Genomic DNA, 53,316 nt, shown 5'->3' on the forward strand with positions numbered 1-53,316 from the left:
CATCGGCCTGTCGCTCGTCTACGGCACGACCGGCATCTCCAACTTCGCCCACGGCGAGATGGTGACCTTCGGCGCGCTCGCCGCGTTGGTCTTCTCAGTCGGGCTCGACCTGTCGATCTGGATCGCGATCCCCCTCGCCGTGCTCGTCAGCGCCGCGTTCGGATGGGGAATGGATGCCGGACTCTGGCGCCCCTTGCGACGAAAAGGGCTCGGCACCGTGCAGCTCATGATCGTCTCGATCGGTCTCTCGCTCGCGTTGCGCTACATGTTCCAGATGGGCATCGGCGGCCGCACCCAGCAGCTTCCCGGTGCGGCAGCGGCCATCATCCCGGGCCTCGGCCCCATTCGCCTGAGCGTCACCGACCTCATCAGCATGGGACTCTCGCTCGTCGTGATCGGCGTGTTCGCCTGGTGGCTCATGCGCACGCGCATCGGTCGTGCCACGCGCGCAGTCTCCGACAACCCGTCGCTGGCCGCTGCGAGCGGTATCGACGTCGACGGCGTCGTACGGGTCGTCTGGATCGTCGCGACCGCGCTGGCCGGCCTCTCGGGCGTGCTGTGGGCGTACTTCCGCCCCGGCATCAAGTGGGACATGGGAACCAGCATCCTGTTGCTGATCTTCGCCGCCGTCACGCTCGGCGGCCTCGGCACCGCGTTCGGCGCGCTCATCGGCTCGCTGATCGTCGGCCTGCTCGTCGAGGTCTCCACCCTCTGGATCCCGTCGGATCTGAAGTACGTCGGTGCCCTCGTCGTGCTGATCGTCATTCTTCTGTTCCGTCCGCAGGGCATCCTCGGACGCCGAGAGCGAATCGGGTAGGTAACGATGAACTTCCTTCAAATCCTCTCCAACACGCTCGGCCAGATGCTGGCGCCCGCGACGATCGGCTACGCGCTCGCCGCGATCGGCCTCTCGGTGCACTTCGGGTTCGCGGGCCTGCTGAACATGGGTGTCGCCGGATTCATGGCCATCGGCGCCTACGGGTTCGCGATCTCGATCCTCACGTTCAACCTGTCGTGGTGGCTCGCCGCGCTCATTGGTCTGCTCGCCGCGGTCGCCTTCGCGCTCGTGATGGGCATCCCGACGCTGCGACTGCGCGGCGACTACCTCGCGATCGTGACGATCGCCGCGGCCGAGGTGCTGCGACTGCTGTTCCTCACCTCGACGTGGCGCACCTACACCGGCTCGGCCGACGGCCTGTTCAACTACCACACGGGCTTCCGTGGGGCGAACAACCCCATCCCGCCGGGACGCTACGGGTTTGGTCCGTGGACCTACAGCGCCAACCAATGGTGGGTCATCATTATCGGACTCATCACGGTCGCCCTGGCGGTGCTGCTGGTGTGGATGCTGATGCGCAGCCCGTGGGGACGCGTCATCCGCGGCATCCGTGAAGACGAAGACGCCGTGCGCTCGCTCGGCAAGAACGTGTTCGCCTTCAAGATGCAGGCCCTCATCGTCGGCGGTGTCATCATCGCCGCGGGCGGCATCATCACCGCGATGGGCACGAACGTGAACCCGAACGTCTATGTGACGTCGCAGACGTTCTTCGTGTGGACCGCCCTGCTGCTGGGCGGCGCCGCGACCATCTTCGGACCAGTGCTCGGTGCGATCCTGTTCTGGGTCGTCCGCGCATTCCTGTCGAACCTGCTGCCCGCGCTCGTCGAGATCGGCTGGCTGCCGTTCCTCACCAGCGAGCAGGCGCAGCAGCTGGTGTTCGTGCTGGTGGGTCTCGCGCTCATGCTGCTCGTGATCTTCCGCCCGCAGGGCATCCTCGGTAGCAAGAAGGAGCTGACCTTTGTCCGCTGACGTTGCACCCCCCGCCCCCCGCCCGAAGACCACCGGCCTGCACAAGGGCGAAGCCCGCCCCGGTGTCGAGAAGGTCGACCCGATCATCGTCGCCGACGGTGTCAAGCGCATCTTCGGCGGTCTGACCGCCGTCGACGTCGACCACCTCGAGATCCCCCGTGGCGCCATCACAGCCCTCATCGGCCCGAACGGTGCCGGCAAGACGACGCTGTTCAATCTGCTCACCGGCTTCGACAAGCCGAACGAGGGATCGTGGGCGTTCGACGGCAAGAACCTCTCCGGCATCCCCGCGTACAAGACGGCACGCATGGGACAGGTCCGCACCTTCCAGCTGACGAAGTCGCTGGGACTGCTCACCGTGCTCGAGAACATGAAGCTCGGCGCGACCAAGCAGACCGGCGAGCACATCTTCTCCAGCATCCTGCCGTTCCTGTGGCGCAAGCAGGAGGCGGAGAACGAGGCGAAGGCGCGCGACCTGCTCAAGCGGTTCAAGCTCGACGCCAAGGAGAAGGACTTCGCCGCATCGCTCTCGGGCGGGCAGCGCAAGCTCCTCGAAATGGCCCGCGCCCTCATGAGCGACCCGACGCTGGTCATGCTCGACGAACCGATGGCCGGCGTCAACCCGGCGCTGACGCAGTCACTGCTCGACCACATCCTCGACCTGAAGGATCTGGGGATGACGGTGCTGTTCGTCGAGCACGACATGCACATGGTCCGCCATATCGCCGACTGGGTCGTCGTGATGGCCGAGGGCAAGGTCGTCGCTGAGGGCCCGCCCGACACCGTCATGAGAGAGCAGGCCGTCATCGATGCGTACCTCGGCGCCCACCAGGATGTCGACCTCGGCGTCGTCACCGGTCGCCAGGAGGGCGAGTTGAGCACCGAAGCGATCGAACTGGTCAAAGAGACCGAGGCGATCGACGAGGCCATCGGCGACGAAGCGGATGCCGCGGCATCCGACGCTGCGCAGAAGTCGGAGGACGACAAGTGAGCGAGTCCACCGGAAACGTCGTCGAACTGAACAATGTCGTCGCCGGCTACCTGCCCGGCGTCAACATCCTCAACGGCGCGAACCTCACCGCCGCCAAGGGCGAGCTGATCGGCATCATCGGTCCGAACGGCGCCGGCAAGTCGACCATGCTCAAGGCGATCTTCGGCCAGGTGAAGGTGCGCGAGGGCAGCGTCACGCTCAACGGCGAGAACATCACGGGCCTGAAGGCCAACAAGCTCGTCGCCAAGGGCGTCGGGTTCGTGCCGCAGACCAACAACGTCTTCCCGAGCCTGACGATCGCCGAGAACCTGCAGATGGGCGCCTACCAGCGCCCGAAGGCGTACGAGGAGCGCGTCGACTTCATCACGTCGATCTTCCCCGACCTCGCCAAGCGCCTGCAGCAGCGGGCAGGGTCACTGTCCGGCGGTGAGCGGCAGATGGTCGCCATGGGCCGCGCGCTGATGATGGATCCGCACGTGCTGCTGCTCGACGAGCCGTCGGCCGGCCTCTCCCCGTCGCGGCAGGACGAAGCGTTCCTGCGGGTCTCGGAGATCAACAAGGCGGGCGTGACGACCATCATGGTCGAGCAGAACGCACGCCGCTGCCTGCAGATCTGCGACCGCGGCTACGTGCTCGATCAGGGCCGCGACGCCTACACGGGCACCGGTCGCGAACTGCTGAACGACCCGAACGTGATCGGCTTGTACCTGGGAACGCTCGGCACCTGACCCGCCGCGCTTCCCCGAAGGCCCCCGCGACTGCGCGGGGGCCTTCGGCGTTCGCGCCGCGGCATCCACTTCGCCGGGCGCGGCTGGTTGACTGTGACGCGTTCGCCTGGCGCGTGTGGCGGTGTGTCTGCATGGATGCCCCCACAAGCGCCAGGCGAACGCTCACGCGTCGCCTTCTCCCCAACCTCGGCAGACCACGCACCGTCCACAGATGGCGTCGAGCGCGCCTGCGGGCGGAGATCGCGGGAGCATGGTGGAGGGATGCCTGCACGTCCCAGCGAGCTTCCGGAACACCTTGGCGAGAGCTTCTCGTGCCGCGAGGCGCTCGACCTGGGCGTCACCCGCGACCGACTGCGGGCCCGCGACCTCGCCGCGCCCTTCCGCGGAACACGCCTCGCACGGCCCATCGCCGACCCGGTTGGCAGCCGCGCACATGTGATCCGGCTCGCGAAGGCGTATGCCGCAGTCATGCCGTCCGAGGCCGTCTTCTGCGGTCGCACCGCCGCGGTGCTGATGGGCGGGCCGATTCGGCATGGCACCGCACTCGAGGTGGGCGTGTTCGCACCGCATCGCGCGCCGCGCGCGGCCGGCGTCGCCGGGCACCAGATGGTCCCCAGCCTGATCAGCGCAGGGTCGTTCATGGGCTTGCCGTGCGCGAGCCCGGCGTCGACCTGGGCCATGCTCGCCGAGTCGCTCTCCACCGACGACCTCGTCCGGCTGGGTGATCATCTCGTCGTCATCCCGCGCGACGAGCGGGCCCGACTGCGTCCGGAACGCCGGTTGGCGACACCCGACCAGCTGCGAGCCGCCGCGCTCGCGCCGCGACGGCGGTCGCGCGGGCGACTGCTCGATGCGTTGGAGCTCATCCGCGTCGGGGCGATGTCGCCGCTGGAGACCGACTTCCGACTGCTCACGACACGAGCTGGTTTGCCGCACCCGACCCTGCAACTCGAAGTCCGCGCGGTGAACGGGCGACTCATCGGTGTCGCGGATGCCGCATACGAGCGCTATGGCGTGCTCGTCGAGGTCGAGGGCGATCACCATCGAACCGACCGCCGGCAGTGGGCCCGCGACATCGAGAAGCACGCCGCCTACGTCGCGCTCGGGTGGGAGGTCATCCGACTGACATCCGCGCACATCCGTGCGCGCGTACCGGCCGCCCCGGCGCTTGTGCGCGCCGTCCTCACGCGCCGCGGCTGGGCGCCCCTGACCTGAACACCCGGCATCCAGGCACTTCGCCTGGCGCGTGTTGCGTGTTTCGCGCGTCGATGCCACAACGAGCGCCAGGTGAACGCAGTCGAAGGGGCAACGAGCGACTCGTGAAGCCCGAGCGTGCGACGCAGGGACGCACGCGAAGGGGCCCCGGTCCGAAGACCGGGGCCCCTCACGAGCGGATGCGGGTCAGCCCGCGTTCAGCCAGCTGTAGTTGTTGTCGTCACCGTACTGGAAGACACCGATGGTGGCCTCCGTCGGGTCGCCCACGTCGTTGAACGTGATCGGGCCAGAGACGCCGTCGTAGTCGGCGACCTCACCGGCGATGATCAGGTCGGCGCACTCGGCGTACGTCGTGCACTTGGTGCCGCCGTCACCACCGGAGACCGACTTGAGGTTCGCGGCGACATCGGGGCCTGCGGTCGAGCCTGCCTGCAGCGCGGCGAGCGCGAGCAGGATGACCGAGTCGTAGGACTCCGGACCGTAGGTGAACTCCTTCAGCTCCGGGTCGCCCTGCTCGGCGACGAACGCCTGCAGGTCGGTGCGGAAGGCCTCGGTCTGGGCCGGGTCGACAGACGGGTAGGTGCCCTTGGCGCCCGCCAGCGTTCCCGCCTCGAACTCGTCGCCGAAGTTGGCGAGGTTGCCGTCGACGAAGTACAGCTTGCTGGCGTCGTAGCTGGCGACCAGCTCGGGAACCATCGTCTTGACCTCTTCGAACGTGATCAGCGCGATGGCGTCGGGGCTTGCGGCCAGGACGTCCTCGATCTGCGACGAGAAGTTCGTGTCACCCGTGTTGTACATCGAGGCCGCGACGACCTCACCACCGGCTGCCTCGAAGGCCGCCTTGGTGAAGCACGCGAGGCCGGTGCCGTACGAGTCGTTCAGGATGATCATGCCCAGCGTCTCAGCACCGTCACCGGCGATGAGGTTGCCGAGGACCTCGCCCTGCAGGACGTCGGACGGAGCCGTGCGCCAGTAGAGGCCCTTGTCCTCGTAGCCCGTGAAGGCGGCAGAGGTGTTCGCCGGCGAGAACTGGATGGCGTTGGCCGCGATCACCTGGTCGATGAACTGCAGCGAGGTTCCCGAAGACGCGGCGCCGATGATGGCGGTCGCTCCGTCACCCAGCAGACGCGGGATCTCGGTCTCATACGCCTTGTTGTCGGTGTCACCGGAGTCGCCCTGGAGGAGGTCGATCTGCACGCCCTTGTCGGCGGCGTTGACCTCGGCGGCGGCGAACTCGGTGCCGGCGATCTCGGGCGGGCCGAGGAAGGCCAGGTTGCCGGTCACTGGCAGGGCAGTGCCGATCTTGTAGGTGAGGTCGGTGCCGGGGCCCTCGGAGGTCGAGGTGTACTCCGGCACGTACTCGGCGGGCGCGGCCGCGTCGCAGTCGACCGGGAAGTCGAACGACGAGGCGTCCGGCTCGTCGGTCGGGTCGCCGGTCGTGGTGCCACCACTACACCCGGCGAGGACGAGGGCGCTGGCGCCGATCAGGGCGATGCCGCCCAGGACCTTCGCAGCGCGTGAACGTGTCAGAACGCTCATTGTGCTCCTTGCTGTCGGTGACGCGGCATTGCTCGGGCGCCGCGCCGATTGCGTCCAACCTACTTGCGCACAGGCGCCGCCAATGTTGCGATGTGTTAACGGTCTGTAACGCGACCGAATCGTTACCTCGCGAGGCGCGTTCGGTTCAGACGACGGGGCCGACCGGCGCCGTGCGGTTGCGGCGCGCGGCCCGCAGCGAGTCGATCGTGAGCACGACGAGCGCGACCCAGACGAGCCCGAATCCGATCCATCGCTCCAGCGGCATGGGCTCACCGAGGATCCACGCGCCGGTGACGAACTGCATGATCGGGGCGATGAACTGCAGGATGCCGATGAGCGTGAGCGGCGCGCGGCGGGTGCCGGCGGCGAAGAACAGCAGCGGCACGGCGGTGATGGCCCCGGCCAGCAGCAGGAGCGTCGCGTGCCCGGGACCCGCCTGCCCCATCGTGATGCCTGTGGTCGCCGCGACGACAGCCAACTGCACCCCGGCGATCGGCGCGAGCCAGAGCGACTCGAGCGTCAGCCCGCTGATGGCGTCGACCGACGGGCCGATCTGCTTCTTGACGAGTCCATAGATGCCGAAGCTGGCGGCCAGGGTGAGCGCGATCCACGGCACGTTGCCGTACCCGATGATGATGACGAGCACCGCGAGCGCGGCGATGCCGATCGCGACCCACTGGGTCACCCGCATCCGCTCGCGCAGCACGAGCACGCCCAACAGCACGGTGACGATCGGATTGATGAAGTAGCCGAGGCTCGTTTCGATGACGTGGCCGGTGAGGGTTCCGATGAGGAACACCTGCCAGTTGACGTAGATGAGGCCGCCCGCGGCGAGCGTCCACAGCACGAGCCGTCGGTTGCGCAGGATGGCGATGAGCATCGGCCAGGACCGGGTGACGGTCAGCAGCAGTGCGCAGAAGACGAGCGAGAGCAGCACCCGCCACGCCACGACCTCCCACGGACCGGTGGGGTCGAGCGTCAGGAAGTACAGCGGCATGAAGCCCCACAGCACGTACGCCGTGAACGCGAACGCGCCGCCGAGCGCCTGCTCGCGTGCGGGATCTGCCGGTGTCATGAGTCTCAGCCTAGGACGGTCGTGACATCGAGGTGACCGTCGCAGCGTCGGCATCCGGTCGAACGCCGCCGGAATCCTGCCAGGCGAACGCGGCTGCCGGAACGACGAAGGACCCGGATGCCGTGGCATCCGGGTCCTTCGGGAGCGTCAGTCGTCTCAGCGGACGACGACGGCCAGCACGTCGCGAGCCGACAGGACGAGGAACTCGTCACCGCCGAACTTCACCTCGGTGCCGCCGTACTTGCTGTAGATCACGCGGTCGCCGACGGCGACGTCGAGCGGAACGCGGTTGCCGTTGTCGTCGATGCGACCGGGGCCGACCGCGACGACCTCGCCCTCCTGGGGCTTCTCCTTCGCGGTGTCGGGGATGACCAGGCCACTCGCGGTGGTCTGCTCGGCCTCGACCTGCTTGATGACGATGCGGTCCTCGAGCGGCTTGATGGAAACCGACACGGTCTACCTCTTTCTTGCAGTTGCTCTGCCTGTTGGCGTGTGGAGTCTTCGAGAGACTGTCAGCACTCTCACCCCGAGAGTGCTAACGCAAGTCTAGAGCGCCGCTGGCACTCGTGCAACGCGAGTGCCAGACGATGTCACGTGCGCCGTAGGCTGGCCGGATGGACTCCCGCGAGCTCGCCGCCCTGCTCACAGCCGAGGGGCTGCGCCTGGTCGACGAGGTGGGCCCCGTCGAACAGACCGCCGACGTCGCCGCCATCGTGAGCCGGCTGCGACGCGACGGCCACTCCCCCGACCTCGTGTCCGCCGTCGTGACGCAAGCACGCCTGCGGACGCGCGCGGCATCGAAGTTCGGTCCGTTCGCGGCGCGGATGCTGTTCACCCGCGCGGGACTGGAGCAGGCGACGCGACTCGAGGTCGCCGCGCGCCACGCGGTGCGGTTCCGGGATGCCGGCATGCGGAAGGTCGCAGATCTCGGCTGCGGCATCGGCGGCGACGCGATGGGACTCGCGGGCCTCGGGCTCGATGTGCTCGCGGTCGACGCTGACGAGGTGACCGCTGCCCTCGCGGCATACAACCTGGCGCCGTTCGGCGAGAGCGTCACCGTGCAGCATGGCACCGCGCAGGACACGGATCTCGCCGGTGTCGACGCGGTGTGGCTCGACCCGGCGCGCCGCGCCGCCGGGCACGGCGAGACCCGGCGCCTCGCCGCCGACGAGTGGTCGCCGCCACTGGAGTGGGTCTTCGACCTCGCAGCGCGAGTACCCGCAGGCATCAAGCTCGGGCCCGCGTTCGACCGCGACCGCATTCCGCCCCGCACCGAGGCGCAGTGGATCAGCGTCGACGGATCGACGATCGAACTCGTGGTGTGGTCGGGCGTGCTCGCGCGGCCCGACGTCGCCCGGTCAGCCCTCGTGATCCGAGGCGGCACGGCGCACGAGGTGACGGCATCCGCCGACGCAGAGGATGTTCCGGTGCGCGCACTCGGCGCCTTCGTGCACGAGCCGGACGGAGCTGTCATCCGGGCGAGGCTCATCGGCGACGTCGCGCGGACGCTCGAGGCCGGGATGATCGCGGGCGGCACGGCCTACCTCACATCGGATGCCGCACTGACCAGCCCCTTGGTGCAGACGTTCCGCGTGCGCGAGGTGATGCCGCTGAAGCTGCCGACCATCAACGGCGCACTCGCCTCGCACGACGTCGGCACGATCGAGATCAAGAAGCGCGGCGTCGACGTCGACCCGGCGACGTTCCGCCGCAAGCTGCGACTGCGCGGTACGGACGAGGCCACCCTCATCCTCACGCGCGACGGTGCAAGGCGGGTCGCCATCCTCGCCGATCGGGTCTGACGACTCAGGCGCCTCGATGACTCAGGAGAACAGGTCGCCCTGCGACGCCGCCCACCAGAGCCATCCGGCGCTGTAGAGCAGTGAGAGCAGGCTCAGGCACATCGCCCAGATCGCGACGCCGCGCGACTCCCAGGGGCGGCGCAGTGCGACGACCGACAGGACGACGCCGAGCAGACCGATCAAGAAGCCCCAGCCGACGATGAACGACACGGCGAGCCCGAGAATCGCGAACATGAGCGCCCAGCCCGCCGATCGCGGCAGCGGTGCGGCCGGCTGAGGGGCCCACTGCACCTCGGCGTGCTGCGGCACGACGATGTCGGTCGGCGCCGTGAACTCGCGTGAGAAGCCGCCGCGGTGCGCGCCCGGCAGCGCGGTGTCGCCGGGCGCCGCGTCAGCGGGTGCCGCCTCAGCGGGCGGTGCGATCGGGTCGGCGGGTGCGATCTCCTCTGCCGGACGCGGGTCGGTCATGCCGTCACCGCCACCTGGATCTCGGTGACCGGCAGCGTCGAATCAGCCCCGAACGCCAGCGTGGATGCCTGCCGACCGCTCATGATGAGCTCGGATGCCAGGGCTGCGATCATCGCTCCATTGTCGGTGCACAGCGACAGCGGGGGGATGCGCACCTCCACGCCGACCGCCGCTGCACGCTCGAGCGCGACATCGCGCAGTCGCTTGTTCGCGATGACCCCACCACCCAGGAGCAGTCGCGGCACGTCGTGGCGGGCGCACGCGTCGAGCGCCTTCGTCACCAGCACGTCCACGACGGCCTCACGGAACGACGCGGCGACGTCTGGCACCGAGACTGGCTCGCCCGCCGCCTCGCGCTGCTCGACCCACCGCGCGACGGCGGTCTTGAGTCCGGAGAACGAGAAGTCGTACCGGTGCTCGGCCATATCGGATGCACGGGACATCCCGCGCGGGAAGCGGATGGCATCCGGATCTCCGCTCGCCGCCGCCCGGTCGATCTCGGGGCCTCCCGGGTAGGGCAGACCGAGGATGCGCGCGATCTTGTCGAACGCCTCTCCCGCGGCATCGTCCATCGTCTCGCCGAGCAGTTCGACGTCGCTCACGAGGCCGCGCACCAGCAGCAAGGACGTGTGGCCGCCGCTGACCAGCAGCGCCACCGTCGGGTACTCCACGGCATCCCCGGTGAGCAGATCGGCCGCGATGTGGCCGACGAGGTGGTTGACCGCGTACAACGGCTTGTCGAGCGAGACGGCGAGCGCCTTCGCGGCGCCGACGCCGACCATGAGCGCCCCCGCGAGGCCCGGCCCGCTCGTGACGGCCACGGCATCCAGGTCGCCGAGGGTGATGCCTGCCTCGGTGACGGCCGCCTCGATCGCCGGCTGCAGCGCCTCGAGGTGGGCCCGCGCGGCGATCTCGGGGATCACGCCGCCGTAGCGGGCATGCTCGTCCATCGAACTCGCGATCGTGTTGCTGAGCAGTGTGCGGCCGCGGACGATGCCGATGCCAGTCTCGTCGCAGCTGGTCTCGATGCCGAGCACGAGCGGCTCATGCGTGTTCATCAGCACCACCCGGCCTTGTCGACCTCGTCGGCGGCGTGCGCGGCGGCCCAGCCGACGAGGTCGAGCTGCATGATGATCGCGTCGACATCGTCGGGTTGGTAGTACCGGGGGCGCCGCGCGATCTCGACGAAGCCCTCGGAGACGTACAGGGCCTGGGCGACGGGATTGTCGGCGCGCACTTCGAGAAACGTCTCGCGGGCGCCGCGTTCGCGCGCGAACGCCAACAGCGCCCGCAGCAGCGTGCGGCCACGACCGCGGCCACGCACCTGCTCCGCGAGCGCGATCGTCTGGATGTCGGCGTCGTCTGCGCGTTCGACCGCACGAACCCCGCCGTAGCCGACAAGGAACCCCGCCTCTTCGTCGACGAGATATCGGCCGTGCGGCGAGACGAGCTCGGCCGCCATCATCGCCTCGCTCCACGCATCGGTGGGAAACGACGAACGCTCGAGCGCCATGATGGCGTCGAGATCGTCGGGGGTCGCGGTGCGCAGCGTCATGCACCCACCTTCTTGGGGCCCTTCGGCATCGTCACGTCTGGCGCGCGCAGGTACAGGGGTTCGGCGGCCGCGATCTCACGGCCGGCAGCCACAGCGCGCGCCGCGACGAGCGCGACCATCGCGGCCGAGATGGCGGTGACGTCGCGACGGACGGCGCCGGCGGTGGCCAGGACGGCGTCGATGTCGTCGCGCGGGGTGAGTGCAGCGCCGGCGACGCGGATCGGCAGGCCGTCATCGTCGATGCCGTCGTAAATCGTGTAGGCGAACTCGCGGCGTCGCGCGTCGGTGACGACGGCGAAGCGCTCGGGGTCGGCGAACGGGTCGGCGAGCAGGATGCCGAGGGCTGCCGCATCGTGGCTCGGCACCGGTACGACGGGGATGCCGCGTCCGGTCGCGAACGCGCGGGCGGCCGCGATGCCGACCCGCAGCCCCGTGAAGGGCCCTGGACCCATGCCCGCGGCGACGTGGGTGAGCTCGACGCGTGCGGCGGGAGCGGTCGCGCCGAGCGGCCCGTGTGCGGCATCGCCGAGGGCTGCGGCGAGCAGGTCACCGATCACTTCAGCGTGGCCGAGGGGGTTCTCGCTCGCGCGATCGGCGAACACGACACCGTCACCGTCGACGACGGCGACCGCCGTGCCGAGGGAGGTGTCGATGCCGAGGATCACAGCATCCAGGGTATCCGCGCCCAGCCGGGTGTCGTCCCAACATCGAGCGTCCACGACTCGCCGATGCGCACCGGGGCGCAACCGCGTGTCGTGGACACCCGAGATGGAGTGGGACGGGGTCAGTCGATCTCGACGACTTCGAGGGTCTCTGTCAGGTCGACGTCGACGTCGTCTGTGGCACCGGTGAACACCGACACCGAGAAGGCGTGGCTGTCGTCGCGGTCGGTCTCGATCGAGGTGACACTGCCGGTGCCGCCGGCTGCGGTGATCGCGGCAGCGGCGATCTCGGCGATGCGGGCGGTGTCCAGCGCGGGGTCGGCGTCGTCGTCACGGTGGTCGGCGCGCACGGTCGTTGCGCCGTCGGCGCCGACGCGCACATCGACCTCGCTGCCGTCGGCGAGGATGACATCGACCTTCCAGCCGTCGCTCTCGACTTCGACGGAGCTCGCACCCGTGCCGTCGGCTGCGGCCACGGCACGGTCGATCGCGTCGACCAGCGCCGTCGCGTCGCCGCCGGATTCGATCATCGCGCGACGCTCGGCCTCCTCGCGCTCGCGTTCTTCGGCGGCGTCGCGGTCGTCGTCTGCAGTCGCGGTCGGTTCGGTGGCATCCGTCGTCGGGGCCTGCGTCGAACTGACAGCCGCAGGGACGGTCTGGAACAGGCCCGGGCCGCCGAAAGCACCCGTTGCCGCGCCGGCAATGCCGCCCACGAGCAGCACGCCGACACCGGCGGCCGCGCCGATCAGCAGTGGACGGGCAATGGATCGACGGGGCGCTGCGGCGGTCTGCGGGGCCGGCTCGGCGCCAGGGGTCGGCTCGGGTGCCCCGCCGATGGGGGTGGTGGGGGTCTCGTCGTTGTTCATGTCTCCACTGTCTCGCTCGGGTGCTGAACCGAATCTGAACCGTCCTGAACGCGCATTCAGGCAGCGGCGAGCGGCAGCTCGATCACGAACCGGGCGCCGCCCAGCGGGGCCTCGTCGACCCGGACGCGTCCACCGTGGGCTCGCGCGACTTCTCGCACGATCGCAAGCCCGAGGCCACTGCCGCCGGCATCGCGCGAACGCGCCTCGTCGAGCCGCACGAAGCGGTCGAACACGCGATCCCGTTCGGATGCCGCGATGCCTCCCCCGTCGTCGTCGACCCACAGCAGCGCGGTCTGCCCGACCGCCCGCACACCGATCGCGATCCGCGTGCGCGCGTGGCGGCCCGCGTTGTCGACGAGGTTCTGCACGGCCCGGCGCAGCAGGCGCGCATCGCCCGCGACTTGAACGGCACCCACCGCCGTGGCGTCGACGTCGACCCCGCGGTCGCGCACGCCCGCCGCCGCAGCCAAGGCGAGATCGTCAAGATCGACGACGCCTGCACTCCGGACCGCGCCTTCGTCGAGGCGCGCCAGCAGCAGCAGCCCTTCGAGGATCTCCTGCATCCGCTCGCCCTCGTCGATGACGACGTCGGCGAGCTCGCCCGGCGGGGCGACATCGGGATGGGCGCGGGCGAGTTCGGCGAACTGGCGCATCGTCGCGAGCGGGGAGCGCAGTTCGTGCGATGCGTCGCCGACGAAGCGCTGCTGCGCGTCGTATCCGGATTCGACACGCGCCAGCATCCGGTTCATCGTCGCTGCCAGCAGGTCGATCTCGTCCCCGTTGCCGCGGGTCGGCACGCGCCGATCGAGCGCGTCGGCATCGATCTCGTCGACCTGTCGGCGGATGCGCTCGACCGGCGCGAGTGCACGCGCGGCGACGAGCCACACCACGACGCCGATGACGATGACCGCGATGGGCACCCCGATGGCGAGCAGCGTCGCCGTTTCGGCGACCGCCGCCTCGACGTCGCGCAGCGGCGCACCGAGCAGCAACTGCCCCGTCTCGAGCGTCTCGGCCACGACGAGGTACGCGTCACCGTCGATCACGGTGCGCACCGGATCCGCGCCGGGTGGCGCGGGCAGGGCGAGGGCGTCGTCGGCGTTGACGACGACGGTCGACTCGCTCGCGGGGCGCCACGCGATGAGCGTGTCGTCGTCGCGTTCGGCGATCCACGCCGCCGGCACGAGACCGCCGTCGAGCCCTTCGGCGATGCTCGCCGACTCCGATTCGAGCCGCGTCGCAACCCCCGCGTTGAGGTTCTGCGACAGCAGCGCGACCATCCACACCGCGCCCAGGGTGAGCGCGAGTGCGACGACGAGCGTCGCGATCGCGGTGACGCGGGTGCGAATGCGTAGGCCGCCGCGCCGCGCGTCAACCACCGTCGGCCGCCATCCGGTAGCCCGCTCCGCGCAGGGTCTGGATGCCGTCGCGCCCGAACGGGCGGTCGAGCTTTCGCCGGAGTCGGCCGATGTAGACCTCGACGATGTTCGGGTCGCCGTCGTACGTGTCGTCCCACACGTTGTCGAGCACTTCGAGCTTGGTGACGACTTCGCCGCGTCGGCGCAGCAAGAAGTCGAGCACCGCGAACTCGCGGGCGGTCAGTTCGACCTCGGCATCGCCGCGGTGCACCGTGCGGGCGGCCGGGTCGAGCACGAGATCGCCGGCCGCCAGCACCGCCGGTCGCTCGCGGGCACCGCGTCGCACGAGCGACCGCAGACGCGCGACCAGCACAGGATAGGAGAACGGCTTCGTCAGCCAGTCGTCGCCGCCGGTGTCGAACCCTTCGACCTCGTCCCACTCACCGTCTTTCGCGGTGAGGAACAGCACGGGCGTCCAGATCCCCTCGGCACGCATCGCCTGGCAGACGCGGTAACCGCTCATACCGGGCATCATGACGTCGAGGACGACGACGTCGTAGTCCTGTTCACGTGCGCGCCAGAGTCCGTCAGTGCCATTGTGGGCGACGTCGACCGTCATCCCCTCGGCCTCGAGGCCGCGCCGGATGCCGTCTGCGAGGCGCACCTCGTCGTCGACCAGCAGCACGCGCATGCGTCGAGTCTGCCCGTTCCAGGCTGACTCCGCGCTGAATCGTGCCGATGCCGGCTCAGGGGCGGCGGGTGACGGTGACCAGTCGCGGCGCGTTGTCTTCCATCTCGCGGGCGGCGCGACTGCCCGTGCCGCACGCGGTGTCGATACCCACGCCACTCCACTCACGATCGAGTTCGATCTCCCACCACGAGTCCGCGAGGCCGTCGACCATGCCGCGACCCCACTCGACGATCGTGACCGAATGGTCGAGATCGAGGTCGAGGTCGTCGAGCTCTGCAGCAGCGCCCAGCCGATACGCGTCGACGTGCAGCAGCACCGGCCCGCCCACGAGCGAGGGATGCGTCCGCGCGATGACGAACGTGGGGCTCTGCACGGGGCCGCGCACCCCGAGTCCCGCCGCGATCCCACGGGTGAGGGTGGTCTTGCCGGCGCCGAGCGGACCGGTCAGCACGACGAGGTCCCCGGCAGCCAGGGCTTCGCCGAGCGAGCGCCCGAGCGCTTCCATGTCGGCGGGGGATGCGATCTCGCGCTGCCCGATGAATCCGTCGAGTCCGGTCATCCGTGCACCTCGACGCGGGGCACGCGCGGGCCGATGCGCGTGACGATCTCGTAGTTGATCGTGTCGGCGGACGCCGCCCATGCCTCGACTGGCGGTGCGCCGGTTGCGGGGTCTCCGAACAGCACGGCCGTGTCGCCCACCGCCACCGGATGGTCACCGACATCGACGACGAACTGGTCCATCGCGATGCGCCCAGCGACGGGGAACACCTCATCGCCGATGCGTACGGCACCGCCCTGCGACGCATTCCGCGGCACACCGTCGGCGTAGCCCAGCGGCACGAGCGCGAGCGTCGTCTCACGGGGTGCGCGGTGCAGGTAGCCGTACGAGACCCCCTGCCCGGCCGGGGCGCGGCGCACGGCTGCAACGGAGGCACGCAATGTCATCGCCGGGCGAAGGCCGAGGTCGGCCGACGTTCGGTCGGCGAACGGCGACAGACCGTAGATCGAGATGCCGAGACGCACGGCGTCGAGACGAGCCTCTGGCAGGTCGATCGCCGCGTGGGATGCCGCGATATGCCGCAGTCGAGGACGGAGCCCTTGCGCGGCGGCGGCTTCTGATGCGACCCGGAACCGCGCGAGGGCCGCACGGTCGTCGGCTTCGCTCGTGTTGGAGAGATGGCTGAACAGCCCCACCAGTTCTATGCGCCCCTCGCGCTCGAGGCGGGCCGTCTCGGCGAAGACGTCGCCGTAGGCCGCGGGCGGGATGCCGTTGCGACCGAGCCCGGTCTCGACCTTCAGGTGCACGCCCACCGGCTGCGAGTCAGCCGCTGCCGCCGCCGCACGAAGCTGCTGGAGGCTCGAGATGCCGACCTCGACGCGGGCGGCGGCCGCGTCGAGGAACGTCGAACCGGGCGCATGCAGCCATGCCACGACGGGCGCGTCGATGCCCGCCGCGCGCAGGGCGAGCGCCTCGCCGATGTCGGCGACACCGAGTCGCGACGCACCGCCGGCGAGCGCGGCGCGCGCCGACCGCACCGCCCCGTGCCCGTAGCCGTCTGCCTTGACGACCGCGATGACCTCGGCATTCGTCAACCGCCGCAGATGTTGCACGTTGTCGGCGATAGCCGTCGTGTCGATGACAGCCTCGCGCATGTCACCGTCTTTCAAGGCACCGCGCGCCAGCGTGCTCATGCGCCCGCCGCCTCGGCGACGACATACGCGGTGGCGAGACCCGCATCGTGCGAGAGCGAGAGGTGCACGGCGGTGATGCCCCGTTCTGCGACGACCTCGGCGGTTGAACCGGAGAGCGAGAAGACCGGCTTGCCGGACGGTTCCGACGCGATCTCGATCTCACCCCAGTGCACTCCGTCAGAGCCGCCGAGCGCCTTGATGAGCGCTTCCTTCGCAGCGTAGCGAGCGGCGAGCGACCGCGGCTTGAGCGTTCGCTCGGCGGGCGAGAAGAGTCGATCGAGCAGGCGGGGCGTGCGGGTGAGGGAACGCTCGAATCGGGGGATGTCGACGAGGTCGATGCCGATTCCGACGATCATCCCGCCAGCCTAGTCAAGGATCACTCGACCGTGACCGACTTCGCGAGGTTGCGCGGCTGATCGACGTCGAGCCCCTTCGCGTTCGCGAGGCCCATGGCGAAGATGTGCAGCGGCACGACCGCCAGCAGCGGTTCGAACAGCGCGTCCGCCAGCGGGATCCGCAGCACCTCGTCCGCGAAGGGAAGCACGGCGGCATCGCCCTCTTCGGCGATCACGATCACGCGGGCACCGCGGGCACGGATCTCTTGGATGTTGGAGACGACCTTCTTCTGCAGCTCGGCCGAGTGCCGCGGTGACGGCACGATGACGAACACGGGCTGGCCGGGCTCGATCAGCGCGATCGGGCCGTGCTTGAGCTCGCCGGCGGCGAAGCCCTCGGCATGGATGTAGCTGATCTCCTTGAGCTTGAGCGCCCCCTCGAGCGCGATCGGGTAGCCCACGTGGCGCCCCAGGAACAGCACCGATCTGGTGTCGGCCATCCAGCCGGCGAACTGCTCGATGTGCTGCTGCTCGGCCTCGAGGATGCGCGAGATCTTCTCGGGCACCGCCTCGAGCTCACGCACGTTCACCGCCTGCTCGGCCGCCGACAGCTCACCGCGGATGCGGCCGACGTGCAACGCGAGCAGGTACAGCGCGGTGATCTGGGCGACGAACGCCTTGGTCGACGCGACCGCGACCTCAGGGCCGGCGTGCGTGTAGACGATGGCATCCGACTCGCGCGGGATCGTCGCGCCCTGCGTATTGCAGATCGACAGCGTCTTCGCGCCGTGCTCACGCGCGTACTTGACGGCCATCAGCGTGTCCATGGTCTCGCCCGACTGGCTGATCGAGACGACGAGCGTCTGCGGGCCGATCACCGGGTTGCGGTAGCGGAACTCGTGGGCGAGTTCGACGTCGACGGGCAGCCGCGTCCACTCCTCGAGCGCATACTTGCCGACCATGCCGGCATACGCGGCGGTGCCGCAGGCGATCACGATGATGCGGTTGATGCCGGCGAACAACTCGTCGAGACCGTGCAGCTCGGGAATCTCGACGGCGTCATCCTTGAGCCGGCCGCGCAGCGTGTTGGCGACGGCCTCGGGCTCTTCAGAGACCTCCTTGGCCATGAACGACGGCCAGCCGCCCTTCTCTGCCGCTGCAGCGTCCCACACCACTTCGAACGGCTCGACCTCGACACTCGCGCCCGAGAAGTCGGTGACCTCGACACCTGCGGGCGTGATCGCGACGATCTCGTCCTGGCCGATCGCGAGCGCGTTGCGGGTGTGCTCCACGAAGGCCGCGACGTCGGAGCCGAGGAAGTTCTCGCCCTCGCCCAGTCCGATCACGAGCGGCGAGTTGCGGCGGGCGCCGACAACGAGACCCGGCTCGTCGCGGTGCATCGCGAGCAGCGTGAAGGCGCCCTCGAGACGCGAGGCGACATTGCGGAACGCCGTGACGAGATCGCCCGTGACACCGTACTCGCGACCCAGCAGCACCGCGGCCACTTCGGTGTCGGTCTCGCTGCGGAACGTGAATCCCTGTGCCAGCAGCTCGTCCTTCAACTCGGCGAAGTTCTCGATGATGCCGTTGTGGATGACGGCGAGCTTGTCGTCATCGGCAAGATGCGGGTGTGCGTTCGCGTCGGTCGGACCTCCGTGCGTCGCCCAGCGGGTGTGCCCGATGCCGGTCGTGCCGTCGTTCATGGGGTGCGCCACGAGGTCGTCGCGCAGCACCTGCAGCTTGCCGGCGCGCTTGCGCAGGTTCAGGTCGCCGTCGCCGTCGATGACGGCGATGCCGGCCGAATCGTAGCCGCGGTACTCGAGGCGGGCGAGGCCTGACAGGAGGATGGCCTGGCTGTCACGCGGGCCCACGTATCCGACGATTCCACACATGCGCACAATCCTATGGGCGCGCGCGCGAGTCGGAGCTGTGCGCGTGACCGCGCCGTCCGGATGTCACTGGGCGTCTGCGGCGTATTCGTCGACCGTATCGGAACGGAATGCCTCAGCCACCTGCGCGAGGGCGTCCCAATCCGGTCTGACGATCGACTGGCCGTCGGCCGACGTGCCGGTACCCAGCGTCGGTGAGGTGAAGAAGTCGATGTCTTCGGTACGAAGGTCACGCAGCCGCAGCCCGAGGTCGACGATCGTGGGCCCATCGAGACCGGAGTCGACGGTGAGGTACGGCGAGATCGCGCCGACCATGTCGCTGATCTTGCCGGGGTCGGTCAGCGTATCTCGACTGAGCACCCCTCGGATGAGCCCCCTGAGGTAGGCCTGCTGATTGCGCACACGCTGATAGTCGCCGTCGACGAACGAATACCGCTCGCGCACGAATCCGAGCGCCGACTCGCCGTCAAGGGTGATGTGCCCCTCCGGGTAGGTGACCCCGCTCCGAGTGAACGGCACCGCGTTGTTGACCTCGACCCCGCCGAGCGCATCCGTCAGACCTGCGAACCCCTCGAAGTCGACGATCGCCACGTGATCGATGCGCACATCGATGATGTCTTCGATCGTCTGTACCGTCAGCGGCACACCGCCGTACGAGAGCGCGGCGTTGATCTTCGCCTCGCCGTGCCCGGGAATCGGCACCCAGTTGTCGCGCATGATCGACATCACCTGCACACCCTCGTTGTCAGCGGGAATGTGCACGACCATGATCGTGTCGGACCGTTGCCCGCGGATGTCATCGAGATCGTCACCGACATCGCCCCGGATGTCGGAGCCGAGGAGGAGGATGTTCCGCGCCTCGGCGTGCGCTTCGTCGACGGGGTCCGGTCGCACCGACACGTCGGGAAAGCTCTCCGATTCGTCGAGCATCGTGACGTTGTCGGTGTAGGTCTGGTTGAGGCTGAAGAGGTAGACGAGCGCAACACCTGCTGCGGCGACCAGTGCCAGAACGACGACACCGACGACCACCCAGGGCCAACGGCGACGACGACGTACGGAAGGTTCCGCGGTCGCGAGCGCATCGAGTTCAGTGTCGCCGAGTCGTGCCATGTCAGCCTCCGCAGGCGTCATTCACCGTCGTGACGGTGGGCCGGATCATCGGGGTCGTCCGCAGCTCGACCGGGGTACCGGTAGCGGCACCGGTGAACACGGTCGTCACTGTGAACGTGTCGCCAGGCACGTGCGTCGACGTGAACGGCGAAACGGCGCGACCGAGGTCGACGTTGCCGGTTCGGAACTCTCGGACCGAGTCGCCTTCGACGCTCGTCTCGGCGATCTCGAAGCCCGGCGGGGCGTACATGAACACCTGCGTTCGGTACTTGGTGCCCTTCCATGAGCCGCTGCGAACGTACGATGGCAATGAGGTCGATTCTTCGAGCGTGAGGTCGAGGCGGAACGATGCCGTTACCTTCATCGTCATTTCACCGTCGGCACACGAGGCGGAGACATCGACGGTCGTGTCGGCGAAGTAGTCGATCTTCGAGGCGGACACGTCTCGGAAGTACACGCCGACGGTCGTGGTGGTGTCATTGTCGGTGGGAAGCACGCCGGTCACCCGAGACCCGGACTCGTCGAGCACACCCTGCACCTGCTCATCGTCGGTCCAGTACATGATGCTGCCGGTGTCGATGCTCTCGCCGACGGCGGTGATCATGGTTGCCATGTCGAAGTCTCCGCTGCTGAGCTTGTCGAAGATCGCGGATGCCGACGCGGCGAAGAACGCGTCCGTCCCATCCCCCACCTGATTGGCCGGGAACCAGCCGTACACCTCGTGCAGCAGCAGATCGACGGCGTTCTCACTGTTGAGCTCGACGCCTTCGATCGAAACGGGGCCGGTCGCTTCGAGCATGCGAGCCAGCGCAAGCGGGTCGATCGACGCCACCCCGTGGATCGGCGCGTCGTCGACATCCCGCTGCCAGAACGCGCGCATGATCTGCGCATCGCTCGGCCAGTCGGGCCGCGACGGCGTGAGGTTCATGGCGCTGGCATACCGATTGCCATACAGCGCGAACGCGGACTCCGGCAGGTCGACGTCGACCAGCTCCTCTTCGTACGTCTGACTGGATCCCTGATCGACGATCTCGATGCGCCCTTCGTCGGCGCGGACGAGTGTCTGCGAGGCAGAGCTTCCGCCGAGTCCGAGCGCTTCGGCATTGTTCTGGAAGACGAGCAGATAGCGCTTCTCACCCTCCCCGCCGAGTAGCGAGGGGAGGATGGGCAGCACGGTGTCTGCAGTGTCCAGCGCGCTCGAGACCTCACCGATCTGCGCCGCCAGCTGCTCGCGGGCAGAGACGAGCTGCCCGGCAGCGCCGTCCGTGTCGACCATCGCGATCCGCTCCCTGAGCGCACCGAAGTCGTCGGCCGCGCTCGAGACGGCATCCACCGCGGCGGCGACGGCATCGAGGGGGAAGGCGCCATCGACGGGCTTGAGGTTCTCCGGCGTAAGCGAGGGCGCAACGTCGATGAGTGGCTCGGCAGCTCGAACCGCATCATCCGTGATCGCGGTCAACTCGGTGGCGGCCGTCACCGAGGCCCCGATCCACGGCAGGATCCCCGCGAGACGCCAGAGCGGATCGTCGGTCAGCTCCACCGCCGCGGAGGTGTGGGTCGACACGTCTGCGAGCGTCGCGGTCGCCGCATCCAGCTCCAGTGCCTCGATCTGCGCCTTCGCACCCGGCATGAGCTGCTGGGCCACGACGAGCTCATCTTGCACCGCCATCGCCCGGTCGTACACGAGCTTGCCTGCGACACCAACACCCGCGACCACGAGCACGACGGCGCCGCCGACGATCCAAGGCCACCGCTTGCGGCTGCGTGGCGAAGCGTCGGGAGAAGGCGTGCGGGCGTCACGGCGCGAAGCAGGTGCAGACATCGCGAGCGATCCTACTGTCCTTGCGCGAAGGCAACCTGGACACCGACCGACGCAGACCTGGACGCTTGGGCTCGCCCAGGCGCCCGCGACATCACGCTTCGAGATACTCGCGCAACGATTCCGCCGCGTCGCGCACCTCGAACCCGGTCGCCTCGATCTTCGCCAAATCGAGCACCGACCACGCCGGACGTGGCGCGACCGGTCCCGCTGCGCCGTCGAAGTACTCGGCCGTTGTGACGGGCACGACGCGATCGGGATCATGCCCTGTCAACTCGAACACCGTACGGGCGAGGTCAGCCCACGACTGGGGTGTGCCACCCCCGGTCAGGTTGTAGACGCCGAAAGGTGAGCGGGTCTCGAGCAGATGCCGGATGCCGCGCGCGAGGTCGTCGGTGAAGGTGAGTCGTCCGATCTGATCCGAGACGACCGACGGATCGACGCCGCGTTCCGCCAGGGACGCCATCGTTTGGACGAAGTTCTTGCCCTCGCCGATCACCCAGGACGTGCGCACGATGTAGTGGCGCGGCGTGGTGCCGACGATCGCATCGCCCGCGGCCTTGGTCTGCCCGTAGACACCCAGCGGCGCGAGCGGGGCATCCTCACGGTACGGCTCGGTCGCGGTGCCGTCAAATACGTAGTCACTCGATACGTGCACGAGTGTCACACCGTGCTCCGCAGCGATCCGGGCGAGCGCGGCGACACCGGTGACGTTCGCCGCCCATGCGTCGGCACGGCCGGCATCCGTCTCGGCCAGATCGACGGCCGTGTACGCGCCGGCGTTGATGATCGCCCCGTAGTCGCGCCATCGACGCGCGCCCGCGAGATCCCCCGTGAGGTCGAGGTCGGCACGCGTGGCGAACTCGACCCAGGGAGCGTCGGCGTACTCGGCCCGCAACGCGGTGCCGAGCTGCCCGCCCGCGCCGACCACGAGCACGCGACGGGGCGGAATCGGCGTGACGTCCGCAAGCCGGGGATGGGCGAGGTCTTTGGCCGAGATCTCGACGTCGCTCAGCGGAATCGGCCATTCGATGGCCGCCGTCTCGTCGGCGAGATTCAGGAACGAGTACGCGGCGTCGGGCGACCAGTGGTCGTTGACGAGGTACGTGTACGCGGTGTCGGGTGCGAGGGTCTGGTACGAGTTGCCGACGCCGCGCGGCACGAAGATCGCCTTCGACGGGTCGATCTCGGTCGTGAACACGGTGCCGAACCCGGGTCCCTCGCGCAGGTCGACCCATGCACCGAAGATGCGACCGGTGGCGACTGAGACCCATTTGTCCCATGGCTCGGCGTGGATGCCGCGGGTGGTGCCGACCGCATCGTTGAACGAGATGTTGTTCTGCACCGGGCCGAAGTCGGGCAGTCCGAGCGCGAGCATCTTCTCGCGCTGCCAGTTCTCCTTGAACCAGCCGCGACTGTCGCCATGCACGGGCAGGTCGTAGACGACGAGCCCCTCGATCGGAGTCGGGACCGGCGCGAGCGCCTTGCCGAAATCGGTCATTGCGGTGTCACTGCCCCTTCGAGGCGTAGAAGGCCTCGACCCCGTCCTTCGCGGGCGCCCACCACTGCTCGTTCTCGCGGTACCAGTCGACGGTCGCAGCGAGCCCGGCCTCGAAGTCTCGGTAGCGCGGCTCCCAGCCGAGCTCCGTGCGGAGTTTGGTGGAGTCGATCGCGTAGCGCAGGTCGTGGCCGGCGCGGTCGGTGACGTGGTCGTAGGCGTCGGCCGGCTGCCCCATCTGGGTGAGGATCAGTTCCACCACCGACTTGTTGTCCTTCTCACCGTCGGCACCGATCAGGTACGTCTCGCCGATCTCGCCCTTGTCGAGGATCGTCAGGACCGCCGACGAGTGGTCGTCGGCGTGGATCCAGTCACGCACGTTCTCGCCCTTGCCGTAGAGCTTGGGGCGGATGCCGCGGATCACGTTCGTGATCTGGCGCGGAATGAACTTCTCGACGTGCTGATACGGGCCGTAGTTGTTCGAGCAGTTCGAGATGGTCGCCTGGACGCCGAACGACCGCACCCATGCCCGCACGAGCAGGTCGGACCCGGCCTTCGTCGACGAATACGGCGATGAGGGGTTGTACGGGGTCTCTTCGGTGAACCGCGCAGGATCGTCGAGCTCGAGGTCGCCGTACACCTCGTCGGTCGAGATGTGGTGCAGGCGCGTCTCGTGCGTGCGGGCCGCCTCGAGCAGCGTGTAGGTGCCGATGATGTTCGTGTCGAGGAACGGCCGCGGATCGTGCAGCGAGTTGTCGTTGTGTGACTCGGCAGCGTAGTGCACGACCGCATCGGCATCCGCGAACAGTTCGTCGACCAGCGCGGCGTCGGCGATGTCGCCCTCGACCAGGCGAAAGCGATCCTCCGGCAATCCGGCGAGCGATGCACGGTTGCCCGCATACGTGAGCTTGTCGAGCACCGTCACGTGGTGATCGGTGTTGGTGAGCACGTGGTGCACGAAATTCGATCCGATGAACCCAGCACCCCCGGTCACAAGCAGTCTCGACATCAACGGCCCCTTTCCAGGACATTCAGCAGGTAGGTTCCGTAGCCCGACTTCACGAGCTTCTCGGCGCGCGTGCGCAGTTCGTCATCGGTGAGGAAGCCCTGACGCCACGCAACCTCTTCCGGGACCCCGATCGACAGGCCCGTGCGTCGCTGCATCGTGCGCACGTATTCGGCGGCATCCGTCATCTGGTCGAACGTTCCGGTGTCGAGCCAGGCGGTGCCACGCGGAAGCACCTCGACCTGCAGCGTGCCGCGCTCGAGGTAGGCCCGGTTGACGTCGGTGATCTCGTACTCGCCGCGCGGCGACGGTTGCAGCGCGTGGGCGATCTCGACGACGTCGTTGTCATAGAAGTAGAGCCCGGGCACGGCGTAGTTCGACTTCGGCACGGCCGGCTTCTCTTCGAGCGAGATCGCCTTGCCGTCGGCATCGAATTCGACGACACCGTACGCCTCGGGCTCCCCCACCCAGTACGCGAAGATCGCCCCGCCGTCGACGTCGGTGTATCGCTTGAGCTGGCGGCCCATGCTCGGCCCGTACAGCAGGTTGTCTCCGAGGACGAGGGCAACCTTGTCGTCAGCGATGAAGTCAGCACCGAGGGTGAAGGCCTGCGCGAGCCCGTCGGGCGAAGGCTGTCGGGCGTAGGTGAGACGGATGCCGAACTGCGACCCGTCGCCGAGCAGTCGCTCGAAGAACGGGCCGTCGTGCGGTGTGGTGATCACCAGGATGTCGTCGATACCGGCGAGCATCAGCGTCGACAGCGGGTAGTAGACCATGGGCTTGTCGTAGACCGGGATGAGCTGCTTCGACACACCGAGGGTGATCGGGTGGAGCCGCGTGCCGGAACCGCCGGCGAGGATGATGCCCTTCATGGCATTCATCCTGGCAGACCTCGCCTGCCTGTCCTGCTCAAAGCTTGCGCAGCAGCACGGTCTCGACGGTGTGATCCGGCGCCTTCCGCAGCACGAGGTTCGCCCGGTGTCGGGTCGGTTCGACGTTCTCCCGCAGGTTGGGGAGGTTGATGTCATTCCAGAAGCCGAGCGCCTTGGCCACGGCATCCTCGTCCGAAAGATCGGCGTACACCTTGAAGTACGAGTTCGGGTTGCTGAAGGCGGCCTGCCGAAGCGCGAGGAAGCGGTTGACGAACCACTTCTCGATATGGGCGACATCTGCATCGACGTAGATCGAGAAGTCGAACAGGTCGCTGACGGCGACGTCGTTCGGCGTGGGAGGCGGCGCGAGCACGTTGAGGCCTTCGACGATCACCACGTCGGGTCTGCGGATCGTGACCTGCGCGTCGGGCATGATGTCGTAGCGCACATGCGAATAGAAGGGTGCGCGCACTTCTGACGCGCCCGACTTGACGTCGGTGAGGAACCTGACCAGCTCGCGCCGATCGTACGACTCGGGAAAGCCCTTGCGGTGCATGATGCCGCGACGCTCGAGCTCAGCGTTGGGGTAGAGGAAGCCATCCGTCGTGACGAGCTCGACGCGCGGCGTGCCCGGCCAGCGCGACATCAATTCGCGCAGCAGGCGCGCAACGGTCGACTTCCCGACGGCGACCGAACCCGCCACCGCGACAACGAACGGCGTCGTCGAATCGGGTTCGCCGAGGAAGTCGGCCGTCTCGGCCCCGAGTCGCTTCGTGTGCTCCGCGTACGTGCTAAGCAGTCGACTGAGCGGCACATACACCTCGCGCACCTCGGCCAGGTCGAGCCGGTCGCCGATACCGCGCAACTGCACGACCTCGTTCTCGGTCAGCGGATTCGGCACTCCCGGCGCGAGTCGCGCCCACTCGCTGCGGTCGATCTCGCGGTAGCGCGAGTCGACGGTCGTCATCGTCTCGTCGGTGGACATCGCGCCCACTCTATTCGTTCTGTCGCCCCCACCCGCACCCGCTACGGTGAGTTCGTGCGCCTGGGAGTCCTCGACATCGGCTCGAACACCGTCCATCTGCTCGTCGCCGATGTCCGCCCGGGAGGACGGCCACTCGCGACCACGAGCAATCGCACCGTCCTGCGACTCATGCGCTATCTCGAACCGGACGGATCAATCGCGGAGGCGGGCGTCGAAGCGCTCGTCGCAGCGGTCGCCGAGGCCCGTGCCGTCGCAGAGAAGGAGAACGTCGCAGAGCTGCTCGCGACAGCCACCAGTGCGGTGCGTGAAGCCGCCAACGGCGAAGCGGTGATCGCTCGCATCGAAGCCGCCCTCGGGCAGGAGTTGCAGGTGCTCGGCGGTGAAGCGGAGGCGCGCTTCACCTTCCTCGCGGTGCGACGCTGGTTCGGGTGGTCGGCCGGGCAGATCATGCTGTTCGACATCGGCGGCGGTTCGCTTGAGCTCGCGGCGGGCAGCGATGAGCTGCCGGATGTCGCCGCGTCGGTGCCGCTCGGTGCGGGGCGCATGACGATCGAGTTCCTCGGCGAGGATCCGCCCGGCGAAGAGGCCGTGGAGGTGCTGCGCGCACATTCCCGCGAGACGCTCGCACCCGTCGCCGCCCTCATGCGCGACCAACCCCGGCCCGATCACGTTGTGGGTTCGTCCAAGGCGATCCGCTCCCTCGCGAAGCTCGCGGGGTACCCCGTACCGGGCTGGAGCGGCAATCAGCGGATGCTGCTGCCGCGCGGCGCGCTCGGCTCGTGGATCCCACGACTGGCTCGCATCCCTGCCTCGGCCAGGCAGGAGCTTCCGGGCATCACCGCCGATCGCACCTTCCAGATCGTCGCGGGTGCCGTCGTCCTCCACACCGCCATGACGATCATGGATGTCGACGAACTCGAGATCTCGCCGTGGGCACTGCGCGAGGGCGTGCTGCTGCGCTACATCGAGTCGCTCGCGTGGAACGAGTCGAACGGCTGACACCGGTCGACCATTACGCGGCGGTGCGCCGATCAGCCGGCGAACGCGCAGTGCATCTTGACCACGGCATCCGATGCCGGGTCCGAGATGAATCCGAAGAATCGGGCGCCGTCGGCCGTGACGAGCGGTGCCGGCGGAAGCTCGAACACACCGATCTCGGCTGCCGGGTCGATCACGAGGTCGGCGGATGCCGGCGGTGCAGCCCGGCCTTCGATGCCCGTGTCCGCGATGCCGTCGAGCCAGGTGGATGCCGGACAGACACCGCCCCACGCCGGGATCGGCGCCGTCTGCACCGGGTACGGCGCGCCATCGAACGCCTGCACGCCGACAGTGCGCACGAGCGTACCCGTGCCGCCGTCCGCGCAGGAGCGACCATCGTCGCTGCTGGGGATGCGCAGGGTCAGGTCGATCTCGAAGCCACCGTCGACGGCGGTGACCGAGTGAGTAGCGTCGCCGCATCGCGTGGTGCGCGCGATGGGGTACTCGACCTGCGTCGCCGTACCGTCGTCACCGCCCAGCCAGATGTACCAGAGTTCGGTGACCGCGTTGCCGTCCGCCTGCGTGATGGTGATCGCGGCATCCGGGATGCCGTCACCATCCGCCTCGCCGATCACCGGGGCACCGATCGTGTAGGTGCGTGACAGGTCGTCCACGCCGGTGCCGTCGGCCATCGTGATCCGCATCGGCGTGCCGAGTCCGTCGGGAGCGAACGACCACTCGGCATCCGCCACGGCAGCGGCGAAATCGAGGTCGGGTGTCGCGGGCGTCTGCGGCCCGGTGGTAGCCGGCGCTGGCTCGTCGGGCGGATCGGTCGCGGTCACGCCGCTTCCCGTGCCGCACCCTGCCAGTAGGAGCGCCAGGCTCGCGGATGCCGCCGTCACGGCCGGCCACGCACGGCGGGCGTTCACGCGGACACCTGCGGCATCGCGGCCGGGGCGGCGAGCACTGCCGTGTCTGCGGCCCCGATGGCCTCGCCGAAGCGGTTCGGAAAGGCGATGGGAAGCAGTTCGAGGCGCGCGCCGCCGATGCCCATCGTGACGGCGATCATCGCGTTGCGGGCGACGGGCGCACCCTGCACGTCGACCGGTACGCGCTCGTCGAACGGTCGCGCCGCGATGGCCTTCAGCCGGTCGGTCGCGTACGACACGTCTTCGGGACCGAACTGCTGCACGAGGTTCGGCACCCATGCGCCGATGACGCCGCCGGAATGCGTCTGGTCGCCGCCGTAGTCGGCGGCGACACCACGGATCAGGTCCGCCATCCACTCGCGCGCAGCGGGCGTCGACATCGACACGACGCGGAAGGTGTCCTCCCCCGCCACCTCGAACACCGCGAACAGGGCGTCGCCCATGAGGTTGTCCCGCGTCGTCTGGGACAGCGAGAGGTTCAGGTCGCCGCCGCCCTGGATCGTCCCGGAGGTCGTGGATGCCGTGGTGCTGCGGGTTGTGCTGTTCGACCATGCGCGGTCGTACCCGTATCGGGTGTCGCCGTAGGTCCGTCCGGTCGTGGTTCCGAAGCTCGTCGCGAACATGCGCAGCCGCAGTTCGAGGGTTCCGGTGATCGCGCCCTGCGTCTGCTGGTCGAAGTGGCGCTCGATCTCGATGAGGCGCGCACCGCTGATGCCCGCTGCCTGCTCGTCGGTGTACATGACGGCCCGCGGCAGCTGCACGAACTCGACGAGTCGGCGGTGCAGGGCTTCGGCCAGTGCCTTGTCGCGCGCGTTGAAGCGTCGCGCCCGGATCTCACCGAACACGCCGATGGCCAGGAGGACCACCCCGAGGAGCAGAAAGATCCATCCGACGAGCGCTTGACCGCTGATGAAGGCCTGCTCGAAGGACACCCCACCCTGACCGAACAGCGACGCGAACGTCCACGAGCAGATCGCCCAGACGACGAGCACGACGATGCCCCAGACGAGGAACCCCCGCTTGCGCAGCCGTCGCGCTGCGGGCGACATCCCGCTCACCACGCTCACCGTCTGCCCCCGCTCGCGCCGCCCCACCCGCGCTGCGTCCGACCTCGTACCCTCCACGACATCGCCCTCAACCCCATTCACACCGGTCACAGATCCCCTGCTCCCGCCATGCTAGCCAGCCGTGTCGGTGCGGCGTCAAGACATCGCGTCAAGCGCGCTCGGCAGGTTCCGAACGACACAAAACGTTCCAATTCCGCGGCGTCTGTGCTAAGCAGGGGTAGCCCTCCGCCTCCCCCGGACGTCAGGACCCCCAATGAACAGGCGCCCCCACGCCTGCGCCGTACTGCTGCTCGCCGTCGTCGTAGGTGCTCTGTCCACTGCCTTCCCCGTTACCGCTGCCCCGGCAGCGGCCGCCGCCGCGGAATGCTCCGCGACGGCACAGACCGAGCTGCAGAAGCGACTGCTCGCCGAGGCCAACGCCGAGCGACGAAGCGCCGGCGCGGCGCCGGTCGCACTGCACACCGACATCAACGCGGTGGCGCTCGCCTGGTCGAAGAAGCAGGCCGCTGCGAACGACATGTCACACAACCCGTCGTGCTCGTCGCAGATCCCGTCCGGGTGGCGCGCTGCAGGCGAGAACGTCGCCGCGGGCCACCGGATGACCGCCGTCATGGACGGCTGGATGGGCAGCCCGGGACACCGAAAGAACATCCTCAACAGCTCGTACACCAGCATGGGCGTCGGCGTCGCGTGCTCCAGCAGCGGTCGACCGTACTACACGCAGGTGTTCGCGGCGTATCCGAGCTCGGTCTTCGGCGACGCGCCACGGCTCTGGGGCTCCGACCGCTATCAGACCGCCGCCGCCGTGTCTGCGTCGCGCTTCGCCGCAGGCGTGGGGGTCGTCTACCTGGCCAATGGCACCGCCTTCCCCGATGCGCTGGCCGGCGCCGCTGCGGCGGGCACGCGCAACGCACCGGTGCTGCTGACCGAAGCGGACGCGCTGCCGGCCGCCACGGCGAAGGAACTCGCCCGCCTGCAGCCCAAGTCGATCGTCGTGCTCGGCGGCACGGCCGCGGTCGCCGACGCGGTGGTCGCCGCCGCATCCCGCTACACCACAGGGCCCGTCAAGCGGATCGCCGGCGCCGACCGCTATGAGACGTCGGCGCTCGTCGCGAACACGTTCGCGCCGGGGATCTCGGTCGCGTACGTCGCGGCCGGGTCCACGTTCCCCGACGCCTTGGCGGGTGCTGCGGCCGCGGGCACCCGCAATGCTCCCGTGCTGCTGGCGACCCGCGCCGGGATCCCCGACCCGACGGCGAAGGCGCTCACGACACTCAAACCCAAGTCGATCGTGGTCCTCGGCGGTACCAGCGCGATCAGCGACGCCGTGCTCGGGTCGCTGCGCTCGTACACGGGCGGGTCGGTCACCCGACAGGCAGGCGCCGACCGGTACGCGACCGCAGCGAAGGTCGCAGACACCTTCCCGACGTCGACGACGACCGTCTACGTCGCCAACGGCAACACATTCCCCGATGCGCTCGCGGGCGCCGCGGTGGCGGGCACGTCAAGCGTGCCCGTGCTGTTGACGTCGGGCTCGAGCATCCCGACCGCCACGGCAGTCGCGCTGTCGCGTCTGGATCCGAAGAAGGTCGTGATCCTCGGTGGTTCCGCGTCGATCAGTGAATCCGTGCGCGCGCAGCTGCTGCGCTACGCGACCGGTTGAGCGCTCAGCCGCGGACGACGTCCGCGAGCCGGTCAGCGATCGCCTGCGCGGTCTCCGAGTCGGCGGCTTCGACCATCACTCGCACCATCGGCTCGGTGCCGGACGGGCGCAACAGCACCCGGCCGGTGTCGCCGAGTTCCACCTCAGCGACGGCGACAGCCGCGGTGACGTCGTCGTCGGTCGCGCGCGAGCGTTCGACGCCCTTCACATTGACGAGCACCTGCGGGAAGACGGTCATGACGGATGCGAGCTCGGCGAGCGTCTTGCCCTGACGGGCCATCTCGGCGCAGAGGTGCAGGCCAGTGAGCAGACCGTCGCCGGTCGTCGCGAACTCGCGCATGATCACATGGCCGCTCTGCTCTCCTCCGAGCCCGAATCGTCCCTCGTTCATGCGCTCGAGGACGTAGCGGTCACCCACGCCGGTCTGCTCGACCGAGATCCCGTGATCCGCCATGGCCCGGTGCAGGCCGAGGTTGCTCATGACGGTCGCGACGAGCGTGTCGTGCGCCAGCACCCCGCGGGTCTTCATCGCGACGGCGAGAATGGCCATGATCTGGTCGCCGTCGATGATCCGGCCGTCGGCATCGACCGCAAGGCACCGGTCGGCGTCGCCGTCATGCGCGATGCCGACATCGGCACCGGTGCGCACGACTTCTGCAGCGAGCCTGTCGAGATGCGTCGACCCGACCCCGTCGTTGATGTTCAAGCCGTCAGGGTCGGCTCCGATCACGGTGACTTTGGCGCCCGCGTCACGGAACGTCTCGGGCGAGACGCCGGATGCCGCACCGTTCGCGCAGTCGAGCACGACGTGCAGGCCGTTGAGCCGATGCGGCAGTGAGGCCAGCAGATGCACGACGTAGCGGTCCTCAGCGTCGGCGAAACGGCGGACACGGCCCACCTCGCCCCCGGTCGGCTGCAGCTTGGGCCCAGCCATCGCTTCCTCGATGCGGGCCTCGACTGCGTCGGGCAGCTTGACACCGCCGCGCGCGAAGATCTTGATGCCGTTGTCGGGCGCCGGGTTGTGCGACGCCGAGATCATGACACCGAAATCGGCGTCGATGTCCGCCACGAGATACGCCGCTGCCGGAGTCGGGATGACACCGGCATCCAGCACGTCGACGCCCGACGATGCGAGCCCCGCCGCGACAGCCGCGGTGAGGAACTCCCCCGAGATCCGCGGGTCGCGCGCGACAACCGCCGTCAGGCGCTTGCCTGCGGCCTTCCGAGCCTCCGCGATACGCCCCTGGCCCAGGACGACAGCAGTCGCCTGGGCCAGGGTGAGCGCGAGATCCGCGGTGAGGGGGCCGTTCGCCAGCCCCCGCACACCGTCCGTCCCGAACAGCGCCATCGGTGGATCAGCGCTTCGAGTACTGAGGAGCCTTGCGGGCCTTCTTGAGACCGGCCTTCTTGCGCTCCTTCACACGCGCATCGCGCGAGAGGAAGCCGGCCTTCTTCAGGGTCGGGCGGTTGTGCTCGGCGTCGATCTCGTTGAGCGCGCGAGCGATGCCGAGGCGCAGCGCACCGGCCTGGCCCGACGGGCCGCCACCGGAGATACGTGCGACGACGTCGTACGAGCCTGCAAGGTCGAGCACCGTGAACGGGTCGTTGATGAGCTGCTGGTGCAGCTTGTTCGGGAAGTAGTCCTCGAGGGTGCGGCCGTTCACCGTGAACGAGCCCGAACCGGGGACCAGGCGCACGCGGGCGATGGCCTGCTTGCGGCGGCCGACGGCAGCACCGGGAACTGAGAGGACCGGACGCGGGGTGGTCGCGGTGGCCTCGGATGCGGGGGTCTCGGTCGAGTAGTTCTCGGGGGTCTGGTCGAGGGAGTCAGCGATCTTCGCCATCAGATGTTTCCTTTACGTCTCTCGGCGGCGCTTACTGGGCGACCTGGTCGAAGGTGTACGGGGCGGGCTGCTGCGCGGCGTGCGGGTGCTCGGCACCGGCGTAGACCTTCAGCTTCGAGAGCTGCTGGCGGCCCAGCGAGTTCTTGGGGAGCATGCCGCGGACAGCCTTCTCGACCGCGCGGACGGGGTTCTTCTCGAGCAGCTCCTCGTAGGAGACGGCCTTGAGGCCACCCGGGTAGCCGGAGTGGCGGTACGCCATCTTCTTCTGGAGCTTCTGGCCGGTCAGGGCGACCTTCTCGGCGTTGACGATGATGACGAAGTCACCGGTGTCGACATGGTTGGCGAAGGTGGCCTTGTGCTTGCCGCGGAGGAGGGCCGCCGCGTGCGAGGCGAGCCGTCCGAGGACGACATCGGTCGCGTCGATGACCAGCCACTCGCGCTGGACTTCGCCAGCCTTGGGGGTGAAAGTGCGCGTCACGGTAGTGCTGCTTTCTGTGTTCGAACGGAGAGGTTCGTGAATCCCGCTCCGGGGTGCTTCCGCGATCGGGAAGATCAGGAAGACGCCGATGGAGGGCTCACGTTCGCGGTGCCGGCCAGCAACAGCCAGACACCAAAGGGAGAGTCTACGCGATGGACTTCTGAACCACAAAACCGATCGGCGCTAGAGCACGGGGTCGGCCGTCACCAGGATCGGCAGATGATCGCTTGATCCTTGCGGGAGGGTGGTCACCTCGACGATATGGAACCCCACCGACGTCGCGAAATCGTAGTGGCCCTTGAAGAACTTGTACCGCGTGTACGTGCGAGCGTCGGAGAGGTTCAGTTCGTAGCCGGCCTCTCGCACGATCTGACCGAGGTGCTCCTTGAAGACCGGGTAGTTGTAGTCCCCCACCATCAGGATCGGCAGGTTGTCACCCAGCGTCTCCATCTCGGCGAGTGCGGCGTGAATCTGCTTGCGGCGCAGTGAATTGCGGGCCGTCAGCGGTGCCGCATGGAAGCTCGCAACGATCAGGTCGCGGTTGTGGTCGATGTCGTGCAGGCGCACCGCGAGCAGTCGCTCCTCCGCCGGCTTGAGCACGCGGTCGTGGAGCGACTTCTTGAGGGCGAGCGAGCGCACCTCGCGCGCCGCGAAGAGGTTCTCACGGTAGTAGACGGCGAGGCCGAGCCGGTTGCGGCTGGTCGCCTCAGCGAGCCGCAGCCCGGAGATCTCGTGCGGGATGTCGCGCGTGTCGGCCTCTTGCAGGCAGAGCACGTCGGCCGCGTGCTGGTCGACCAGCGCCTCCAGCTCACCGACGGCGCGGTGCTTGCGCAGGTTGTAAGAGATGACCTTCATGTCCGGCCCAGCCTATGCCCGCAGCCGATGGATGCGCTGGGGGTTGCGCTGCGGCACGCGGTCAGTCCGCATCCATCGAGCGACGCGCCCGCGTCTGCTCCGCCCGGAGCGCGAGCTGCGCATCCGCCGGGTAGCCGACCTCGGTGAGCGTGAGTCCACGCGCGGCGAGCACCTTGATCTCGTTGGTCCGCGCCAGCGCATTGCGGATGTCGACCAGGTCGTCGGGGTCGAGCTTTCCGTCGCCGACCGCGACACACCCACCCACGAGCGCGCGGACCATGCTGTGGCAGAACGCGTCGGCCTTCACGTTCGCAATGACGACACCGTCGGCATCGCGGTGCCAGTCGAACTCGAGCAGGGTGCGAATCGTCGTCGCTCCCTCGCGCGGCTTGCAGTACGCCGCGAAATCGTGCAGGCCGCGCAATCCGCGCGCCGCGGCATCCATCGCCCCCACATCGAGCGATGCGTTCACACTCGTCGTGCGAGCGCGCTCGAGCGGGTCGTACCCGGTGAGCCGATCTGCGATGCGGTAACGATAGCGCCGCCAGACCGCCGAGAAGCGGGCGTCGAATCCCTCGGGCGCGGTGTCGACCGCGTGCACCGCGAGGTCGGGGTACTGCCCCAGCACACCGTTCAGGCGCGGCGCGAGGGCGCTCGGCACGGGATTGCGGGCTTTCGCGAGCCGCGCGAGCTGTCCCTCGTCGAGATCGAGGTGGGCGACCTGCCCTGACGCGTGCACACCGGCATCCGTGCGCCCGGCGACGACCAGCTGCGGATCACCGCCGAGCAGCCGTGCGACGGCCGCTTCGAGCGTGCCCTGGACCGTGCGCAGGCCGGGCTGGCGCGCCCATCCGCGAAAGCCCGTGCCGTCGTAGGCGAGGTCGATCCGGAGGCGCACCCTGTCAGCCTCATCCTCGGTCACAGCAGCGCGTCGATCTGCGCGCGCGTGGGTGGATTGGCGCCGGCGCGCGAGACGGTGATGCCCGCGGCGACCGCAGCTCTGCGCATCGCGCGCTCGAGTGCCGCCTCCTGCTCGAACAACTCGGCGTCGTCGAGGGCACTCGCGATGAGACTCGCCATGTAGGCATCTCCTGCACCGATCGTGTCGGTCACATGCACGGGCCACGCCGGCACGTTCACGAGGCCACCAGGGCCGTAGGCCATCGCGCCTTCGCCACCCTGCGTCATCACCACGATGCGGGGGCCGCGCCCCGCGAGATCCGGCAGCACCTCTTCGGGGATGCGCCCGGGGAACAGCCAGGCGGCATCCTCGTCACTGAGTTTGAGCAGATCTGCGGCCGCCGCAGCACGCCAGAAGCGGCGGAGGGCCACCTCTCGGTCGCCGACGAGGGCCGGGCGGATGTTCGGATCCACGGTCACGAGACGGCCCTCGTGCGCGGCTTGTTCGAGCGCGGTGAGCGCGACATCGCCGCCCGGGTCGAGGAACAACGCGATCGAGCCCGAGTGCACCGCGTCGGCATCGCACTCGGGGGCCTCGATCGCCCAGTCGAGGTCGAAATCGTACGCCGCGGAACCATCGGGCTGCAATCGCGCACGAGCCGTCGAGGTCGGCGCACCGGTCCACGACGCCGACACGATGCCGACGCCGGATGCCGCGACCTGCTCTGCGATGCGGATGCCGCGCTGGTCGGTGCCGATCCGCGTGTACAGCTGAGTGCGAAGCCCCTGACGCGCCAGGCCGACGGCGACGTTTGCCGGGCTCCCGCCGACGAACTCGGTCACGCCGCCCGGGCCGTCGACGATGTCGATCAGCGCCTCCCCGATCACGAGCACCTGCGTCTTCATGATGACTCCTTCGTCGTCCAGGTCACACATGCATGACGAGCGCGATCGAACGCTCGGTGGCGGCGAATCCCAATCCCTCATAGAGGGCGTTCGCACCGGTAGGACTCGCGGTGTCGACGTCGAGCACGGCCTTCTGCAAGCCCGCGGCACGGATCGCGTCGAGGGTGTTCGCGATCACCAGAGGGGCGAGTCCACGACGACGGTGCGACCGCACGACACCGATGAGGTCGATGTAGGAGTTGCTCGCGCCGAGCGTCTCCCAGTCGTCCTCGTTGACCGATGCGAGGCAGAACGCGACGATCCGCCCGCCGTCGAGCACCAGCCGTGAAAGGTCGGCTCGGAAGAACTCACCCCCGACAAACTGCATCCATCGCTGCGGTTCGGTCGGCCGGCTCCCCCAGTGATCGCGGAACGCGTCGTTGCGGGCTTCGAGCGCATCGAGATCGCGGTCGTGCGTGTACGCCACGACCTCGAGGCCGTCCGGCACCGTGGGGATGCCGGGGGCGTCGGCGAGATCGCGCACCATGCTGGTGAACCATCGCTCCACCTGGTACCCGGCCGCCTCGGCGAGGGCGCGCTGCCCGGCGTTGCGTTCTTCAGCGTAGATCTTCATCTCGCCCGAGACGCCACCGTCTTCGAGGTGCGCTGCGCCCTCGGCGAGTCGTTCCAGCCCCCGTGCGTGCTGCCACGCGAGGAGTCGTGCGCCGATGCCGCGCCGACGGTGCGCCGGGTGCACCGTTCCGCTGAGGTAGACAGTCAGCTCGCCGCCCTCGCGGCTCGGGTGCAGGAGCACCTCACCGTACGCGAGCAGGGTGCCGTCCGCGTCCTCGGCGAGCAGCATGTCTCGCGCCGGGTCCATCTCGGCAAGGTCGAACAGATCGGCGATGTCTTCGCGCGGCGTCGTCCACGTCGGGTGGTCGACGGGGTCGGCAGCGCCCATCAACGTGTGGATCGCGTCGATGTCGGCCGCGGTCGCGGGCCGCCAGGTGGCCACGTCCGGGTGCGAGGGCACCTGCGGCGCGGGAACGGATCCGAGACGGGCGGAGAGGGCGTCTTGAGTCACCACCTCACAGTACCGGCGTGGATCGGCCCACGCATCCGGATGGCCACATGCGAACAGGCCCGCATCCCCAGGGGATGCGGGCCTGTTCGCAGTGAGATCCTTACTCGGACTTCTCCTCGGCGGGGGCCTCAGCGGCCTCCTCCGTCGAAGCGTCCTCAGCCGGGGTCTCCTCGGCGGGAGCTTCTTCAGCAGGGGTCTCCTCGGCGGGAGCCTCTTCGACCGGAGCCTCCTCGGCGACCGGAGCGGCGGCCTTCTTGGCCGACTTCGCCTTCGGCTTCACCGGCTCGAGGACGAGCTCGATGACGGCCATGGGGGCGTTGTCGCCCTTGCGGTTGCCGACCTTCGTGATGCGGGTGTAGCCGCCCTCACGCTCGGCGACCAGCGGAGCGATCTCGGTGAACAGGACGTGCACGACTTCCTTGTCACCGATGACCGACAGCACCCGGCGACGGGCGTGCAGGTCGCCGCGCTTGGCGAAGGTGATGAGGCGCTCGGCGAGCGGACGAAGGCGCTTGGCCTTGGTCTCGGTCGTCGTGATCGACTTGTGGGTGAACAGCGCAGCGGCAAGGTTCGCCAGCAGCAGACGCTCGTGTGCGGGGCCGCCTCCGAGGCGGGGACCCTTCGTGGGCTTGGGCATTCTCAGTTACTCCAGGTGGGAAAGTCGATCAGCGGATCAGATGGACGACGACTCGTCTTCGTAGCCGCCGTAGAAGTGGGCGCCGTCGAAGCCGGGCACCGAATCCTTCAGCGACAGGCCGAGCGAGACGAGCTTGTCGCGAACCTCGTCGACCGACTTCTGACCGAAGTTGCGGATGTTCATCAGCTGCGTCTCGGACAGAGCGACCAGCTCGGAGACGGTGTTGATGCCCTCGCGCTTGAGGCAGTTGTACGAGCGGACCGACAGGTCGAGGTCCTCGATCGGCATCGACAGCTCGTTGGTGAGCACCTCGGCGACCGGCGCGGGGCCGATCTCGATGCCCTCGGCCTCGACGTTCAGCTCGCGAGCGAGACCGAACAGCTCGGTGAGGGTGCGGCCAGCCGATGCGACGGCGTCGCGCGGGTCCATGGATGCCTTCGACTCGACGTCGAGGACGAGCTTGTCGAAGTCGGTGCGCTCACCGGCACGGGTGGCGTCGACGCGGTAGCTGACCTTGGTGACCGGCGAGTAGATCGAGTCGACCGGGATCTGGCCGGCCTCGGCGTACTCGTTGCGGTTCTGGGTCGCCGACACGTAGCCACGGCCACGCTCGATGGTCAGTTCGAGTTCGAACTGCGCGCTGTCGTTGAGGGTCGCGATGACCAGCTCGGGGTTGTGCACCTCGACACCGGCGGGAGCCGAGATGTCGGCTGCGGTCACCTCACCGGCACCCGTCTTGCGCAGGTACGCCGTGATGGGCTCGTCGCGCTCGCTCGAGACGACCAGCTGCTTGATGTTCAGGATGATCTCGGTGACATCTTCCTTGACACCGGGGATCGTGCTGAACTCGTGCAGCACGCCGTCGATGCGGATGCTGGTGACGGCGGCGCCGGGGATCGAGGAGAGCAGGCTGCGGCGCAGCGCGTTGCCGATCGTGTAACCGAAGCCGGGCTCGAGCGGCTCGATGACGAAGCGGCTGCGGAACTCGCCGATCTTCTCCTCGGTCAGGGTGGGACGCTGTGCAATGAGCACTATGTGTTCCTTTCAATCACGTGCCCGCTATATGACACGTGCAGTTGGTGAGGTGTTGAGTTTTGCTCGTGGGATGCCGAAGCGCCCGCTCGTGCGGGGGCTCCGGCATCCGCGAAGGAAGTGATATCAGACGCGGCGGCGCTTCGGGGGGCGGCAGCCGTTGTGTGCCTGCGGGGTGACGTCCTGGATGGAGCCCACCTCGAGGCCGGCGGCCTGCAGCGAACGGATCGCGGTCTCGCGGCCCGAGCCGGGACCCTTCACGAAGACGTCGACCTTCTTGACGCCGTGCTCCTGCGCCTGGCGCGCAGCGGACTCGGCGGCCATGCCGGCGGCGTAGGGGGTCGACTTGCGCGAGCCCTTGAAGCCGACGCCACCCGAGGAGGCCCAGCTGATGACGGCGCCCGACGGGTCGGTGATCGAGACGATCGTGTTGTTGAACGTCGACTTGATGTGGGCCTGGCCCAGCGCGATGTTCTTCTTCTCCTTGCGGCGCGGCTTGCGCGCAGCGGTCTTGGCCTGTGCCATTTCGTTCTTCTCCTAAACCTGGGGCCGGCGCTTAGCGCGCCTTCTTCTTGCCGGCGACGGTGCGCTTCGGGCCCTTGCGGGTGCGCGCGTTGGTCTTGGTGCGCTGACCGCGCACCGGGAGGCCGCGGCGGTGGCGCAGGCCCTCGTAGGAACCGATCTCGACCTTGCGGCGGATGTCGGCGGCGACCTCTCGACGGAGGTCACCCTCCACCTTGTAGGTGCCCTCGATGTGGTCGCGGAGTGCGATGAGCTGGTCGTCGGTGAGGTCCTTGACGCGGATCGACTCGTCGATCTCGGTGGCCTTGAGGATCTCGACCGAACGGGTACGGCCGATGCCGTAGATGTACGTGAGTGCGATCACCACGCGCTTGTCGCGCGGGATGTCGACGCCGGCAAGACGTGCCATGCGGTTCTCCTAGGAGTGAGTGGAGGTGTGGAGCAGGATCGGTGCCCGGGCCTCCGCCCGAGGTGTCCCTGACCGGTGATCAGTTCTGATCCTGCCGTTGTGAGTATTCAGTTGTGTGCTGCGGGCCGCGTCGAGCGCGGCATCCGATCAGCCCTGGCGCTGCTTGTGACGCGGGTTCGACTTGCAGATGACCATGACGCGACCGTGACGACGGATGACCTTGCAGTGGTCGCAGATGGGCTTGACGGAGGGGTTGACCTTCATGATGTTCTTTCGCTGTCTTCGCCGGCATCCGGATTGCGATCCGGATGGGGCGTTACTTCTCGACCGGTCTAGCGGTAGCGGTAGACGATGCGACCGCGCGTCAGGTCGTAGGGCGAGAGCTCCACGACGACACGGTCTTCGGGGATGATGCGAATGTAGTTCTGCCGCATCTTTCCGGAAATCGTTGCGAGAACCTTGTGTCCGTTAGTGAGCTCAACGCGGAACATCGCGTTGGGCAGCGCCTCGGACACGACGCCCTCGATCTCGATGACACCGTCTTTCTTAGCCATAGCCTCGCTGACGCTTGTGCAGACCGGTCGGTCTGCGGTGAATGGGATGTGTGGTGACACGCCGAAACAGGCGCAACGCACCAAAGATCCAGTGTACGTGGTATCCGCCGACCCGGCAACTCGCCGTCGCCGCGGTGGCTGCCCGCCTGCCGCCGCGCCCCGAGAAACCAATGCTGCGCCCAGACACCACCGCACCGAGGGTTTGTCGCCGCGGAAGTGGTTTCTTGCGGACGGGGCATCGCCTCCTCCACAAGGGTGCCGGTGGGAGCGGGGTCCACAGATCGGGGTGCATGCCGGACGCGCGGTGAGGGCGTGGCGGATGCTGGGGCAATGACGCTTCTCGCACTCCCCACCCCGCTGGCGCTCGTGACTGCGGCTGACGCACGACTGGCTGGCATCGCCGTGTCGTCTTCGCGATTTCATCGTGTCCGCAGCGGCGTCTACGTGGACGCCGCCGCTTGGCGGGCGCTGGCACCGTGGCAGCGGTACGAAGTGCGGGTTGCGGCGTTCCTGCGGCGGCATCCGGATGCCGTGCTCTCGCACGAGTCCGCCGCCGTGGCACACGGGCTGCCCTGCTTCAGCGAGACCCGCGACATCCACGTGTTCGACCCGGACCGTACCGCATCGCGACGCTTCGGCGATGTGTGCGTGCACACCGCGGCGGACGGCCGCGACATCACCAACCTCGGCGGCATCCGTGCGACGTCGCTCTCCGACACCACCCTCGACCTGGTCCGCGCGTTGCCGCTCGGCTTCGGACTCGCGGTAGCGGATGCCGCCCTCCGCACCGGTGCCGACGCGAGCGATCTGATCGATCGTGCAGCCGAGCAGCTGACGGTACGCGGCCGCGCGCGTGTGGGCTGGGTCCTGCCGCGCGCAGACCGCCTCGCCGAGTCACCGGGTGAGAGCATCAGTCGCGCGGGCATGGAAGTGGGTGGTTTCGAGCGACCCGAGCTGCAGGTCGTCTTCACGTACGAGGGCTTCGTCGATCGAGTCGACTTCGAATTCCCGTCGGTGGGCGGCATCGGGGAATCGGACGGCTGGGGCAAGTACGACCTCTCCGATCCGGCTGCCGCGGAACGCCACCTCCGCAACGAGAAGCGCAGAGAGGATCGCCTGCGCCGGCATCACCCTCGCTTCGCGCGGTGGGACTACGGCGACTCGTGCCGAGTGACCCCGATGTGCCGCGCGTTGGTCTCGTCTGGCATCCCCCAGCGCTACCCGGGCTCGCCCGCACTCGCCGCGACACTCACGCGGAATCCGCGGGCCCGCACCTGAGAAACCACTTCTGCGCGAGAAACCACGGGGGCAGGGACGCCTCGCGACAACAGTGATTTCTCGCGTGGTCAGCGCGGGGGCGCGTCAGTCGAAGAGCGTCGCGAACTCGCCGACGGCGGGAATGGAGCTGTTGGCGATGACCTCGCCGTTGACAGCAAGCGTCGGCGTGCCGATGCCGGACGCGCCCGGCTGCACCGGGGTCTCTTTCGTCATCGCAGTGACGTAGTCGCCGTACTCGCGGTCGGTCACGCAGGCGTCGATGCCGGTGACCCCGGCATCCCCCGCGATCTCGAGCAGCTGCTCGTCGGTCAGTCCCGTCGTGCCTTCGGAGGGCTGGTCGGCGAACAGCGCCTGCATGAAGGGGTAAGCGGCATCGGCATCAGCTTCGGCGACGCAATACATCGCGTTCGCCGCACGCGTCGAATACTCGGTGTTCTGCGAGAAGCGGTCGAGGATCGAGATGGGGTGGATGTTGAGGGTGATCGTGCCGTCCTCGACAAGCGCGAGGATCTCTTCGCCGTACGCCTCCTCGAACTGTCCGCAGATCGGGCACATGAAGTCGAGGTAGGTGTCGAGGGTCTGCTCGCCGTCGCCGACCACGATCGCGCCGGTCTCCTGGACGATGCCGGCGCCCGTCGGCGGCGTGCCCGGATCGGTCGCATTGTTGTTCATCATGGCGACGACGACCACGAGCACCGCGATCACCGCCACGACCGCGACGCTCGTCCAGATCGCGAACCAGTTCGTCCTGCCCTGTGCCGCTGCCATCGGCCCGCCTCCTCAGTCGATCGCCACAGGCGTCACGCCGAACGGCGCAAGGTCTGCGGCTCCTCCGTCGGGTGCCGTCAGCACCCAGATGCCGTTCTCGTGCACGGCGACGCTGTGCTCCCAATGGCACCCGTCGCGTCCGTCCACGGTCGAGACCGTCCACTCGTCGTCCTCGACGAAGGTGGCTTCGGATCCCGCGGTGATCATCGGCTCGATCGCGAGGCACAGCCCGGGGCGCACGTCAGGTCCGAGGTCGGCGACGCGGTAGTTGAAGACCGTGGGACCCTCGTGCATCTTGCGACCGATGCCATGGCCGACATAATCGCGGAGGATGCCGTAGCCCTCGCCCGACGACTCGATGTGGGACTGGACGGCGTCGCCGACCTCTCCGACACGGGACGCCGATGCGAGTGCTGCGATGCCGGCCCACAACGAGCCCCTCGTCACCTCCGACAAGCGCTCGCGTGCAGCGACCACCTCGGGTCGCGTCGCGTCGGGAACGACGACGGTCATGGCGGAGTCGCCGTTCCACCCCTTGAACTGCGCGCCGCAGTCCACCGACACGATGTCGCCGGCCTCGAGCCGGAGCGACCCCGGGATGCCGTGGACGACCTGTTCGTTCACCGAGATGCACGTCGTGTGGCGGTAACCGCGCACGAGTTGGAAGTTGGACTCTGCCCCGCGCGAGACGATGACGTCGTGCGCGGCGGCATCCAGCTCACCGGTCGTCACTCCCGGGGCGATGATCGCCCGCACCGCGTCGAGCGCGGCCGCCGTGATGAGCCCCGGCTCCACCATCGCCCGAAGCTGGGCGGGCGTCTTGTAAATCGAGCGTCGGAAGACCACGTCAGGCCGAGATGCCGCGCGCTGCGAGGGCGGCGGTGATGCGCTCGGTGATCGCATCGAGCGAGCCGACGCCGTCGATCTCGTCGACGACGCCGCGTTCGCGGTACACGTCGAGGATCGGGGCCGTCTCGGACTCGTAGATCGACAGACGCTTGGCGATCGCCTCTTCGGTGTCATCGGCGCGACCCTGCTCGGTCGCGCGCAGCGCCAGACGCTGGATCGACTCGTCGCGGGGCACCGACAGCTCGATGACCCCCGTGAGCGCTTCGCCGCGGGATGCGAGGAACGCGTCGAGGTCTCCGACCTGGCCGAGGTTGCGGGGGTAGCCGTCGAGGAGGAAGCCGCCGGCGGCGTCATCCTGCTCCAGGCGGTCGCGCACGATCGCGCTCGTCAGCTCGTCGGGAACCAGGTCGCCGGCGTCGATGATCGCCTTGACCTTGAGCCCGAGCTCGGTCCCGTCCTTCACGTTCGCGCGGAACACATCGCCGGTGGAGACGACCGGGATGCCGAGTGCCTCGGCGATGCGCACGCCCTGCGTGCCCTTGCCCGAGCCTTGCGGGCCGACGATGAGAAGACGGGGAGCGGTCATCAGCGGAGGAGCCCTTCGTAGTGTCGCTGCTGGAGCTGGGCGTCGATCTGCTTCACGGTCTCGAGCCCGACGCCGACGATGATGAGGATCGACGCGCCACCGAACGGGAAGTTCTGGTTGGCGCCGACCGTCGCCAGCGCGATGAGGGGCAGCAGTGCAATGAGACCGAGGTAGATCGAGCCCGGCAGCGTGATGCGGGTGAGCACGTAGTCGAGGTACTCGGCGGTGGGACGACCGGCGCGGATGCCGGGGATGAAGCCGCCGTACTTCTTCATGTTGTCGGCGACCTCGACCGGGTTGAACGTGATCGCGACGTAGAAGTAGGTGAACCCGATGATCAGCAGGAAGTACACCAGCATGTACAGCGGGTGGTCACCGGTGGTGAAGTTCGCCTGGATCCAGGCGACCCAGCCGGGCACGTTGCCGTCGGCGTCGGGCGTCTGGTTGAACTGGGCGATGAGGGCGGGGATGTACAGCAGCGACGATGCGAAGATGACGGGCACGACGCCGGCCATGTTCACCTTGATGGGGATGTACGTGTTCGTGCCGCCGAGCGTGCGCCTGCCGACCATGCGCTTGGCGTACTGCACGGGCACGCGGCGCTGCGACTGCTCGACGAACACGACGAGGGCGACGACCGCGATGCCGATCGCGAGCACGAGGAGGAAGACCTCGAAGCCGTTGGTCTGCTGGATCGCCCACAGCGCCGACGGGAAGGTCGCCGCGATCGAGGTGAAGATGAGCAGCGACATGCCGTTGCCGACACCGCGCTCGGTGACCAGCTCGGCGAACCACATGATGAGGCCGGTACCGGCGGTCATCGTGATGATCATGAGCAGCTGGGCCCACCAGGCGTCGTTCGTCAGCACCGACTCGCACTCGGGGATGCCGGTGATGCCGAACAGCTGGCCGGAGCGGGCGACCGTCACGAGCGTCGTCGACTGCAGCAGCGCGAGCGCGATCGTCAGGTAACGGGTGTACTGGGTGAGCTTGGCCTGGCCGGCCTGCCCCTCCTTGTACAGCGACTCGAAGTGCGGGATGACCACGCGCAGCAGCTGCACGATGATCGTCGCGGTGATGTAGGGCATGACGCCCAGCGCGAAGATGGAGAGCTGGAGGAGCGCGCCGCCCGAGAACAGGTTCACCAGCGAAAGCAGGCCCTCGGCACTGCCCGACTGGTCGAGACACGACGTCACGTTCGGGAAGTTCACGAACGGTGCAGGGATGTGCGCGCCGAAGCGATACAGGACGATGATCGCCAGGGTGAAGCCGATCTTCCGCCGGAGATCCGGTGTGCGGAAGACCCGCGCGATAGCGCTGAACAAGACTGTTTCCTCCAGAGGGATGGCCGACGCCTCGGGAGACGCCGCCTCCCAGCGTACGGCAACAGGGGCCGGAGGCTCGCCTCCGGCCCCTGCCGTGGAATTACTTGATGCTGCCGCCAGCCGCGACGATCTTCTGCTCGGCGGAACCCGAGACCTTGTCGACCGAAACGGTGAGTGCGACCGAGATGTCGCCGGTGCCGAGCACCTTGACCTTCTCGTTCTTGCGGACGGCACCCTTGGCGACCAGGTCGGCCACGGTGACGTCTCCACCCTTGGGGTACAGCTCAGCCAGCTTGTCGAGGTTGACCACCTGGTACTCGACGCGGAACGGGTTCTTGAACCCGCGCAGCTTCGGCGTACGCATGTGGAGCGGCATCTGGCCACCCTCGAAGCCCTGGCGGACCTGGTAACGGGCCTTCGTGCCCTTGGTACCACGGCCCGCGGTCTTGCCCTTCGAGCCCTCACCACGACCGACACGGGTCTTGGCGGTGTGCGCGCCGGGAACCGGACGCAGGTGGTGCACCTTCAGCACGCCTGGACGCGTGGTCTCGGCATCCTTCTTCGGAGCAGCCTTCTCGGTGGCCTTCTTCTTCTCAGCCATCAGTCGATCTCCTCAACCTTCACGAGGTGCGCGACGGTCTTGACATACCCGCGCGTCTGCGAGTCGTCGGGACGGACGACCGAGTCGCCGATCCGCTTGAGACCGAGCGAACGCAGCGTGTCACGCTGGTTCTGCTTCTCGCTCACCTTGGACTTGACCTGGGTCACCTTCAGACGGGCGGCCATCAGGCACCTACCTTCTGCGCCTTGGCAGCCTCGGCCTCGGCACGGATCAGACGGGCCGGCGCGACCTGGTCGAAGTCCAGGCCACGGCGCGCGGCGACCGCACGGGGCTCCTCGAGCTGCTTCAGCGCCTCCACGGTCGCGTGCACGATGTTGATCGTGTTCGACGAACCCAGCGACTTCGACAGCACGTCGTGGATGCCGGCGCACTCGAGCACGGCGCGGACCGGACCACCGGCGATGACACCGGTACCGGCAGCGGCCGGACGCAGCAGCACGACACCAGCGGCGGCCTCACCCTGCACGGGGTGCGGGATGGTGGAACCGGCGCGCGGCACACGGAAGAAGCTGCGCTTGGCCTCTTCGACACCCTTCGAGATGGCGAGGGGCACTTCGCGGGCCTTGCCGTAGCCGACACCCACGAGGCCGTTGCCGTCACCGACGACGACGAGCGCCGTGAAGCTGAAGCGGCGGCCACCCTTGACGACCTTCGAGACGCGGTTGATGGTGACGACGCGCTCGAGGAACTGGCTCTCGTTGCGGTCGCGGCCACCGCGGTCACCGCGGTTGTCCCGGCGCTCACGGCCACCACGACGGGGCTCACGAGCCTCGCGCTCGGTGCCCGCGGCGTTCTGGCCGGCGGCATCCTGGGCGGGAGCGGTGTCCGCTGCCTGCTCGGTCACTTCGTTCTCCTTGTTCTCGGTCACAGGTTCAGACCTCCCTCGCGAGCGCCGTCGGCGATCGCAGCGACTCGACCCGCGTAGCGGTTGCCACCGCGGTCGAACACGACGTCCGAGACGCCGGCGGCCTTGGCACGCTCGGCGACGAGCTCGCCGACCTTGCGGGCCTTGGCGGTCTTGTCACCCTCGAAGCCGCGCAGGCCTTCCTCGAGCGTCGACGCGGAAGCGACCGTGTGGCCCTTGCTGTCGTCGACCAGCTGCACGAAGACGTGGCGGGCGGACCGGGTCACGACGAGGCGCGGGCGCACCTCGGTGCCCACGATCTTCTTGCGAAGACGGGCGTGACGACGCGCGCGGGCGTCGGACTTCGACTTCACAGCCATGATTACTTACCAGCCTTTCCGGCCTTGCGGCGGACGACCTCGCCCGCGTAACGCACACCCTTGCCCTTGTACGGCTCGGGCTTGCGGATCTTGCGGATGTTGGCGGCGGCCTCACCGACGGCCTGCTTGTCGATGCCCGAGACCGTGAGCTTGTTGTTGCCCTCGACGGTCAGCGTGATGCCGGCCGGCGCCTCGACCAGGACCGGGTGCGAGAAGCCGAGGGCGAACTCGACCGAGGTGCCCTTCTGCTGCACACGGTAGCCGGTGCCGACGACTTCGAGGCCCTTGGTGTAGCCCTGGGTGACGCCGATGATGTTGTTGTTGATGAGGGTACGGGTCAGTCCGTGCAGCGAGCGCGACTCACGCTCGTCGTCGGGACGGGAGACCACGACCTGGTTCTCCTCGACCTTGGCCTCGATGGGCTTGGCGACGGTGAGCGTGAGCTCGCCCTTCGGGCCCTTGACGGTGACGTCCTGGCCGGCGACCGAAACGGTCACGCCGGCGGGGATGTCGATGGGAAGACGTCCGATACGCGACATGTCAGATCACCACACGTAGGCGAGGACTTCCCCACCCACGCCCTTCTGGTCGGCCTGGCGGTCGGTGAGCAGACCGGAGGAGGTGGACAGGATCGCGACGCCGAGGCCACCGAGGACGGTGGGCAGCTCGTTGGACTTCGCGTAGACGCGGAGGCCGGGCTTCGAGACGCGCTTGATGCCGGCGATCGACCGCTCGCGGTTCGGGCCGTACTTCAGCGTCAGGGTGAGGGTCTGGCCGACACGTGCGTCGGAGACCTCCCAACCTGCGATGTAGCCCTCCTGCTGGAGGATCTCGGCGATGTTGGTCTTGAGCTTGGAGCTCGGCAGCGACACGGAGTCGTGGTGCGCCGAGTTCGCGTTGCGCAGACGGGTCAGCATGTCAGCGACCGGGTCTGTCATTGTCATTTCGTGTGATTCCTTTGTTCAGCGGTTTCGGATGCCGTTACACGACATCCGACCTTCGTGAGGTGACGCCGGTTCAGGCGTCGACTGCCTTGAACGGGAAGCCGAGCTGGCGCAGCAGCGACCGACCCTCTTCGTCGTTCTTGGCGGTGGTGACGATCGTGATGTCGAAACCGCGGACGCGATCGATCTTGTCCTGGTTGATCTCGTGGAAGACCGACTGCTCCTGCAGACCGAACGTGTAGTTGCCGTGGCCGTCGAACTGCTTGGGCGACAGACCGCGGAAGTCGCGGATGCGGGGCAGCGCGAGGTTCACGAGCCGGTCCAGGAACTCCCACGCGCGGTCACCGCGGAGGGTGACGTGTGCGCCGATGGCCTGGCCCTCGCGCAGCTTGAACTGCGCGATCGACTTGCGAGCCTTGGTGACGAGCGGCTTCTGACCGGTGATCGCGGTCAGGTCGGCGATGGCGCCGTCGATGACCTTGCTGTCACGCGCGGCCTCACCGACACCGGTGTTGACGACGACCTTGACGATCCCGGGGATCTGCATGACGTTCTCGTAGCCGAACTCGTCCTGCAGCGCCTTCTTGATCTCGCCCTGGTACTTCTGCTTCAGGCGGGGCTGGATCTTGCCAGCCGCCGCGGCAGTGGTGGTGCTCATGTTCAGAGGTCCTTGCCGCTCTTCTTCGCGTAGCGCACGCGGACGGTGCGCTTCACGCCGTCCTTCGTCTTCTCCTCGACCTTGTGACCGACGCGGGTCGGCTTCTTGGTCTCGGGGTCGACGAGGGCGACGTTGGAGATGTGGATCGGGGCTTCCATCGTCTCGATGCCGCCCGTCTTGGTGCCGCGCTGGGACTGGCCCACGCGGTTGTGCTTGGTGACGTAGTTCACGCCCTCGACGATGACGCGGTTCTGCTCGACAAGGATCTCGAGGACCTTGCCCTGCTTGCCGCGGTCGCCGCCGCGCTCGGGCTTGGCGCCCGAGATGACCTGAACCAGGTCGCCCTTCTTGATCTTCGCCATGATCAGATGACCTCCGGGGCGAGCGAGACGATCTTCATGAACTTCTTGTCACGAAGTTCACGACCGACCGGGCCGAAGATGCGGGTGCCGCGGGGCTCCCCGTCGTTCTTCAGGATGACGGCGGCGTTCTCGTCGAACTTGATGTACGAACCGTCGGGACGACGGGTCTGCTTCACGGTGCGGACGACGACGGCCTTGACCACGTCGCCCTTCTTGACGTTGCCGCCCGGGATCGCGTCCTTGACGGTCGCCACGATGATGTCGCCCAGTCCGGCGTACCGGCGGTTGGAGCCGCCCAGCACACGGATCGTGAGCAGCTCCTTGGCGCCGGTGTTGTCGGCGACCTTGAGGCGGGACTCAGTCTGAATCACTTCTTACTCCTTGGGTTCCAAGTGAGCCTCGACGGCTTACTTGGCCTTCTCGAGGATCTCGACCAGACGCCAGCGCTTGGTGGCGCTGAGCGGACGGGTCTCGTTGATGAGGACGAGGTCGCCGATGCCGGCGGTGTTCGCCTCGTCGTGCGCCTTGACCTTCGAGGTGCGGCGGATGACCTTGCCGTAGAGCGGGTGCTTCACGCGGTCCTCGACCTCGACGACGATGGTCTTGTCCATCTTGTCGCTGACGACGTAGCCACGGCGGGCCTTGCGGTAACCGCGGGCCTCCGGGTCACGCACGTCGTGCTCGGCGTGCTCGTGGCCGGCCTCGACGGTCGGCTCGACGACCTTCTCGGCCGCCTTCTTCTTGGTCTCAGCCATCACTCGGCCTCTTCCTTCGCGGCCTCGTCGGCGGCATCCGCCTTCTTGGCCTTCGTCTTCTTCGCCTTCGTCGCGGTCTCGACGGGCGCGGGCGTGGCACGGATGCCCAGCTCGCGCTCGCGGATCACGGTGTAGAGCCGCGCGATGTCGCGCTTGACCGCACGGATGCGGCCGTGGCTCTCGAGCTGGCCGGTGGCCGACTGGAAGCGCAGGTTGAACAGCTCTTCCTTGGCCTTGCGCAGCTCCTCGACGAGGCGCTGGTCCTCGAACGTGTCCAGCTCGCTCGTGGCGAGCGTCTTGGTTCCGACGGCCATTACGCGTCGCCCTCCTCGCGCTTGATGATGCGTGCCTTCAGGGGCAGCTTGTGGATTGCACGGGTCAGTGCTTCACGAGCGAGCTGCTCGTTGACACCGGCGACCTCGAAAAGGACGCGACCCGGCTTGACGTTGGCGACCCACCACTCGGGCGAACCCTTACCGGAACCCATGCGGGTTTCGGCCGGCTTCTTCGTGAGCGGACGGTCGGGGTAGATGTTGATCCACACCTTTCCACCACGCTTGATGTGACGGGTCATCGCGATACGAGCGGACTCGATCTGACGGTTGGTCACGTAAGCGGGGGTCAGGGCCTGGATGCCGAACTCACCGAACGACACCTTGGTGCCACCGGTGGCCTGGCCATCGCGCTTCGGGTGGTGCTGCTTGCGGTACTTGACCTTGCGGGGAATAAGCATCAGGCAGACGCTCCTTCTGCGACGGGGGCCTCGTTGCGGGGGCCGCGACGACGGTCACCGCGGTCGTCACGACCGCGCGACTTGGGGGCGTTGGCCTGCTCGCGAGCGAGCTCCTTGTTGGTCAGGTCGCCCTTGTAAATCCAGACCTTCACGCCGATGCGGCCGAAGGTGGTCTTGGCCTCGTAGAAGCCGTAGTCGATGTTCGCGCGCAGCGTGTGCAGGGGCACACGACCCTCGCGGTAGAACTCCGAGCGGCTCATCTCGGCGCCGCCGAGACGGCCGGAGACCTGGATGCGGATGCCCTTGGCACCGGCGCGCTGCGCACCCTGCAGACCCTTGCGCATCGCGCGGCGGAAGGCCACACGTGCGGAGAGCTGCTCGGCGATGCCCTGCGCGACGAGCTGGGCGTCGGCCTCGGGGTTCTTGACCTCGAGGATGTTCAGCTGGATCTGCTTGCCGGTGAGCTTCTCGAGGTCGGCGCGGATGCGCTCGGCCTCGGCGCCACGACGACCGATCACGATGCCCGGACGGGCGGTGTGGATGTCGACGCGGACGCGGTCACGGGTGCGCTCGATCTCGATGCCGGACACGCCGGCACGGTCGAGCTGCGTCTGCAGCAGCTGGCGGATCTTGACGTCCTCGGCCACGTAGTCGGCGTAACGCTGCCCGGGCTTGGTGGAGTCCGAGAACCAACGCGACACGTGGTCCGTGGTGATGCCGAGGCGGAAGCCGTAGGGGTTGACCTTCTGTCCCATTACTTGCTCGCCTTCTTGGTCGTGGTGTCGGCCGAGGCGTCGGCGACCGCGGGGGTAGCCAGCTCGACCGTGATGTGGCTCGTGCGCTTCTTGATCTGGAAGGCACGACCCTGGGCGCGGGGCTGGAAACGCTTGAGCGTCGTGCCCTCGTCCACGTACGCGTTGCGCACGTACAGGTCCTGCTCGTCCAGGAACTCGCCGTCCTTGTCTGCCTTCACGCGGGCGTTGGCGACCGCGGATGCGACGAGCTTGTAGATCGGCTCGCTGGCACCCTGGGGCGCGAACTTCAGGATGGCGAGAGCCTCCTGAGCCTGCTTGCCCTTGATGAGCGCGACGACACGACGAGCCTTCTGAGGGGTCACGCGGATGTGCTTCACGCGTGCGATGGATTCCACCATGTCTCTCCTCCTCTGTCCTCTCTGGAACGCCCCCGCGTCAGCGGCGGCGACCCTTCTTGTCGTCCTTCTCGTGGCCGCGGAAGGTGCGGGTGGGCGCGAACTCGCCCAGCTTGTGGCCGACCATGGTCTCGGACACGAACACGGGGATGTGCTTGCGTCCGTCGTGCACGGCGATCGTGTGACCCAGCATGGCCGGGATGATCATCGAGCGGCGCGACCAGGTCTTGATGACGTTCTTGGTACCGGCTTCGTTCTGCGAGACGACCTTGGCAAGCAGGTGCTCGTCGACGAAGGGGCCCTTCTTCAGGCTGCGAGGCATCTTCCTCTACTCCTACTTCCGCTTCTTGCCGACGGTGCGACGGCGAACGATGTACTTGTCGCTTTCCTTGTTGGGGTGGCGGGTACGACCCTCAGCCTGGCCCCAAGGAGTGACAGGGTGACGACCACCGGAGGTCTTGCCCTCACCACCACCGTGCGGGTGGTCGACGGGGTTCATCGCGACACCGCGGACGGTCGGGCGGACGCCCTTCCAACGCTTGCGGCCGGCCTTGCCCCAGTTGATGTTCGACTGCTCGGCGTTGCCGACCTCGCCGATCGTCGCGCGGCAGCGCGCGTCGACGTTGCGGATTTCGCCCGAGGGCAGACGCAGCTGGGCGTAGGGACCGTCCTTCGCGACCAGACGCACGCTGACGCCGGCCGAGCGGGCCATCTTCGCGCCGCCACCGGGGCGGAGCTCGATGGCGTGGATGACGGTACCGGTGGGGATGTTGCGCAGCGGCAGGTTGTTGCCGGGCTTGATGTCGGCGCCGGCACCCGACTCGACGATGTCGCCCTGCTTCAGCTTGTTCGGCGCCAGGATGTAGCGCTTGGTGCCGTCCACGTAGTGCAGCAGCGCGATGCGCGCGGTGCGGTTGGGGTCGTACTCGATGTGAGCGACCTTGGCGTTGATGCCGTCCTTGTCGTTGCGACGGAAGTCGATCACGCGGTACTGGCGCTTGTGGCCACCACCGATGTGACGGGTCGTGATACGGCCCTGGTTGTTGCGACCACCGGTCTTCGACAGCGGGCGGAGGAGCGACTTCTCGGGCGTCGATCGGGTGATCTCGGCGAAGTCGGCCACCGACGAACCGCGGCGACCCGGGGTCGTGGGCTTGTACTTGCGAATAGCCATGTTTGCTTGTCCTCTATCCCAGCTGTCAGCCGACGGCCGTGAAGATGTCGATGGTGCCCGACTTCAGCGTGACGATGGCGCGCTTGGTGTCCTTGCGCTTGCCGATGCCGAAACGGGTGCGGCGGGCCTTGCCCGGGCGGTTGAGCGTGTTGACCGCTGCGACCTTGACGTCGAAGATCTTCTCGATGGCGAGCTTGATCTCGGTCTTCGAAGCGCGGGGGTCCACCAGGAAGGTGTACTTGCCCTCGTCGATGAGCCCGTAGCTCTTCTCGGAGACGACCGGCTTCAGGATGATGTCGCGCGGGTCCTTGTTGACGGCGGTCATGCCGAGACCTCCTCAGTGGCGCCGGCCTTGTGCGCGACGAACGCGTCGTAGGCGGCCTTGGTGAAGACGATGTCGTCGGAGACGAGCACGTCGTAGGCGTTGAGCTGGTCGAAGGTCAGCACGTGGACGTACGCGAGGTTGCGGACGCTCTTGACGCTGAGCTCGTCGTCACGGGTGATGACCACCAGGACGTTCTTCGTGGGGGCCAGCGACGACAGCACCGCAGCGGCGGCCTTGGTCGAGGGCGCGCCCTCGATGCCGAAGCTGTCGACGATGTGCAGGCGGCCACCGCGAGCGCGGTCGCTGAGGGCGCCCAGGAGGGCGGCCGCGACCATCTTCTTGGGGGTGCGCTGCGAGTAGTTGCGCGGCTTCGGGCCGTGCACGATGCCACCACCGGTCATGTGCGGCGCGCGGATCGAACCCTGACGGGCGTTACCCGTGCCCTTCTGCTTGAAGGGCTTGCGGCCGGCGCCCGAGACCTCACCGCGACGCTTGGTCGAGTGGGTGCCCTGGCGAGCCGCCGCGAGCTGCGCGACGACGACCTGGTGGATGAGGGGGATGTTCGTCTTGACGTCGAAGATCGCGGCGGGCAGCTCCACGGAGCCGGCCTTCTTGCCGTCGGCCTTCAGGACGTCGAGCGCGAGAGTCGAGTCAGCCATGATCAGGCACCCTTCACTGCGTTGCGGACGTAAACGAGGCGGCCGCGCGCACCGGGGACGGCGCCCTTGACGAGCAGCAGACCCTTCTCGGCGTCGACGGCGTG

The 53,316-nt window shown here is 68.2% G+C and carries 67 protein-coding genes (2 of these 67 only partly in view); 9 read left to right on the forward strand and 58 right to left on the reverse strand.

The genetic code is table 11. The features are described 5' to 3' along the window. The 5 genes from ACSF8R_RS04065 to ACSF8R_RS04085 form a co-directional block, all read left to right on the forward strand. Positions 1 to 817 carry the 3' portion of a branched-chain amino acid ABC transporter permease gene (locus ACSF8R_RS04065; RefSeq protein ID WP_434810585.1) on the forward strand. 506 nt of this gene lie to the left of the window's left edge, so 817 of the gene's 1,323 nt are visible here — the last part of the coding sequence; its start codon lies off the left edge, out of view; it ends in the stop codon at positions 815 to 817. A 6-nt stretch (positions 818 to 823) separates the two neighbouring features. Then, entirely contained in the window at positions 824 to 1,807 is a 984-nt protein-coding gene (locus tag ACSF8R_RS04070) for a branched-chain amino acid ABC transporter permease (RefSeq protein WP_434810586.1), read from the forward strand. Then, complete coding sequence (locus tag ACSF8R_RS04075; protein ID WP_434810587.1) at positions 1,797 to 2,798, forward strand: ABC transporter ATP-binding protein; 1,002 nt, start codon at positions 1,797 to 1,799, stop codon at positions 2,796 to 2,798. Before ACSF8R_RS04070 ends, ACSF8R_RS04075 begins: the two co-directional genes overlap by 11 nt. Next, complete coding sequence (locus ACSF8R_RS04080; RefSeq protein WP_434810588.1) at positions 2,795 to 3,526, forward strand: ABC transporter ATP-binding protein; 732 nt, start codon at positions 2,795 to 2,797, stop codon at positions 3,524 to 3,526. Before ACSF8R_RS04075 ends, ACSF8R_RS04080 begins: the two co-directional genes overlap by 4 nt. A gap of 261 nt (positions 3,527 to 3,787) precedes the next feature. Continuing rightward, positions 3,788 to 4,741: a hypothetical protein gene (locus ACSF8R_RS04085; protein WP_434810589.1), complete on the forward strand. Its 954-nt coding sequence runs from the start codon at positions 3,788 to 3,790 to the stop codon at positions 4,739 to 4,741. Between the two features lie 186 nt (positions 4,742 to 4,927). Here the strand turns inward: ACSF8R_RS04085 and ACSF8R_RS04090 are convergent, their stop codons facing one another. The 3 genes from ACSF8R_RS04090 to groES all read right to left on the reverse strand — a co-directional run bounded on the left by ACSF8R_RS04090 (position 4,928) and on the right by groES (position 7,808). Beyond that, positions 4,928 to 6,280: an ABC transporter substrate-binding protein gene (locus tag ACSF8R_RS04090; RefSeq protein WP_434810590.1), complete on the reverse strand. Its 1,353-nt coding sequence runs from the start codon at positions 6,278 to 6,280 to the stop codon at positions 4,928 to 4,930. A gap of 145 nt (positions 6,281 to 6,425) precedes the next feature. Beyond that, complete coding sequence (gene rarD / locus ACSF8R_RS04095) at positions 6,426 to 7,355, reverse strand: EamA family transporter RarD (protein WP_434810591.1); 930 nt, start codon at positions 7,353 to 7,355, stop codon at positions 6,426 to 6,428. A 156-nt stretch (positions 7,356 to 7,511) separates the two neighbouring features. Next, a complete protein-coding gene (gene groES / locus ACSF8R_RS04100) occupies positions 7,512 to 7,808 on the reverse strand; it encodes a co-chaperone GroES (protein ID WP_434810592.1) in 297 nt (98 codons plus the stop codon). Between the two features lie 161 nt (positions 7,809 to 7,969). On the opposite strand from groES, the gene ACSF8R_RS04105 reads away from it, so the two are divergent. Beyond that, positions 7,970 to 9,157 carry a class I SAM-dependent methyltransferase gene (locus tag ACSF8R_RS04105; protein ID WP_434810593.1) on the forward strand — a complete coding sequence of 396 codons (1,188 nt, stop codon included), beginning with the start codon at positions 7,970 to 7,972 and terminating at the stop codon, positions 9,155 to 9,157. Between the two features lie 21 nt (positions 9,158 to 9,178). Here ACSF8R_RS04105 and ACSF8R_RS04110 read toward each other — a convergent pair whose 3' ends face one another. The 17 genes from ACSF8R_RS04110 to coaA form a co-directional block, all read right to left on the reverse strand. Continuing rightward, positions 9,179 to 9,625, reverse strand: coding sequence for a hypothetical protein (locus ACSF8R_RS04110; protein ID WP_434810594.1), 447 nt, complete (start codon positions 9,623 to 9,625; stop codon positions 9,179 to 9,181). Beyond that, the gene (gene tsaD / locus ACSF8R_RS04115) at positions 9,622 to 10,683 is read right to left on the reverse strand and encodes a tRNA (adenosine(37)-N6)-threonylcarbamoyltransferase complex transferase subunit TsaD (RefSeq protein ID WP_434810595.1); all 1,062 of its coding nucleotides are present in this window, start codon (positions 10,681 to 10,683) and stop codon (positions 9,622 to 9,624) included. Before tsaD ends, ACSF8R_RS04110 begins: the two co-directional genes overlap by 4 nt. After that, the gene (gene rimI, locus ACSF8R_RS04120; protein WP_434810596.1) at positions 10,683 to 11,180 is read right to left on the reverse strand and encodes a ribosomal protein S18-alanine N-acetyltransferase; all 498 of its coding nucleotides are present in this window, start codon (positions 11,178 to 11,180) and stop codon (positions 10,683 to 10,685) included. The genes tsaD and rimI overlap by 1 nt, the downstream gene beginning before the upstream one ends. After that, the gene (tsaB, locus tag ACSF8R_RS04125) at positions 11,177 to 11,845 is read right to left on the reverse strand and encodes a tRNA (adenosine(37)-N6)-threonylcarbamoyltransferase complex dimerization subunit type 1 TsaB (RefSeq protein WP_434810597.1); all 669 of its coding nucleotides are present in this window, start codon (positions 11,843 to 11,845) and stop codon (positions 11,177 to 11,179) included. The genes rimI and tsaB overlap by 4 nt, the downstream gene beginning before the upstream one ends. Positions 11,846 to 11,964: 119 nt before the next feature. Beyond that, entirely contained in the window at positions 11,965 to 12,708 is a 744-nt protein-coding gene (locus ACSF8R_RS04130; RefSeq protein WP_434810598.1) for a hypothetical protein, read from the reverse strand. A gap of 56 nt (positions 12,709 to 12,764) precedes the next feature. Then, entirely contained in the window at positions 12,765 to 14,087 is a 1,323-nt protein-coding gene (locus ACSF8R_RS04135; protein ID WP_434810599.1) for a sensor histidine kinase, read from the reverse strand. Then, positions 14,080 to 14,757 (reverse strand): response regulator transcription factor, encoded by a 678-nt coding sequence (locus ACSF8R_RS04140; RefSeq protein ID WP_434810600.1) that lies wholly within the window; start codon positions 14,755 to 14,757, stop codon positions 14,080 to 14,082. The genes ACSF8R_RS04135 and ACSF8R_RS04140 overlap by 8 nt, the downstream gene beginning before the upstream one ends. Before the next feature lie 55 nt (positions 14,758 to 14,812). Next, entirely contained in the window at positions 14,813 to 15,316 is a 504-nt protein-coding gene (gene tsaE, locus ACSF8R_RS04145; protein WP_434810601.1) for a tRNA (adenosine(37)-N6)-threonylcarbamoyltransferase complex ATPase subunit type 1 TsaE, read from the reverse strand. Then, positions 15,313 to 16,449: an alanine racemase gene (gene alr / locus ACSF8R_RS04150; RefSeq protein ID WP_434810602.1), complete on the reverse strand. Its 1,137-nt coding sequence runs from the start codon at positions 16,447 to 16,449 to the stop codon at positions 15,313 to 15,315. Before alr ends, tsaE begins: the two co-directional genes overlap by 4 nt. Continuing rightward, positions 16,446 to 16,805 carry a holo-ACP synthase gene (locus ACSF8R_RS04155; RefSeq protein ID WP_434810603.1) on the reverse strand — a complete coding sequence of 120 codons (360 nt, stop codon included), beginning with the start codon at positions 16,803 to 16,805 and terminating at the stop codon, positions 16,446 to 16,448. The genes alr and ACSF8R_RS04155 overlap by 4 nt, the downstream gene beginning before the upstream one ends. A 20-nt stretch (positions 16,806 to 16,825) precedes the next feature. Then, on the reverse strand, positions 16,826 to 18,676 hold the full coding sequence (gene glmS / locus ACSF8R_RS04160) for a glutamine--fructose-6-phosphate transaminase (isomerizing) (RefSeq protein ID WP_434810604.1): 1,851 nt from the start codon (positions 18,674 to 18,676) through the stop codon (positions 16,826 to 16,828). A gap of 63 nt (positions 18,677 to 18,739) precedes the next feature. Continuing rightward, the gene (locus ACSF8R_RS04165; RefSeq protein ID WP_434810605.1) at positions 18,740 to 19,783 is read right to left on the reverse strand and encodes an LCP family protein; all 1,044 of its coding nucleotides are present in this window, start codon (positions 19,781 to 19,783) and stop codon (positions 18,740 to 18,742) included. Position 19,784: 1 nt separating this feature from the next. Further along, positions 19,785 to 21,605: a DUF4012 domain-containing protein gene (locus ACSF8R_RS04170; protein ID WP_434810606.1), complete on the reverse strand. Its 1,821-nt coding sequence runs from the start codon at positions 21,603 to 21,605 to the stop codon at positions 19,785 to 19,787. Between the two features lie 91 nt (positions 21,606 to 21,696). After that, a complete protein-coding gene (locus ACSF8R_RS04175; protein WP_434810607.1) occupies positions 21,697 to 23,103 on the reverse strand; it encodes a sugar nucleotide-binding protein in 1,407 nt (468 codons plus the stop codon). A 7-nt stretch (positions 23,104 to 23,110) separates the two neighbouring features. Further along, positions 23,111 to 24,109 (reverse strand): dTDP-glucose 4,6-dehydratase, encoded by a 999-nt coding sequence (rfbB, locus tag ACSF8R_RS04180; RefSeq protein ID WP_434810608.1) that lies wholly within the window; start codon positions 24,107 to 24,109, stop codon positions 23,111 to 23,113. Then, positions 24,109 to 24,978 (reverse strand): glucose-1-phosphate thymidylyltransferase RfbA, encoded by an 870-nt coding sequence (gene rfbA, locus ACSF8R_RS04185; protein WP_434810609.1) that lies wholly within the window; start codon positions 24,976 to 24,978, stop codon positions 24,109 to 24,111. Before rfbA ends, rfbB begins: the two co-directional genes overlap by 1 nt. 37 nt (positions 24,979 to 25,015) lie before the next feature. Then, positions 25,016 to 25,963 (reverse strand): type I pantothenate kinase, encoded by a 948-nt coding sequence (coaA, locus tag ACSF8R_RS04190; RefSeq protein ID WP_434810610.1) that lies wholly within the window; start codon positions 25,961 to 25,963, stop codon positions 25,016 to 25,018. 54 nt (positions 25,964 to 26,017) lie between these two features. Between coaA and ACSF8R_RS04195 the strand changes: the two genes are divergently transcribed. Next, complete coding sequence (locus ACSF8R_RS04195) at positions 26,018 to 26,962, forward strand: Ppx/GppA phosphatase family protein (protein WP_434810611.1); 945 nt, start codon at positions 26,018 to 26,020, stop codon at positions 26,960 to 26,962. 32 nt (positions 26,963 to 26,994) lie between these two features. Here the strand turns inward: ACSF8R_RS04195 and ACSF8R_RS04200 are convergent, their stop codons facing one another. Beyond that, positions 26,995 to 27,870, reverse strand: a complete 876-nt coding sequence (locus ACSF8R_RS04200) for a hypothetical protein (RefSeq protein WP_434810612.1) — start codon at positions 27,868 to 27,870, stop codon at positions 26,995 to 26,997. Then, positions 27,867 to 28,928: a hypothetical protein gene (locus ACSF8R_RS04205; RefSeq protein ID WP_434810613.1), complete on the reverse strand. Its 1,062-nt coding sequence runs from the start codon at positions 28,926 to 28,928 to the stop codon at positions 27,867 to 27,869. Before ACSF8R_RS04205 ends, ACSF8R_RS04200 begins: the two co-directional genes overlap by 4 nt. Before the next feature lie 262 nt (positions 28,929 to 29,190). On the opposite strand from ACSF8R_RS04205, the gene ACSF8R_RS04210 reads away from it, so the two are divergent. Continuing rightward, positions 29,191 to 30,600, forward strand: coding sequence for a cell wall-binding repeat-containing protein (locus tag ACSF8R_RS04210; protein ID WP_434810614.1), 1,410 nt, complete (start codon positions 29,191 to 29,193; stop codon positions 30,598 to 30,600). Between the two features lie 4 nt (positions 30,601 to 30,604). Here the strand turns inward: ACSF8R_RS04210 and glmM are convergent, their stop codons facing one another. From glmM to infA, 13 genes are all read right to left on the reverse strand, one after another. Continuing rightward, positions 30,605 to 31,948: a phosphoglucosamine mutase gene (gene glmM, locus ACSF8R_RS04215; RefSeq protein ID WP_434810615.1), complete on the reverse strand. Its 1,344-nt coding sequence runs from the start codon at positions 31,946 to 31,948 to the stop codon at positions 30,605 to 30,607. A gap of 7 nt (positions 31,949 to 31,955) precedes the next feature. After that, a complete protein-coding gene (gene rpsI / locus ACSF8R_RS04220) occupies positions 31,956 to 32,444 on the reverse strand; it encodes a 30S ribosomal protein S9 (protein ID WP_434810616.1) in 489 nt (162 codons plus the stop codon). Between the two features lie 31 nt (positions 32,445 to 32,475). Then, positions 32,476 to 32,922: a 50S ribosomal protein L13 gene (gene rplM / locus ACSF8R_RS04225; protein WP_434810617.1), complete on the reverse strand. Its 447-nt coding sequence runs from the start codon at positions 32,920 to 32,922 to the stop codon at positions 32,476 to 32,478. A gap of 183 nt (positions 32,923 to 33,105) precedes the next feature. Continuing rightward, a complete protein-coding gene (locus ACSF8R_RS04230) occupies positions 33,106 to 33,777 on the reverse strand; it encodes an endonuclease/exonuclease/phosphatase family protein (protein ID WP_434810618.1) in 672 nt (223 codons plus the stop codon). A gap of 61 nt (positions 33,778 to 33,838) precedes the next feature. Continuing rightward, entirely contained in the window at positions 33,839 to 34,675 is an 837-nt protein-coding gene (locus ACSF8R_RS04235; RefSeq protein WP_434810619.1) for a tRNA pseudouridine synthase A, read from the reverse strand. Positions 34,676 to 34,695: 20 nt separating this feature from the next. After that, entirely contained in the window at positions 34,696 to 35,583 is an 888-nt protein-coding gene (locus ACSF8R_RS04240) for a carbohydrate kinase family protein (RefSeq protein WP_434810620.1), read from the reverse strand. A 22-nt stretch (positions 35,584 to 35,605) separates the two neighbouring features. Continuing rightward, positions 35,606 to 36,646, reverse strand: a complete 1,041-nt coding sequence (locus ACSF8R_RS04245) for a GNAT family N-acetyltransferase (RefSeq protein ID WP_434810621.1) — start codon at positions 36,644 to 36,646, stop codon at positions 35,606 to 35,608. Positions 36,647 to 36,746: 100 nt separating this feature from the next. Beyond that, a complete protein-coding gene (gene rplQ / locus ACSF8R_RS04250) occupies positions 36,747 to 37,283 on the reverse strand; it encodes a 50S ribosomal protein L17 (RefSeq protein WP_434810622.1) in 537 nt (178 codons plus the stop codon). A 36-nt stretch (positions 37,284 to 37,319) separates the two neighbouring features. Continuing rightward, positions 37,320 to 38,315 (reverse strand): DNA-directed RNA polymerase subunit alpha, encoded by a 996-nt coding sequence (locus tag ACSF8R_RS04255; protein ID WP_434810623.1) that lies wholly within the window; start codon positions 38,313 to 38,315, stop codon positions 37,320 to 37,322. A 126-nt stretch (positions 38,316 to 38,441) separates the two neighbouring features. Then, the gene (rpsK, locus tag ACSF8R_RS04260; protein ID WP_056117708.1) at positions 38,442 to 38,840 is read right to left on the reverse strand and encodes a 30S ribosomal protein S11; all 399 of its coding nucleotides are present in this window, start codon (positions 38,838 to 38,840) and stop codon (positions 38,442 to 38,444) included. A gap of 31 nt (positions 38,841 to 38,871) precedes the next feature. Beyond that, complete coding sequence (gene rpsM, locus ACSF8R_RS04265) at positions 38,872 to 39,246, reverse strand: 30S ribosomal protein S13 (RefSeq protein WP_179432956.1); 375 nt, start codon at positions 39,244 to 39,246, stop codon at positions 38,872 to 38,874. Between the two features lie 147 nt (positions 39,247 to 39,393). After that, a complete protein-coding gene (gene rpmJ / locus ACSF8R_RS04270) occupies positions 39,394 to 39,510 on the reverse strand; it encodes a 50S ribosomal protein L36 (protein ID WP_005050492.1) in 117 nt (38 codons plus the stop codon). Positions 39,511 to 39,578: 68 nt separating this feature from the next. Then, the gene (infA, locus tag ACSF8R_RS04275) at positions 39,579 to 39,800 is read right to left on the reverse strand and encodes a translation initiation factor IF-1 (RefSeq protein WP_005050493.1); all 222 of its coding nucleotides are present in this window, start codon (positions 39,798 to 39,800) and stop codon (positions 39,579 to 39,581) included. A 330-nt stretch (positions 39,801 to 40,130) separates the two neighbouring features. On the opposite strand from infA, the gene ACSF8R_RS04280 reads away from it, so the two are divergent. Then, a complete protein-coding gene (locus ACSF8R_RS04280) occupies positions 40,131 to 41,078 on the forward strand; it encodes a hypothetical protein (protein WP_434810624.1) in 948 nt (315 codons plus the stop codon). A gap of 84 nt (positions 41,079 to 41,162) precedes the next feature. Here the strand turns inward: ACSF8R_RS04280 and ACSF8R_RS04285 are convergent, their stop codons facing one another. From ACSF8R_RS04285 to rplC, 23 genes are all read right to left on the reverse strand, one after another. Further along, positions 41,163 to 41,846 carry a DsbA family protein gene (locus ACSF8R_RS04285; RefSeq protein WP_434810625.1) on the reverse strand — a complete coding sequence of 228 codons (684 nt, stop codon included), beginning with the start codon at positions 41,844 to 41,846 and terminating at the stop codon, positions 41,163 to 41,165. Positions 41,847 to 41,858: 12 nt separating this feature from the next. Then, the gene (gene map / locus ACSF8R_RS04290; protein ID WP_434810626.1) at positions 41,859 to 42,692 is read right to left on the reverse strand and encodes a type I methionyl aminopeptidase; all 834 of its coding nucleotides are present in this window, start codon (positions 42,690 to 42,692) and stop codon (positions 41,859 to 41,861) included. Between the two features lies 1 nt (position 42,693). Continuing rightward, positions 42,694 to 43,281: an adenylate kinase gene (locus ACSF8R_RS04295; protein ID WP_434810627.1), complete on the reverse strand. Its 588-nt coding sequence runs from the start codon at positions 43,279 to 43,281 to the stop codon at positions 42,694 to 42,696. After that, positions 43,281 to 44,606, reverse strand: coding sequence for a preprotein translocase subunit SecY (secY, locus tag ACSF8R_RS04300; protein WP_434810628.1), 1,326 nt, complete (start codon positions 44,604 to 44,606; stop codon positions 43,281 to 43,283). The genes ACSF8R_RS04295 and secY overlap by 1 nt, the downstream gene beginning before the upstream one ends. A 100-nt stretch (positions 44,607 to 44,706) precedes the next feature. Then, positions 44,707 to 45,207 (reverse strand): 50S ribosomal protein L15, encoded by a 501-nt coding sequence (rplO, locus tag ACSF8R_RS04305; RefSeq protein WP_434810629.1) that lies wholly within the window; start codon positions 45,205 to 45,207, stop codon positions 44,707 to 44,709. Next, positions 45,207 to 45,392, reverse strand: coding sequence for a 50S ribosomal protein L30 (rpmD, locus tag ACSF8R_RS04310; protein ID WP_144807117.1), 186 nt, complete (start codon positions 45,390 to 45,392; stop codon positions 45,207 to 45,209). Before rpmD ends, rplO begins: the two co-directional genes overlap by 1 nt. Next, complete coding sequence (gene rpsE / locus ACSF8R_RS04315) at positions 45,392 to 46,096, reverse strand: 30S ribosomal protein S5 (RefSeq protein WP_434810630.1); 705 nt, start codon at positions 46,094 to 46,096, stop codon at positions 45,392 to 45,394. The genes rpmD and rpsE overlap by 1 nt, the downstream gene beginning before the upstream one ends. Then, positions 46,093 to 46,452, reverse strand: a complete 360-nt coding sequence (gene rplR, locus ACSF8R_RS04320) for a 50S ribosomal protein L18 (protein ID WP_434810631.1) — start codon at positions 46,450 to 46,452, stop codon at positions 46,093 to 46,095. Before rplR ends, rpsE begins: the two co-directional genes overlap by 4 nt. 2 nt (positions 46,453 to 46,454) lie before the next feature. Next, entirely contained in the window at positions 46,455 to 46,991 is a 537-nt protein-coding gene (gene rplF, locus ACSF8R_RS04325; protein ID WP_434810632.1) for a 50S ribosomal protein L6, read from the reverse strand. 6 nt (positions 46,992 to 46,997) lie between these two features. Beyond that, positions 46,998 to 47,396, reverse strand: coding sequence for a 30S ribosomal protein S8 (gene rpsH, locus ACSF8R_RS04330; protein WP_434810633.1), 399 nt, complete (start codon positions 47,394 to 47,396; stop codon positions 46,998 to 47,000). A 73-nt stretch (positions 47,397 to 47,469) separates the two neighbouring features. Then, positions 47,470 to 48,054: a 50S ribosomal protein L5 gene (gene rplE / locus ACSF8R_RS04335; protein WP_434810634.1), complete on the reverse strand. Its 585-nt coding sequence runs from the start codon at positions 48,052 to 48,054 to the stop codon at positions 47,470 to 47,472. A gap of 2 nt (positions 48,055 to 48,056) precedes the next feature. Then, positions 48,057 to 48,416 carry a 50S ribosomal protein L24 gene (gene rplX, locus ACSF8R_RS04340; protein WP_434810635.1) on the reverse strand — a complete coding sequence of 120 codons (360 nt, stop codon included), beginning with the start codon at positions 48,414 to 48,416 and terminating at the stop codon, positions 48,057 to 48,059. Between the two features lie 2 nt (positions 48,417 to 48,418). Continuing rightward, positions 48,419 to 48,787: a 50S ribosomal protein L14 gene (gene rplN / locus ACSF8R_RS04345; protein WP_191172194.1), complete on the reverse strand. Its 369-nt coding sequence runs from the start codon at positions 48,785 to 48,787 to the stop codon at positions 48,419 to 48,421. A gap of 36 nt (positions 48,788 to 48,823) precedes the next feature. Then, positions 48,824 to 49,171: a 30S ribosomal protein S17 gene (gene rpsQ / locus ACSF8R_RS04350; RefSeq protein WP_434810636.1), complete on the reverse strand. Its 348-nt coding sequence runs from the start codon at positions 49,169 to 49,171 to the stop codon at positions 48,824 to 48,826. Further along, a complete protein-coding gene (gene rpmC / locus ACSF8R_RS04355; protein ID WP_434810637.1) occupies positions 49,171 to 49,485 on the reverse strand; it encodes a 50S ribosomal protein L29 in 315 nt (104 codons plus the stop codon). Before rpmC ends, rpsQ begins: the two co-directional genes overlap by 1 nt. Continuing rightward, the gene (gene rplP, locus ACSF8R_RS04360) at positions 49,485 to 49,904 is read right to left on the reverse strand and encodes a 50S ribosomal protein L16 (protein WP_067354305.1); all 420 of its coding nucleotides are present in this window, start codon (positions 49,902 to 49,904) and stop codon (positions 49,485 to 49,487) included. The genes rpmC and rplP overlap by 1 nt, the downstream gene beginning before the upstream one ends. Then, positions 49,904 to 50,659, reverse strand: a complete 756-nt coding sequence (rpsC, locus tag ACSF8R_RS04365; RefSeq protein WP_434810638.1) for a 30S ribosomal protein S3 — start codon at positions 50,657 to 50,659, stop codon at positions 49,904 to 49,906. Before rpsC ends, rplP begins: the two co-directional genes overlap by 1 nt. Beyond that, positions 50,659 to 51,057 (reverse strand): 50S ribosomal protein L22, encoded by a 399-nt coding sequence (gene rplV / locus ACSF8R_RS04370; protein ID WP_434810639.1) that lies wholly within the window; start codon positions 51,055 to 51,057, stop codon positions 50,659 to 50,661. Before rplV ends, rpsC begins: the two co-directional genes overlap by 1 nt. Before the next feature lie 37 nt (positions 51,058 to 51,094). Continuing rightward, positions 51,095 to 51,376 carry a 30S ribosomal protein S19 gene (rpsS, locus tag ACSF8R_RS04375; protein WP_434810640.1) on the reverse strand — a complete coding sequence of 94 codons (282 nt, stop codon included), beginning with the start codon at positions 51,374 to 51,376 and terminating at the stop codon, positions 51,095 to 51,097. 12 nt (positions 51,377 to 51,388) lie between these two features. Then, complete coding sequence (gene rplB, locus ACSF8R_RS04380; protein WP_434810641.1) at positions 51,389 to 52,228, reverse strand: 50S ribosomal protein L2; 840 nt, start codon at positions 52,226 to 52,228, stop codon at positions 51,389 to 51,391. A gap of 25 nt (positions 52,229 to 52,253) precedes the next feature. After that, complete coding sequence (gene rplW, locus ACSF8R_RS04385) at positions 52,254 to 52,553, reverse strand: 50S ribosomal protein L23 (protein WP_434810642.1); 300 nt, start codon at positions 52,551 to 52,553, stop codon at positions 52,254 to 52,256. Further along, complete coding sequence (rplD, locus tag ACSF8R_RS04390; protein ID WP_434810643.1) at positions 52,550 to 53,212, reverse strand: 50S ribosomal protein L4; 663 nt, start codon at positions 53,210 to 53,212, stop codon at positions 52,550 to 52,552. The genes rplW and rplD overlap by 4 nt, the downstream gene beginning before the upstream one ends. Positions 53,213 to 53,214: 2 nt before the next feature. Next, positions 53,215 to 53,316 carry the 3' portion of a 50S ribosomal protein L3 gene (rplC, locus tag ACSF8R_RS04395; protein WP_434810644.1) on the reverse strand. It continues 558 nt past the right edge of the window, so 102 of the gene's 660 nt are visible here — the last part of the coding sequence; its start codon lies off the right edge, out of view; it ends in the stop codon at positions 53,215 to 53,217.

Source organism: Microbacterium sp. bgisy189 (assembly GCF_965345345.1).
Lineage (GTDB): Bacteria > Actinomycetota > Actinomycetes > Actinomycetales > Microbacteriaceae > Microbacterium.

What these genes read in the sequence shown, in the direction of transcription:
- ACSF8R_RS04070 (WP_434810586.1), top strand. Translation starts at nt 824, where the DNA reads ATGAACTTCCTTCAAATCCTCTCCAACACGCTCGGCCAGATGCTGGCG.
- ACSF8R_RS04085 (WP_434810589.1), top strand. Translation starts at nt 3,788, where the DNA reads ATGCCTGCACGTCCCAGCGAGCTTCCGGAACACCTTGGCGAGAGCTTC.
- ACSF8R_RS04090 (WP_434810590.1), bottom strand. Translation starts at nt 6,280, where the DNA reads ATGAGCGTTCTGACACGTTCACGCGCTGCGAAGGTCCTGGGCGGCATC.
- rarD (WP_434810591.1), bottom strand. Translation starts at nt 7,355, where the DNA reads ATGACACCGGCAGATCCCGCACGCGAGCAGGCGCTCGGCGGCGCGTTC.
- ACSF8R_RS04105 (WP_434810593.1), top strand. Translation starts at nt 7,970, where the DNA reads ATGGACTCCCGCGAGCTCGCCGCCCTGCTCACAGCCGAGGGGCTGCGC.
- ACSF8R_RS04110 (WP_434810594.1), bottom strand. Translation starts at nt 9,625, where the DNA reads ATGACCGACCCGCGTCCGGCAGAGGAGATCGCACCCGCCGACCCGATC.
- tsaD (WP_434810595.1), bottom strand. Translation starts at nt 10,683, where the DNA reads ATGAACACGCATGAGCCGCTCGTGCTCGGCATCGAGACCAGCTGCGAC.
- rimI (WP_434810596.1), bottom strand. Translation starts at nt 11,180, where the DNA reads ATGACGCTGCGCACCGCGACCCCCGACGATCTCGACGCCATCATGGCG.
- ACSF8R_RS04130 (WP_434810598.1), bottom strand. Translation starts at nt 12,708, where the DNA reads ATGAACAACGACGAGACCCCCACCACCCCCATCGGCGGGGCACCCGAG.
- ACSF8R_RS04140 (WP_434810600.1), bottom strand. Translation starts at nt 14,757, where the DNA reads ATGCGCGTGCTGCTGGTCGACGACGAGGTGCGCCTCGCAGACGGCATC.
- tsaE (WP_434810601.1), bottom strand. Translation starts at nt 15,316, where the DNA reads ATGACCGGACTCGACGGATTCATCGGGCAGCGCGAGATCGCATCCCCC.
- alr (WP_434810602.1), bottom strand. Translation starts at nt 16,449, where the DNA reads ATGAGCACGCTGGCGCGCGGTGCCTTGAAAGACGGTGACATGCGCGAG.
- ACSF8R_RS04155 (WP_434810603.1), bottom strand. Translation starts at nt 16,805, where the DNA reads ATGATCGTCGGAATCGGCATCGACCTCGTCGACATCCCCCGATTCGAG.
- glmS (WP_434810604.1), bottom strand. Translation starts at nt 18,676, where the DNA reads ATGTGTGGAATCGTCGGATACGTGGGCCCGCGTGACAGCCAGGCCATC.
- ACSF8R_RS04165 (WP_434810605.1), bottom strand. Translation starts at nt 19,783, where the DNA reads ATGGCACGACTCGGCGACACTGAACTCGATGCGCTCGCGACCGCGGAA.
- ACSF8R_RS04170 (WP_434810606.1), bottom strand. Translation starts at nt 21,605, where the DNA reads ATGTCTGCACCTGCTTCGCGCCGTGACGCCCGCACGCCTTCTCCCGAC.
- ACSF8R_RS04175 (WP_434810607.1), bottom strand. Translation starts at nt 23,103, where the DNA reads ATGACCGATTTCGGCAAGGCGCTCGCGCCGGTCCCGACTCCGATCGAG.
- rfbB (WP_434810608.1), bottom strand. Translation starts at nt 24,109, where the DNA reads ATGTCGAGACTGCTTGTGACCGGGGGTGCTGGGTTCATCGGATCGAAT.
- rfbA (WP_434810609.1), bottom strand. Translation starts at nt 24,978, where the DNA reads ATGAAGGGCATCATCCTCGCCGGCGGTTCCGGCACGCGGCTCCACCCG.
- coaA (WP_434810610.1), bottom strand. Translation starts at nt 25,963, where the DNA reads ATGTCCACCGACGAGACGATGACGACCGTCGACTCGCGCTACCGCGAG.
- ACSF8R_RS04210 (WP_434810614.1), top strand. Translation starts at nt 29,191, where the DNA reads ATGAACAGGCGCCCCCACGCCTGCGCCGTACTGCTGCTCGCCGTCGTC.
- glmM (WP_434810615.1), bottom strand. Translation starts at nt 31,948, where the DNA reads ATGGCGCTGTTCGGGACGGACGGTGTGCGGGGGCTGGCGAACGGCCCC.
- rpsI (WP_434810616.1), bottom strand. Translation starts at nt 32,444, where the DNA reads ATGGCGAAGATCGCTGACTCCCTCGACCAGACCCCCGAGAACTACTCG.
- ACSF8R_RS04230 (WP_434810618.1), bottom strand. Translation starts at nt 33,777, where the DNA reads ATGAAGGTCATCTCTTACAACCTGCGCAAGCACCGCGCCGTCGGTGAG.
- ACSF8R_RS04240 (WP_434810620.1), bottom strand. Translation starts at nt 35,583, where the DNA reads ATGAAGACGCAGGTGCTCGTGATCGGGGAGGCGCTGATCGACATCGTC.
- rplQ (WP_434810622.1), bottom strand. Translation starts at nt 37,283, where the DNA reads ATGCCCAAGCCCACGAAGGGTCCCCGCCTCGGAGGCGGCCCCGCACAC.
- rpsK (WP_056117708.1), bottom strand. Translation starts at nt 38,840, where the DNA reads ATGGCACAGGCCAAGACCGCTGCGCGCAAGCCGCGCCGCAAGGAGAAG.
- rpsM (WP_179432956.1), bottom strand. Translation starts at nt 39,246, where the DNA reads ATGGCACGTCTTGCCGGCGTCGACATCCCGCGCGACAAGCGCGTGGTG.
- rpmJ (WP_005050492.1), bottom strand. Translation starts at nt 39,510, where the DNA reads ATGAAGGTCAACCCCTCCGTCAAGCCCATCTGCGACCACTGCAAGGTC.
- infA (WP_005050493.1), bottom strand. Translation starts at nt 39,800, where the DNA reads ATGGCTAAGAAAGACGGTGTCATCGAGATCGAGGGCGTCGTGTCCGAG.
- ACSF8R_RS04280 (WP_434810624.1), top strand. Translation starts at nt 40,131, where the DNA reads ATGACGCTTCTCGCACTCCCCACCCCGCTGGCGCTCGTGACTGCGGCT.
- ACSF8R_RS04285 (WP_434810625.1), bottom strand. Translation starts at nt 41,846, where the DNA reads ATGGCAGCGGCACAGGGCAGGACGAACTGGTTCGCGATCTGGACGAGC.
- ACSF8R_RS04295 (WP_434810627.1), bottom strand. Translation starts at nt 43,281, where the DNA reads ATGACCGCTCCCCGTCTTCTCATCGTCGGCCCGCAAGGCTCGGGCAAG.
- rplO (WP_434810629.1), bottom strand. Translation starts at nt 45,207, where the DNA reads ATGGCTGAGAAGAAGAAGGCCACCGAGAAGGCTGCTCCGAAGAAGGAT.
- rpmD (WP_144807117.1), bottom strand. Translation starts at nt 45,392, where the DNA reads ATGGCCGCCCGTCTGAAGGTGACCCAGGTCAAGTCCAAGGTGAGCGAG.
- rplR (WP_434810631.1), bottom strand. Translation starts at nt 46,452, where the DNA reads ATGGCTGTGAAGTCGAAGTCCGACGCCCGCGCGCGTCGTCACGCCCGT.
- rplF (WP_434810632.1), bottom strand. Translation starts at nt 46,991, where the DNA reads ATGTCGCGTATCGGACGTCTTCCCATCGACATCCCCGCCGGCGTGACC.
- rpsH (WP_434810633.1), bottom strand. Translation starts at nt 47,396, where the DNA reads ATGACAATGACAGACCCGGTCGCTGACATGCTGACCCGTCTGCGCAAC.
- rplE (WP_434810634.1), bottom strand. Translation starts at nt 48,054, where the DNA reads ATGAGCACCACCACTGCCGCGGCGGCTGGCAAGATCCAGCCCCGCCTG.
- rplX (WP_434810635.1), bottom strand. Translation starts at nt 48,416, where the DNA reads ATGGCGAAGATCAAGAAGGGCGACCTGGTTCAGGTCATCTCGGGCGCC.
- rpsQ (WP_434810636.1), bottom strand. Translation starts at nt 49,171, where the DNA reads ATGGCTGAGACCAAGAAGAAGGCGGCCGAGAAGGTCGTCGAGCCGACC.
- rpmC (WP_434810637.1), bottom strand. Translation starts at nt 49,485, where the DNA reads ATGGCCGTCGGAACCAAGACGCTCGCCACGAGCGAGCTGGACACGTTC.
- rplP (WP_067354305.1), bottom strand. Translation starts at nt 49,904, where the DNA reads ATGCTTATTCCCCGCAAGGTCAAGTACCGCAAGCAGCACCACCCGAAG.
- rpsC (WP_434810638.1), bottom strand. Translation starts at nt 50,659, where the DNA reads ATGGGACAGAAGGTCAACCCCTACGGCTTCCGCCTCGGCATCACCACG.
- rplV (WP_434810639.1), bottom strand. Translation starts at nt 51,057, where the DNA reads ATGGTGGAATCCATCGCACGCGTGAAGCACATCCGCGTGACCCCTCAG.
- rpsS (WP_434810640.1), bottom strand. Translation starts at nt 51,376, where the DNA reads ATGCCTCGCAGCCTGAAGAAGGGCCCCTTCGTCGACGAGCACCTGCTT.
- rplB (WP_434810641.1), bottom strand. Translation starts at nt 52,228, where the DNA reads ATGGCTATTCGCAAGTACAAGCCCACGACCCCGGGTCGCCGCGGTTCG.
- rplW (WP_434810642.1), bottom strand. Translation starts at nt 52,553, where the DNA reads ATGACCGCCGTCAACAAGGACCCGCGCGACATCATCCTGAAGCCGGTC.
- rplD (WP_434810643.1), bottom strand. Translation starts at nt 53,212, where the DNA reads ATGGCTGACTCGACTCTCGCGCTCGACGTCCTGAAGGCCGACGGCAAG.